The following is a 57671-nucleotide window of genomic DNA, read 5'->3' on the forward strand; positions in this document are numbered from 1 at the left end:
CCCTTTCGGCCTCGGGTAAGTCAGTGGACCCACAGACCTCCTTCCAGTCTGTCCCGGCTGCGCCGGGGATATGACGATGCGCATCGTGGCGCACCGCGGTAATGCCGCTGAGCGGGCGTTCGAGCACGCGGCATCCGCCAGTCACCAGCGCGATAACCCGTTCACTTCTGCACAGCTGTCGGTGGTCCCACGACTGGCAACGTGGTGGTCCCCTCGACGGGTGGCAACGACACCATCCGGTCGTCGGACGCGACGATTGACAGCGAATGGTCGAGCTGTCAACGTATCGGAGAACATCGGGGTCCGTGATTCGGCTTGATGCTCCGGTGTCGGCGAATCGGAGCGTGCTTTATGGGGTTTCTCGAACCCGACCTGCCCGTGGTCGATATGGCGGAGTGGAGCAAGGGCACCCGCAGTGAGCGAATCCGGCCGATGGCGCGGCACTGGGCCGAGGTGGGATTCGGGACGCCGGTAGCGCTGCATTTGTTCTATGTCGCCAAGATCTGTCTCTATATCCTCGGGGGCTGGCTGTTCGCGTTGTCCACCAAAGGGATCGACGGATTCGCGAACGTCGACGCGTGGTGGTCGGAGCCGATCGTCTTCGAAAAGGTTGTGCTGTACACGCTGTTGTTCGAGGTGGTCGGGCTGGGATGCGGGTTCGGTCCGCTGAACAACAGGTTCTATCCGCCGATGGGGTCGATTCTGTATTGGCTGCGGCCCAAGACTATTCGGCTGCCACCGTGGCCCGCGGTCGTTCCGCTGACCAAGGGGACCGGCCGCTCATCGGTGGATATCGCGTTGTACGCGGCGCTGCTGGTGATGACCACGATCGCGTTGCTATCCAACGGAACCGGTCCAGTGCCGGAGTTGGATACGACGGTCGGGATGCTTGCGGTGTGGCAGATCGCGGTGATCCTCGGTCTGCTGGCGCTGATCGGGTTGCGCGACAAGGTGATATTCCTGGCGGCGCGCGGCGAGGTCTATGCCACGCTCGCCGTCACCTTCCTCTTCGCCGCCGATATGATCGTCGCCGCGAAGCTGGTCTTCGTGGTGATCTGGATGGGTGCGGCGACATCGAAGCTGAACAAGCACTTTCCGTTCGTGGTTTCCACGATGATGTCCAATAGCCCGGTATTCCGGCGCAAGTCGCTCAAGCGCAAGTTCTTCGAGAACTTCCCCGACGATCTGCGGCCGGGTCGGCTGTCGCGCATCTTCGCGCACGGCGGCACCGTCATCGAGATGTGTATTCCATTGGTGCTGTTCTTCTCTCACGAAGGCTGGCTGACGGCGGCGGCCGCATTCGTGATGGTGTGTTTCCACCTGGCGATCCTGACCGCCATTCCGATGGGTGTTCCGCTGGAGTGGAACGTCTTCATGATCTTCGGTGTACTCGCACTGTTCGTCGCGCACGCCGATCTCGGACTCGGCGATCTGCGATATCCGGTGCCCGTGGCACTACTCATTCTCGTCATCGCGGGCATCGTGGTCGCCGGAAACCTTTTCCCGCACCAGATTTCGTTCCTACCAGGCATGCGCTACTATGCGGGCAACTGGGACACCACGATGTGGTGCATCAAGCCATCGGCCGCCGAGAAGATCGGCCGCGGCATCGTCGCGATCGCCAGCACGCCGCAGGCCCAACTGGAACGGTTCTACGGCAAGGACCGCGCCCAGATCCCGATGTTCATGGGATATGCCTTCCGCGCCATGAACACCCACGGCCGCGCCCTGTTCACGCTCGTGCACCGAGCGATGCCATCCGGCCATGAGGACGAGTACACCCTCACCGACGGCGAACGCATCTGCAGCACCGCCCTCGGCTGGAATTTCGGCGACGGCCACCTGCACAACGAACAACTCATCACCGCCATGCAGGAGCGCTGCCACTTCGAACCCGGCGAAGTCCGCGTAGTCCTCCTCGACGCCCAACCCATCCACAAACAGACCCAGTCGTATCGCCTGGTCGATGCCGCCACCGGCGAATTCGAGCGCGGCACAGTAAATGTCGCCGATATGGTCACCCGCCAACCGTGGGCCGACGACGTTCCCGTGCACGTCACCCACACCAACCGGGGCTGATCGAAGAATTCCCGCAGCGTCGCGGCGGCTGAGGTACAGCCGAAACCGACCTCGGCTCGAACAGCAAGTGGCCGTGACGCCGAGGCGGGCTGATCGGGTGGTTCGTGGGTCCGCCGAGCTTCCCATTCACCAGCCGGGATGCCGAGTCCACAACGACTTTCAGGCGCTGATATAGCTCGAAAGGAACGGGAGGGCGACGGGTGCGCTGCTTCCAGCAGATCCGAGGTCCAGGCGGTTGAGGAGGTTCTGGATCACGACATAGAGATTCATAGTCAGGGCCTTTTCTCGTGATTGGCGACCAAGGGTCGAGGATGACGAAACATGTTGCGCCGCAATTGTTGCTAGCGCTCTCGTGTGATGGCGGTGCTCTGATCTATGGAAATCCTTGCGAATTGGTTGTGATGGCGATCACGGTGTGGTGTCATCGAAGATACACAGATACATCCATTGTGTCTTTATATCAGCTCGACGAAGAGGACCTAGCATGGATGCACACCGTCTCAGCCGGCGCGACGCATTGCGGACAGGTGGCGGGTTGTTGGGCGTGGTCGGCGCGATGGCGCTGACCGCCCGTACCGCGAGGGCGGAGCCATGGAAGTGGTCGCCCGCCGATTCGGTGGTCGGCAGCGGCGGGGGCGCCGATCCGATGAAAGTGTGGGACCCCGAAGCGGATTCGGTGCTGGCGGATGTCATCGACCACGCCGATGTGCCCGAGATCAACAGGCTGCTGGCGACCTGGATCTACAACGACCAGCCCCTGCCCGTTGGCCTGCCGAAAGGACTGGCCGACTTCATCGAATACGCTCGGCAGCTGCCCTCGTGGACCGACCAGGGCAAGCTGGCCAGTTCCTTCCAGTTCTACAAGAAGCGTGGAACGTACCTCGGCGTGCTCTACGCCTTCGCCAGCGGCATGATGTCCACGGTCATCCCGCACGAGGCGCTCGCGGTGTACTACTCACGCGGCGGATCGCATTTGAAGGAACGCATCGCCAAGACCGCGAAATTCGGATACGACATCGGCGCGGTCAACGCCTACGGAGACGGCGGCGAGATGGTCGTGACCTGCGTGAAGACCAGGATCATCCACGCGTCCGTGCGGCATCTCCTGCCGCAGTCACCGCACTGGCCCGCCGGTGTCACCCCGATCAGCCAAGACGACCTGATGGTCACCTGGCACAGCCTGGCCACCACCATCATGCGGACCCTCACCGCATGGAAACTGCCCATCCCGGCCGCTGAATCCGAAGGATACCTGCACAGTTGGCAGCTGGCCGCGCACCTGCTCGGCATCGCTGACGAATACATCCCGTCGACCTGGGAGCAGGCCAACGCGCAGGCCCAACAGCAGCTCGACCCCATCCTCGCGCCCACCGCCGAGGGCAACGACCTGGCCAACCAGCTGCTCAACCTCGGCGCCGATCTCGACCTGACCCTGCTCAGCCGGGGCATCCTCGGCGCGTTCACCCGATTCATTCTGGGCGACAAGGTCGCCGACTGGCTCGTCATCCCCAGGGAACCGGTCTGGAGCCCGCTGCTGGAAGTCGCTTGGAGACCGTTCGTCGCGGTCCGGGAAGGCGTGCTGTCGGTGGCCCCCGGGGCCGATGCTCCGTACTGGATGTTCGACGAGTTCCTACGTCAGTTCACCATGTGGTACATGGCCGAACTGCGGATGCCGCTGAGCATCGAAATACCCCTGACCAACCGCTGACAACCGGCCACGCCGGCCGCAGTGGTCTCCCGCGAAGGAGCGACCGATGAAGAACAGCTCGAACCTCGTACGGGTTCTTGACATCTCGGCCGGACTCGCCGTCGGGACCGCCGCGGTTGGCGGGACCGCCCCAGCCGTCGGAACCGCCGCGTCGTCGGGATCGCCCCAGTCGTCGGAACCGCCGCGTCGGCCGGAGCGCCCCAGTCGGCGGGAGTGCCGCAGTCGGCGGGACCACCGCAGTCGGCGGGAGCGCCGCACACCTGGCGGCCGACGCCCACACCACTGGGTTTATCCCATTCCGCGCGAGGCCGGTGTCGATCCCGCGCTGGCCATCGAGACCATCGAACTCTGTCCCCGCCAATGCCTTGCGCTGGTCCGAGCGGCCAGCGCGGTCACCGAAACCGACACTCCCCATGGCGAACCGCCGATGCAAAGAAACAGTTAACATACCCGCATACCATCGACGATGGGGAAAATGCCACGCAATCAGGCAGGAGCGCGATGGCGGCGCAGTCGGACGACTGACGCGCAATGAGATGCCGCAGGAGGATGCCGTGGAATCCGCGCTGCCCGCGAACCCATCCGAGACCGGGAAATCACTGATCGAACGGGCGTACCTGGAGGCCGTCGAACAGACCGATGACACCGATCGCATCCGCGCGCGCATCCTCGACGCGGCCGGCGAGCAGTTCCGGCGTTGGGGTACCCAGCGGTCGACCATGGAGGACGTCGCCCGGCAGGCGGGCGTGTCACGCATTACCGTCTACCGCCGGTTCGCCACCAAGGACGTGCTGGTCGAACATGTCATCCTGCGCGAATTCCGGCGCTACTTCGACACGTTCCTGGTCGACGTCGCCGCCGCCGACAACCCCGCCGATCGCGTCGTGCTCGGTTTCGTGAGTTCCCTGCGCGCCCTGCGCGGCAACCCGCTGATCGGCGCGCTGATCACCACCGAACCCGACCATTTCGTCAGCTCACTGATCGGCGACGGCGGACGAGCGGTGGCCATGGTCCGAGAGTTCGTCGCCAACCAACTCCGCCAGGAGCAGCGTGCCGGCACCATCTCCGCGAACCTGCGCACCGACCTGGTCGCCGAGCTGATGGTCCGCATCTGCGCCTCGTTCCTAGCGATCCCGAGCCAGGTTGTCGACCTCGACGACGACGAGCAACTCGCCATGATCGCGCGCCAATTCCTCGTCCCCATGCTCGAAGCGCCGACTGGTCCCCCGAAACACCGCGACAACCGATCTACCCGTGACACCGCCGTCTCCAGGGGTTGACTCGGCGCCGATGCGCGATCATCACGACCCCACCAACCTGATCATGTTGACCCACAACAAAATTCGACACCCCGGCCACACGAAAGCCCCTCGGCGCCAAGGGCAGCTGAGGGGCTCTCTGAGTTGGGGCGCTGCGGCTCGAGCACGCCCCATAGAGCAGTCTACGGCGCTACGGCCGATCGAACTCGCCATCGTTCACACCAGCGGTGAACGCATCCCACTCGGCCGGAGTGAATACGAGCGCCGCGCCGGTCGGATTCTTGGAGTCACGGACGCCGATCATGCCCCCGGCCAGGTGTGCGACTTCCACGCAATCCTTGGACCCGGTGCTTCGGCTGCTCTTGAACCACGCAGCGCCGGACAGGTCAACATTCACTGGGAATACTCCTCTGCAATCTGGAGGATGAGTCTGCGGCTCAGTAGAGCAGTCTACGGCGCTACGGCCGCTCGAACTCGCCATCGTTCACACCAGCGGTGAACGCATCCCACTCGGTGGGAGTGAATACGAGCGCCGCGCCGGTCGGATTCTTGGAGTCGCGGACGCCGATCATGCCACTACCGAGGAACGCAACTTCTACGCATTCTTGGTTAGCCGAACTCCGGCTGCTCTTGAACCATTGCGCCCCCGACAGATCGACACTCACCGGGTCAACTCCTCTGCAATCTCGAGGATGAGCCTACGGCTTTCGCCCTCATCCAGTGCTACGCCTTGGATCCCAGCATAGGCGTCTCGGTATTGGTCGACCTCGTCCGCTTTCTCTAGGTACAGACAGCCTGTTATTCCTTGGATGTAGACCACCGGCGGCTCTGTGAGCTGCGCGGTCGGGTGGCGCGGGAACTCGAGAAGGATGAAAGATCCTGTGCTGGTGCCTTTGTGCAATCCAGCTGCCAGCGGCACGACTCGGACCGAGATGTTGGGGAGTCGGCCAATCTCTATCAGGTGTGTCAGCTGAGCAGCCATGATTTCCGGTGAGCCTGCGACACGACGCAATACCGACTCATCCAGCAGGACGTTTACTTCGAGTGGGTTGGTTCGACTCCGCAAGCGCTCGACCCTGCGAGTGTGGATTTCGATGCGGCGCTCGACCTCGTTGGTGGGCATCGCTGGATACTCGGTCCAGATCACCGCTCGGCGGTATTCCGCCGTTTGCAGTAGCCCCGGAAGTAGCGTCGCCTGATAGGCGCTGAATCGTTTGGCGGCATCTTCGAGGCCGACGTAGAGATCGAAGTGCTTCGGGATCGTGTCCCCGTAGGCGTGCCACCAGCCCTTACCTTGCGATTCCTCGGTCAGCCCCAGAAGCACGTCAGTCGTCTTGTCATCAAGCCCATACATCTGGGCGAGATGCGTGATGAACAACGGATTTATCCGAGTCGGTTGCCCGGTCTCCATCCGCCAGAATGTCTGCTTCGATACCCCGATCGCCCGACGGGCAGCGTCGGGACCGATTCCAGCCGCTTCTCGCTTGTCCTTCAGCAGGCGGGCAAGTATCCGACGCGGAAGGGTCGAACCAGTAGTCATAGTGTTCGGCTCCAAAGGGTTGCTAACAACTCTCGTTCGTCTGGGAACCAGTCTGAACGGCGCGTTGGAATCTCGGAGATTCATTGACGAAAATTCTCCTAGGAACGTTCCAAGTGTGCGGTCGTGGTGCTGCACTGGATGTGCGCCCGCAGCGATAACTCCTCCCTTCCAGGAGTTTTCAGGGCTGGGCGCACCCTAGCCGACGTACCGAGGGGGCACGATGCCGAACCCAGAACTGCCGCACCGGACACCGCCCGTCGCCCCGCCTGCAGAACTCGCAATCGATCTCCCTGTTGATGTTGTCGAGCGGTACCTGAATGCCCTATGCGAGTGGCAACCCGACCAAGCCCGCACTGAACAACCCGATCAAGGGGCCTGAACCGATGGACCACATAGCTTTTGGCGATACCCCGTTGTCTCGTTGTCACTTCTACCGGCGGGTGTGCGATCTACCCGCGACCGTCGACCCGCCGCACCTCGGGCGGATCGTCATGAAGGCCGAGCACGTGTGGGCACTCATCCTGCCTACCCAGCTCGGCCATGAGGTGAGAACCTTTATGCAACAACACGGTTCGGATATCGGCCCGATTCTGTCGCATCCACGCTCGAACCGGTGGACACTGCTCGTTCGACCGGACATCCCAGACGACGTGCGCCTGTTCGCCGAGATGTTCCGCATGAACGTGTCGGTGGTGCGAACCGGTGGCACCGTCGCGCTGCCGTCACCGACCGACAAGGGCGCGCAGTTCCGGCGCTGGATCGAACCACCCCGGTGCACATTCCGGCCGTCCGGGCTTCTCGTGGTCGACGCGATCCGCGCATGCTCAGCGCCGTATCGACCCGCGCGGCGCGGAGCCGACCACACGCGCAACGTCAACGAAGTGATCTTCGATGAATGAGGTCGCGCCGCAACCGAACACAGAGATCGCGCCATCGGTGGCGGCGCTGCTCGAGCTCTTTCACGAGCAGACGTCCGAGAAATTGGCGATCGCTCCGGTCGACAGTGTCGCGCTGTGTCACTTGACCACCGGAATAGTCGAGGTAAACGTTGACGGCTCCGACTTGTGGACAGCCCGGTTGAAACCGCACGAAAACGGACCGGGGATTCATTGCCGAGGCGCCTCCTTGGAGAGTTACTTGATATAGCGGGCTCGCGACAAGATCCGTTGCAGCACAACTATTTCTCATCCTGCCGCCGTTAGGAAGGCGTACGATGGCACCCCAAATCATCTCACTCACCCCCTCTTCCGGCCCCGAAGCGGGGTTTCAACTCCGTGGTGATCGCCGGCTCCGGATTGGCCAACGTCGGTCCATTGACCGTGGTTTTCGGCACGACCGCAACGACCTTCACCATCGACTCCGATACCCAGATCACGGCCATCGTCCCGCCGGGGACCGGCACCGTGAACGTCACCGTCGCCGCACTGCTGGACGGCACGAGCAACCCGATGCCCTACACCTACGATGCTCCTGCCCAGGGCCTCATCTATGTCAGCGATGGCATAGACACGGTCTATTCGATTCCGGCCGCTGGCGGCACGGCAACGCCCGTCGTGACCGGCCTGAGTCAACCCATGGGTATCGCCCGCGTCGAAAACACCCTCTACATCGCGGAATTCGCGGCCAACCGGGTGGTGTCGGTGCCGACGACCGGTGGCGCGGTCACCCCGCTGGTGCCGCCGAACGGCGGCCAGGAAAGCCGCGTGGCTGCGAGCGGTCTGTCGGGCCCGACCGATGTCAAGGTTTCCGGCAGAAGGCTCTACATCGCCGACAGCGGTAACCTGAGCGTGGTGTCCGCGCCGATCAGTGGCGGGAACCCCACCTTGGTCGCCGGTGGTCTCAGAGGCGCATTCGGCGTCGCCGTTTGAGCTCAGCAGGACAGCTGAATTATCCGCCCGTTGTCCCCGCCCAAAGCTTGGGTCGGCCGGGGACAATCGCCTGTACGGCGACGTAACCCCCGCACCTTTCCCATCCACAGCACACAATCGGCCACGAAATCCGAGGTCCATGTCTTGTCTCGAAGTGGCGGGGCATCCATCGACCGGAGTCGAATGGCGGTACGGCCCAAGACTATCCGGAACCGCCATTCGACTCGGCTCGACGCCCGGATGTGCATTCCGAACGACCGGAGCTCGCGCTCAAATCAGCCGATCCAGTCGGTCAGCAGCTGATCGCTTCTGCCGGTACGGATTTCGGATTCGAGCCAGGTGTTGACCACGGTGTTGAACAGGGTGTCGCCCTTGGGCAGGAGGTAGGCCTTGGGAGCGGAGTCGAAAGGGGTGTCGGGGTGGAGGACCTGGAGGGTCGGGTGGGTGCGTTGGCGGTAGCGGCCCTCGACCGAGTCGGTGACGAAGACGTCGGCGTTGCGCTGTTCGAGCTGGTCGTAGATGGTGAGGTTATCGGGCCAGATGGTCAGTTGGGCCGCGGGGAAGTTGGTGCGGGCGAAGGCCTCATTGGTGCCGCCCCGGTTGACGATTACGCGGACCTCGGGACGGTTGATCTGGTCGACGGTGGCGTAGTCGGCGGCGTCGGAGCGGCGGACGACGGGAGTCTTGCCGTCGATGGAGGTTGGGATGGAGAAGTCGGCGACGATGCGGCGGGCCGGGGTGTCGGAGATGCCGCCGACGGCGATATCGCAGCGGGCGAGGAAGTCGTCGGTCAGGGTGGACCAGGTGGTCGGAATCCATTGCGGGACAACACGCAAGGTCGCGGCAAGGTCGGTCGCGAGGGTGATGTCGACGCCGCGGTAGGTGCCATCGTCTTCGCGCAGGGTATAGGGCGGGTAGTCGCCGGTGGTGCAGACGCGCAGAACACCGGACTGCTGCACGGTGATCAGATGCGACGCCTCCTGCGCGGTCGCGACGGGCCCGGTGGCGAGCAGCCAGCTCAGGGTCGAGAGGACGGCTATCGGCAGGTATCGGAGCGGTCGGCGCATCGAGACAGGCTAACCGACCTGATAGTCGACTGAGAACCCGGCGAATGGGACACTTCCCAGCCAGTGCCGACCGTTGATACTGATGTTGGCCACCCACGAAGGAGTTCGACATGAGCCTTATCGGAACCTTGCTCGGGTTAGCCCTGACGGTATTCATCCTGCTGCTCCTCGCCCGGCTGGTACTCGATTGGGTCGGGGTGCTCGCCGATGGCAGGCACCCCGAGTGGGTGAATCGCGCCCGCGACCTGAGCCACAGCGCGACCGAACCGGTGATCGCCCCGGTGCGCCGGTACCTGCAGCCGGTCCGACTGGGCGGACTGTCGATCGACCTGGCGTTCACGGTGGTGTTCATCGTCGCCCTGGTCCTGCGTCAGATCTTCTTCAGCCTGTAAGCGATGGAACCCATCGCCTGCGGCCCACACCGCGACCAGGTGGCCGACCTGTACCTGCCCACCGCGGACGGTCCGGCACCGCTCGTGGTGGTGCTGCACGGCGGATTCTGGCGCGCGGAGTTCGACCGCACGCATGCCCGGCCGGAAGCGCAGGCGCTGGCCGCACTGGGCTATACGGTCGCGAATCTAGAATATCGTCGGGTCGGTGACGGCGGCGGATGGCCGACGACCTTCGACGATGTCGCACGGGCACTCGATGTGCTGCCCAGGTTGATCGAAGACGCACGGCCGGGCCGCATCGACCAGGACCGCATCCTCTACATCGGACATTCCGCGGGCGGACATCTGGCGTTGTGGGCTTCCCTGCGACGTCGGCTGCCGAGCGAAAGCGCCTGGCACACTGCGAGTCCCCCGCGAGTGGTGGGTGTCGTGGCCTTGGCGCCGGTGGCGAATCTGGTCGATGCCTACCACCGCGGCAATGGCCAGGGCGCGGTCGCCGAATTACTCGGCGGCGGGCCGCGGGAGTTTCCCGTGCGCTACGCCGCGACCGACCCATCGGCGCTCGGTGCCGTCGACATCCCGACCGTCGTCGTACACGGCGATCGGGACCAACGCCTGCCGATCGAAATGGCGCGCGGGTACTGCCCGAAATCCGGCGCAGAACTCGTCGAACTGCCCGGCATCGGACATTTCGAACTCATCGATCCCGATTCCACCGCATGGCCTTTCGTCGTACAGGCACTGCATCGCTGCCACGAGAGCTCCTCCGGCGCGTGATCGAAATCGATGCGGTTGCGGGTCGAAGCCGGGTCACCTAGCACGCGCAGCCGCACGAATTGTGCCATCGAGTCGGGTCGCCGTCGATCACCTGGACGGCCATCGCACCGACGCACATGGCGTAGAACGGCGGCGAATCCATTGCCCGATCGCGCATGTTCCGCGTCGTGCGAGTGACCCGAACCCCACCGGGAACGGCGGTGTCTCCCAACATCATCGGTCACCGGATGCGCTGTATGATCGGGCCTCATGGGTTGGGAAGTCGGGCCCGGTTCAGCAGACGGCTCGGGCAGCGACCTGACCGGACGCTGGACTGCCGCGCTGACAGGTGGGGCGCGTGATCAAGTGGTACCGATGAGTGCTGGTGAGGCGCGCGGGCTGCTGACGCGGCTGGCCATGGAATTCGAAAACGCAATGCAGCCAACAGAATCCGCCGATCGAGTGGTGGAGTTGGGTGCGGAGTTGGCGCGGTCGCATTGCGTCGGCGACGAGGTGCTCGGGGGCAGCATCGCGGCGCTCACCGCGCATTTCACCGAAACGGGCACCATAACGGCGGAGCGGCTCGCCGATTTGCTCGCCGCCTTCACGAATGGGTATATCCGCGCATTCCGGGCATGGCTGCTCGCCGAACAGGAAAGCGTCCGCGCCGCCGAAATCGCCGCCCGACGCGCGGTCGCCGAACAGTTGCGTGCGAGTGAGGCGCGGCTGCGATATCGCGCCCACCACGATCACCTCACCGGCCTGCCGAATCGGACCAAATTCATCGACGCACTCGCCGCCGCCTTCGCCGATCCGAGTGCCGACTTCGGCCTCTGCTATCTCGACCTCGACCATTTCAAACTCGTCAACGATACCTTCGGACACGCATTCGGCGATCAACTGCTCATCCAGGTCGCAGCCCGCCTCCGTGCGTGCACCCGATCCGGTCAATTGGTGGCGCGTATGGGCGGCGACGAATTCGTCGTATCCACGGCCTGACCGACCGCGGCTGGAATCCACCCGAACGCGGCGATGACGGTCGCATCGATACCTTCGACAAACGGCTTCCGGACGACCGGGTTTTCAGCATCGGGATCGATCCGGGCATGGAGCCGTTCGAATCGGTCGCTCCCGTGCACGAGCTCAGATATGCCGCGCTTGCGGGCAACAATGGCTCCACCTTCGCCGACCTCAGCCCTGTCACCATTTCGGAGATCCTGCGTGATCTCGCGTGGCTCCGCGGCCCGCATTGACAGCAGTTCCGAGACAGACATAACGGGCAAATCGGCATGTCGGATGTGGGTTCGTGCCAGGCGGAAAATTCCGCGCCAGCGCATGAACCCTCTTCGACGGCCGGTAGGCTCGCGAACATGGGCACACAGGGTGAACCAGAGGCCATCGGTACGCGGGTCGAGGTCGTGCGCGTTTTCACGGACCCGACCGGACGGGGCGGCAACGAACTCGGCATCGCTCGCGCCGCCGATGTCGCCGAGGTCGACCACCAGGCGCTGGCGGCGAAGGCGGGATACAGCGAGACCGTTTTTGTCGAGGACCCCGTGGACGAGATCGCCAAGGTGCGGATCTACACCCCCGCGGTGGAGCTACCCTTCGCCGGGCATCCGTCGGTGGGTACCGCGTGGTGGTTCGCCGAGCGGGGCCAGCCGGTGCGGATTCTGCAGGTGGCGGCGGGTCCGGTCGCGGTCGAACTCACCGACGGCCTCGTCTGGATCAAGGCACGCGGCGAATGGGCCCCGGAATTCGCCTTCCACCAGCTCGATGATCTCGACGCGCTGGCGAATCTGCGCCCCGACGATTTCACCACCGGCTCGCATTACCTCTGGACCTGGACCGACGAGCACCGCGGCGCCCTGCGCTCCCGCATGTTCGCCCCGGCCATGGGCGTCCCCGAGGACGAAGCCACCGGAGCCGCCGCCGTCGCCCTCACCGCCCTGCTGCGCCGCAGCCTGATCATCACCCAGGGCAAGGGCTCACAGATCTTCACCGAATGGGACTCCGACGGTTGGGTCCGACTCGGCGGCCGCGTCGTCGCCGACTCGGTCGTCCACCTCTAGACCGCGAGTATCCGACGATAGATTCGGGCTGCCGACCAGGACATCGACTGGGACACCGCGCGAGCTCTTCGGACTGCGGGTGGGGCGATCTATCCCGGCCTGATCGGACAAAGACGCCGGGGTTTATCCGGAGACCGCGGCGACGAGCATGTAGGCCGTTCCCAGGTCCATGACGATGTGGGGTACAAGTGCCGTTGTCAGTGCACGGCCGATGAAAGAAGCCGACTGCTGCGAGTCGGTTCGGATGCCGATCGGGTGGCCGAGCCAGCGCTGGCAACGACCGGTAGTCGCCGCGACGATCAGGGCGAGCGCATCGGCGGTGAACAGCGCGGCCAGTGTCAGCGCTGGTCCAGGGGATGGCCCGTTGACGTGCATACCCCCATCGTGTCCCGCGATCGAGTACAGCATGGCGGCCGCGACGGCGATGTGATATCCGATGGCGATGATTCGATCATCGGGCAGCGCGCGAGTCATATTGCGCCACTGCACAATTCGATCTACCAACAAGGCCGCGAATACGATGATGAGCGCGATCAGCACACCGCGCAGCACGACCGGATCCGCTGTCATCGGAAAGACCAGCATCGCAAGCATGACCATGCACATGATCAGATGGGCTGCATCGGACTCGTGACATGCCGCCGCGCCGGGCAAATCTGCTTCGAGGCGAACAGGTTCGGCCCTACCGACGCCATCCCGTGCCGTCAGCCGCCCGAGCACCACCGTGGCCGCGAAAAGAAACGCCACCACCACCGACCACCGCAAGGCGCCATACTCCTGCGCGAACTCCACCACACCCACCTCCCGACCCAATTTCTCCCCTCCATGCTCGCACCCTGACGTCCCATCCGCCGCCCTTTCCCCACCAACACCCCACAGCCGCACCCTTTCTCAGGCGCACACTCCCACAACGGGACGAGCCCGACCAACAGTCTGTAATCCAAAAGGCACTCGATGGAGGCGGTGATCACCTGGAATCCATGGCGGCGAACACGAGAAGCCCTCACCACCAGCTCCACCTGATCTCGATCGCCCACGCTGAAATGGCTTAGCGGCCATCGAATCCGGGGTCAGCAGGCGACTGTGGGACGGAGGCGATCGGTGGCGGCGCGGGCGAAGCGGCGGATGCTCGGCAGCACGTGAATCGTCAGGCCGGGAGCTCTCGCAGGACCCGTTTGAGCACCTTTCCGGTGGGGTTGCGCGGGAGTTCGTCGACGAACAGCACATCGCGCGGGACCTTGAAGCGGGCGAGATGCGTCTTCACGTGCTCGCGCACCTCGTCTGCAGTGAGCGAATGCCCTTCGCGGACAACCACTACCACACGCAGGCGCTGACCGTAACGATCGTCCTGCACCCCGAATGCGCTGACCTCCGCCACTGCCGGATGCGCGGCGAGCAATTCCTCCACCTCGCCCGGAAAGACATTCTCACCGCCGGAGACGATCATGTCGTCATCGCGTCCGTCGATGAAAAGTCTGCCGGCACTGTCGAAATGGCCGACATCGCCGGTGGACATCAATCGTCCGATGCGCGCCTTGTCACCACCGCCGGTGTAGCCCTCGAATTGGTAGTTGTTGCCGACGAAGATGCGTCCGGTAGTGCCGGGGGTTACCTCCCGGTCGTTGTCGTCGAAGATCTTCACCGTGGTGCTGGGCACCGGAGAGCCGACACAGCCCGGCTCGACCGCCAGATCAGCTGGCGTGGCAATGGTCGCGTAGGCCACCTCGGTGGACCCGTACACGTTGTACACCACCGGCCCGAATGCCTCGGTCACTCGGATGCACAGGTCCGCACCGAGCTGCGAGCCCGCGACGAAGATAATCCGCAACCGCGAAAGATCACGTCCGGCAAAGGCTTTCGGTCCGGCATCGACGAGACGTCGCAGCATTGCCGGCACCGCGATCATGGCCGTCGCCCCGTGCCGGTCCAGACTGTCCAGCACCGCCTGGGCATCGAAGCGCCGCCGGATCACCAGCGTGGATCCGAAGCCGATGGCGAGGACGGCGTGCGCGAAGCCGAGCGTATGGAACAGCGGCGCAGGGCATTCGGTGATTTCACGGGCGCGGAAGGGCACCTTGCCGAGAATGGCGCCCAGCGGTGCGAGTGAGGTCGGCTCGCTGCCGCGTGGCGCACCTTTCGGGGTGCCGGTGGTCCCGCTGGTAAGCAGGATGATGCGGGCGGGGGTACGCGGCTTGCGCGGTGGTGTGCGCGCCGCGCCCGCGATGAGATTGTCGATGGTGTCGACGCCCGGTTTATCGGCCCAGGCACGGTAGCGGCCGCGGCGCGGTGTGAAGTCACCGAGCATACTTGCGTATTCGTCGTCGAAGATCAGCAGATCGGCGCCCTCGCGGGTCACCACCTCGCGCAGTTGCGGTGCCGCGAAATCGGTATTGAGCAGGATGATTCGCGCACCGCATTTCGCGGCGGCGAAGACCGCGTAATGGAAGCCGCGGTGGTTGCGCGCCAGGATCGCCACACCCTCGCCGTCGCGCAGTCCGCGCGCCCGCCAGGCATTCGCGAGCGCGGTGCTGCGCTCATCGAGTTCCCGGAAGCTGACGCGGCCGAGTTCATCGAGGATGGCGGTGCGGTCGCGATAGCGCAGGGCGGCAACGGTTGTCAGCCCGCCGAGCAGTCCGGAGCGCAGCACCGCGGCACCCATGAGGGCGAGTCGATCCGGGCGTTCAGGGGTCGCGAGTCCGGCACGCACGGTCAGGGCGGCGTAATAGGTCTCATCGGCGGCCCGACGCGCCGCAGCCGTGGCCAGCGCCCCGACCTTGTTCGCAAACTTCATGATTCGATCCTGACGCCAATCTCGCATAATCGCTCGTCGACCCGAATCCCTTCGGCCGCAGCCGATTCGGTCACTGCGGCGGTACAGCCCATTGGGCTGGACGCGCTGACGGTCAGCACGGCGCGCTCTGCTCGACCGGCGGTTGCGGCAGACGGCTCGATCAGCGCACTATCCGTGCGCGGTGCGAACTTCTCGAATAACGGCATCGTTGTCCACCTAGGTGAGGGCGAGTGCCCTCACAGTAAAGCGTCATCGGCGGGTTCGTCGAGTACCGACCCAGACAGCAGTGCCCAGCAGCCACGATCCATGATGGACGAATGTCCAGCGATATCGGCGAACATCTTCCGAGCCCGACCGCACCAGCCACCGCGCTGCGGATCGTCCTCGATGATCTGTCCGGTCCCGAGGTCGCTGCCCTGCTCACCCAGCATCTGGCCGAGATGTACGACAACTCGCCCGAAGACAGCGTGCACGCCCTGGATCTAAACGCGCTCCGTGGACCGAACGTCACCTTCTGGAGCGCCTGGGAGGACGACGAACTAGCTGGTTGCGGCGCACTCAAACAACTCGACGCCACCCATGGCGAGATCAAGTCGATGCGCACCGCCACCGATCGCACCGGCCGCGGCATCGCCTCGGCCCTGCTCAACCACCTGATCGCCGAGGCCCGCGCACGCGACTACCAGCGCCTCAGCCTGGAGACCGGAGCCTGCGACTACTTTGCCCCCGCGCAGCGGCTCTACGCCCGCCACGGCTTCGAGATCTGCGCCCCCTTTGCCGACTACGTCGAGGATCCGCACAGCGTCTTCATGACGCGCATCCTCTGACGCCGCACCCCCGGCGAGTGTTATCGGCCTTCGGCGCATGGTTGGTCAATTGATGACGCGCATCCTCTGATGCCGCGCATCAACGGACATCGATGGCCTTCAGCGCGCGGTCATGCGGATAGGTGACGCCTGGAGGATCGGTCACGCCGCGTCGATCGCGGTGATCAGCGTGCGACTGCCCGCCGTTCGCGTCGTGATGATCTGCGTGAAGGTCTGCGGCTGCTCACCCGGCCGCTGCTGGGTCAGCTGGACCTCCCAATGCGCCTCCCCCGCATCGCTGCCCGCGCGAGTGATCTGCACGCAGTAGAGGGTGCCGCTCGGTATCTGGTTGATCCCGCGCTGGATCTGGTCGGCGGCAGGCACATTCGCGTCATTGGCGACTACGCCGCGCGCGGCGAATCCGGAACGCTGCACATAGTAGGCGCGTTCGAATGCGAGGATCGCCGATGGCCCATCGCTGGTGCCGCCGGGATCGGTGCCGGAGATGACATCACCGGTGCGCCGTTGTTCGCAGCCCGGGGTGGCGATCGCCGACGGTTGGTCGCTCGGTGCCGTAGTTGCCTGGGCACGCCCAGCCGTGCCGCCCTGGGCGGCCACCTGGGTCGTCGCTGCGGCCGGTCGCTTGTGTTCGCCCGAACCGCCGAAGACGAACATCAGCACCGAGACGACCGCCAAAACCACACCGAGCACGATCAGCACCGCGACGACTCGGTTCCCGCCACCGGTCGGCTGGGTATCGCGACGGCGCGGCGGATGCCGCAGTGCCGGACCGGGATTGCCACCGGACCGATCGATGATCGTGGGCACAACGGAACTGGTCTCGGCCGGTAGCTCGGCCTCGGCTTCTACCGCACGCGTCCGAGGCCGACTGCGATCCGCCTCCGGTGGCGCTGCCGCTGGGTGTCGAGGTTCGAGCCACTCCTGCCAATCCCCGGCCGGGCGGGGGCGGCGCGGCCGCTCGGGCGGATCGAGCGCATCGGCCAGCGGTGTCCGGCGCTGGCCCGAACCGCGGCGTGCGTTCGGGCGGCGGCGCCGCTTCGGGGTCGCAGCGGCGGGCCGGACCATGGGCAGCCCGATGTCGAACGGATTGCCCTGGTTCTGGCTCGAAGAGCCGGAATCAGAGCTCGTCATCGTCGAATTCGCCGATCACCGCAGGCGGGACGGTCGCCAAGACGGTCGGCACGGTGACGCCGAGTTGACCGTCGCGCGGTCGGCGGTCCTCATCGGACTGCGACGACGGCGGCATCGCCAGACCACCGGTGGTGCCGGGCTGATTCGTCGGTTCCGGCCCGGACGGGCGCGACGGCGGGGTGTCCGCGGTCGCGGCCGGTGCCTGCGGCGCGGGAGCGGGCGCGGGCTTGGTCGCGGTCGGGCCGTCCAGGCTCGGCGGGATCACCGAGTTGGTTCCGATATTCGGCGCGGGCTTGGACGACTGCCCCGATCCACCACCGAAGTCGATGACATTGGTTGGCTTGCTCGCGCTGTCACCGCCAGTGGGCGAATTCGTGGTGCTGCCAGGATGGATTAGTTCGGGAATCGCCTTATCGATGGCCTTGTCAGCGGACGCGGCCACGGTATCCATGGCGTGCGTGCCGACCTCGGCGATCTTGTCGATGAGGTGGGTGCCGATATTGACCCCGGCGTCGATGGCGGCGGTGCCGACCGAAACGCCCGCATTGATCAGATACTGCTGCAACTGGAGTTGGGCCGCCTGCACCGGATCCAGTGGCGTCGTTGTCGTCACGCCCGCGGTGGTCGTGCCGTTCGTGGTACCCGGCACGACCGTCTGCTGGGTAGTGCCGACACCCTGCGGTGTGGTGACCGTGAGCGGTCCCATCGCATCCAGCCGCGCGGTGTGGCCGTCCATTTCCGACTGCGCCGTGCTCACCGCGGTGACCGCATCGCGCAACGCCTGGGTCGCCCGCGCGATCACCGCGTCGGTATCCGAGGACGCGCTCGCGGTACTCAAGATCTGCTTGGCGTCGCGGCGGAAGGCCGCGATGATCTGGTCGACCTTCTGTGCGGCCCGGGCGCTGGTGGCATGGGCGTCGCCGAGCACCGACAGATACTCGGGTCCGCGGTCGGTGATGTCACCGATCTGCGTTTGGGTAGTGCGCAATGCCGGAACGGCATCGTCGGCGGCGCGGGAGGTCCAGGTCGATTCGAGGGCGTGCAGGCCCGCACGGTGCGGGCCCTCGGTGTCGGCGGCCTGCGTGGACGCGGCGGACAGCGCGTTGACCACGGACGGGTCCGGAGTCGCGACGCCGCTGCCGAGCGAGGCGCGCAATTGCAGCATCGGCTCGACCAGCGCCGCCACGATCGGCGGATCCACATTCGGATCGACAGGTGTGCTTGCGGGGGTATCGGAGGCGTTGTTCACGGGCCGCCGTCGAAGCAGTCTTCTCATGGCAGCGCCTCTCCTTGCCGGGCGAGAGCGCCCGCGGAATCGACATCGATACCCTGCATGTCCGCGCTGTAATCATGCAGCACCTGCCCGTAGGCGGCGACCAATTGCCCTGCGGTCGAGAGCGCCTGCACGTGTTCGTTCACCTTCTCGGTGAACCGGGCCACGAATCCGGCGCCGACCTCACCGAGGTCGGCGACGAGCCGATCGGGATTCACCGCGCCACCCGCGACCGCCGACGCCGAGGCCAGCTGTTGCGACACCGTATTCGCGATCGTGGTGTAGGCGGCCATCGCCGCCGGGTCGAGCTTCAGCGCGTCCACTGTTCCCCCTTAATACGGAAACCAATCTGTCGCGTCACATTTCGACACTCCGAGCGTACTTGGGACCCAGGCAAAGCGCGCGCGGATCCTTTCGTTCCGCTGGAGTCTATGCCGCCGGATCCATCGCTTATGCGACGCCGCTCCGGTTCCACAGACACCGAGGTCGAAAACGAAAATGATCACTTTCACCTCGTGCCGGTTCTATGCTTGTCGCGACGAAGTTGGTCCCATCACCACCCTGGCGATCCACGCCCAGGGTGCCGGCACGGTTGGAGGGGTCAGAAGCGTGAAGAACAGCAGACGTTTTCGAAAGTTGTCGGTCAGATCCGCGGCGCTCATCGGTGCCGTTTCCGCAGGGCTGCTGCTAGCCGGAACGGCCCAGGCCGAACCGTTGTGGCCCGGTGGTCCGGATATCGGTACACCGGCGATCATCCCACCGATCCCGCCGGCTCCCGTTCACGCACCGTGTGGCGAGACCGCGCGTATGTGCATGCGGCTGTCGACGAACGAGGCCTGGCTGATGGACAACGGCAAGGTCACCTACGGTCCGACTCCGATCTCGCACGGTCGGCCCGGATATGAGACGCCGCCCGGCGTCTTCAAGGTCGCCTTCAAGCGGGAAGACTTCTGGAGCACCATGCACAACGCTCCGATGAAGTGGGCGGTCTTCTTCAACGGCGATATCGCCACCCATATCGGGCCCATCGAGGAACAGTCGCACGGCTGCATCCGCATGACCCCAGAGGGCGCCGAAGCGACCTACCGCTATCTCAACCCCGGTGACGTGGTCGAAGTCGTTCGCTGATACCGGATTTGCGTATGCGAAAGCGTCCGGGCGGATTCCGCCCGGACCCTTCGCATATCCCCGCCTGCCTCAGTGTTCGCCGACGAGCTACCGGTCCCCGTCTTCGGCCATGACCGCCTCGCCGCGAGCGACCATGCCAGCCTCATCCGCGAGTTTCATATGGGGAATGAACAGGGCGAGCACGAAGGCGATTACCGCGCCCGGGATCAGGTACCAGAAGCCGGGTACCAACGCGTCCACGTAGGCGCCGACGATGGCGTCGTGTAGCCCGTCCGGTAGATGCTTGACCACCGAGGGCACCAGGGCGCCCGGATCCAGCTTCGCGGCAGCGGCTTCGGGGCCGTGCGAGACGAAGACATCGGTGAGGCCCTCGGTCAAACGGTTGGTGAAGATGGAGCCGAAAATCGCCACGCCCAGTGCGCCGCCCATTTCACGGAAGTAGTTGTTGGCGCTGGTGGCGGTGCCGATTTGGTCGGGGGCCACGGCATTCTGGACGACTAGCACGATGATCTGCATGATCAGACCGAGGCCCGCACCCATGACGAACAGCATGGCGGAGACGACCCACATCGGAGTGTCCGCGTCCAGGCGGGTCAACCAGAGCATGTCCGCGAACATCAGGACCGCGCCGAGGGGCGGATAGAGTTTGTAGCGGCCGGTTTTGGTGATCATCGTCATCGAGGCGATCAACGCGATCATCAGACCGACCATCATCGGAATCAGCAGCAGACCCGAGACCGAAGCCGAAGCGCCCGTTGCCATTTGGAGATAGGTCGGGATGAAGGCGAGGGCAGCGAACATCACCAGACCGACCACGAAGCCGATCGCGGAGGTCAGCACGAAGGTGCGGTTGCGGAACAACCACAGCGGCAGCATCGGCTCCTCAGCGCGCGCCTCCACCAGCACGAAGGCAGCGACCACCACGACGAACGCCGCGATCATGGTGACCATAACCGTTGAGCCCCAAGCATATTGCTTGCCGCCCCAATCGGTGATCAGGATAAGCAGCGTGGTAGCGGCCGACATCAACACCACACCGAGATAGTCGGGCCGGGTCTTGGGCCGGTGGCTGGGGATGCTCAAGTAGCGGAAGGCGATGAACAGTGCGGCAATTCCGATCGGCACATTGATCCAGAAGCACCAGCGCCAGCCGAGATGGTCGGCGAAGAAGCCGCCGAGCAGCGGCCCCGCGACCGAGGTGATGCCGAAGACCGCGCCCATCGGGGCCATATATTTGCCACGATCCTTGGCGGGCACCACATCGGCGATGATGGCCTGCGCCAGAATCATCAGACCACCACCGCCGACGCCCTGCAGGCCGCGGAAGGTGATGAACTCCCAGAAACTCGTCGACGCGGCGGCGCCGATGGAGGCCACTGTGAAGATCGTGATGGCGAACAGGAACGGCCAGCGCCGCCCGAACAGATCGCCGAATTTGCCGTAGATCGGCATCATGATGGTGGTCGCGAGTAGATATGACGTTGCGGTCCAAGCCATATGGGAGATGCCGCCCAGATCGCCGACGATGGTCGGCATCGCGGTGCCGACGATGGTCTGGTCCAGGCTGGCCAGGAACATCCCCGCGATCAGCGCGCCGAAGATGAGCCAGATCCGCTTCTGTGTCAGGACAATCGGCGCCGGTGGCGATTCGGCAGTGATGGTCATCTCTTGCGTCTCTCTTTCTTGCCGTCATGCTGTTCGAACAGCTGCGCGGCCATCGCACAGTGTTCGCTTACTGCCGCCGCCAGCGACACGTTCGGATCTCCGACCGTCGTCATCGCAGCCCGCGTGGTGATGTTCGTCACGAATCCCGCTGCCAGACCGGCGAATTCGGGCGAGACCGCACTGCCGAGCCGAGCCGACAGCAGATCTACGAACACGCTCTGCAAGCGAGCGCCCGAGGCGACGAAGGCCGCGAGCACCCGCGGCTCGGTCTTGACGATCTCGGTAACCAGCGTGATGCCCTCGCGCATCTCGCTTTCGGATTCGAAGCCGTGCATGAACAACCAAGTGAGGTCGTCCATCAGCACACCGCTCGGGCCACCCGCGATGAACTGCTCGCGCAACTCCGGCGTACCGATCTCGCCGACCGGTCCGACTACCGCATCCATTTTCGTCTCGTAGTAGTTGAAGAACGTGCGGGGCGAGACCCCGACCGCTCTGGCGATGTCCTCGACGGTCGTCGCGTCCAGTCCGCGCTCGACCGCAAGCCGTCGCGCGGCAAGACAGAGATCGAGCTCGGTCTGGCGTTTCTTCTGCTCCCGCAACCCGATCGGGCGCTCGTCCTTGGACATGTCCGACAAAGTAGCACAAACTGCAATTTTTCAGAAACTGCAAGTTTGTGTGGCGAGCCGCTCCATCGGTCTTTCCGTACTCGCCGGGCTTGTCGACCTCCAGCCTTGCCCGAGTATGCGAGCACAACCGGTCATGCGATCACCATGCGTTTTGGGCACCATGCGTTTTGGCGGCATCCGCCGAGAGACCACACCATCAGCTCATGGTGATCATGCGCCCAGGCGCGGGGTTCAACCCAGGGCGCGAGTGAAGCCTTCGACGAGTTCGTCGACTTGGGCGTCGGTCATGACGAAGGACGGGGAGATCTGCATCGCGCCCTGACCTGCTGCACGTCCCGAAATACCGTGGGCTCGTAGCGTTTTGACCAGCGGGAGACCTTCGGCGGGATCGGCCAGTTGGATCGCGGCCACAGCGCCGAGGCCGCTGCGGACCTCGGCGACGCGGGGGTGATCCGCGAGGGGCGCGAGCTTTTCGTGGAGGGTGGATTCCAGGCGCTTCGCTTCGGTGAGGAGGTTTTCACGTTCGATGATGGCGAGGTTGGCGAGCGCTGCGGCGGCGGCGCCGGCGTGGCCGCCGTAGGTGTAGCCGTGGCGCCACCAGACGCCGCCGCGGAAGAAGGGGTCGGCGATATGCGGGGCGATGAAGACCGCACCCATGGGGATATAGCCGGAGGTGAGTCCCTTGGCGGTGGTCATGAGGTCGGGTTCGAGCTCGAAACGGCTTGCGGCGAACCAGGATCCGCCGATGCGCCCGAAACCGGTGACGACCTCGTCGACGACGAAGAGGATGTCGTGGTCGCGGCAGATGCGGCGCACCTCGGTGAGGTAACCGTCCGGCGGCAAGTAGATTCCGCCCGCGCCGATTATGGGTTCGCAGAAGAAGGCGGCGACACGCTCCGCGCCGATCTCCTCGATGAGCGCGAGCAGCGCCTTCGCATCGTCCCATCCGACGGTGCGGGCATCGGCCATCAGCTCGCCATAGCCCTCGCGGTTGACCGGAATCCCCGCCAAAGCCGTTCCCGCGACATGCATTCCGTGATACGCGCGCTGCCTTCCGACCACGATGGTCTTATCCGGCTGCCCGAGCTCGTGCCAGTAGCGGCGGGCGAGCTTGGCCGCGGTATCCACCGAATCCGAGCCGCCGGAGGTGAAGAAGATCTTGCTGCCCGGCACCGGTGCGATGCTCGCCAACTTCTCCGCCAACTCCTGGGTGGCGGGCTCGGCGAAATCACCGAAGTTCGAATAGTGCGCGACTGTGCGCAGCTGTGCCGCGACCGCATCGGCGATCTCGGCGCGTCCGTGCCCGACATTGGTGAACCACAGCCCGGCCGTCGCGTCCAGATACCTGGTACCCGCCTGGTCGTAGATGTAGGCACCCTCACCGCGCGCCACGACGAACGCGCCGTCGCGTTCCACGGCACCCATATCGGCGAACCCGTGCCATAGCGCACCCATATCAACCACCTCTACTCGACAACCACGTCACTTCGCTCCCCGGCTGGTCCGCACCGCGCCGACGGCCGCAAGGCGCACCGAGCGCGGCCACCGCGACGGCGAGCAGCGCGAATCCGATGACCAGGACCACCAGGTCCATCGTCATCGACACATAGCCCTGATGCCGTGGATCGAGAAACGGGTACGGATACCAGTCGACGATCGGCCCACGGATGAGGGTGTACGCGCCGTAGCCGAGCGGGTAGACCAGCCAGCCCGCGATCAGCCGCCCGGAAATCCCCAGCGCGACCGGCGCCAGCACCCAGTCCACAATCATCACGATAGGCATGATGCGCTGCAGCACGTCATCCGCCCACCCCGGTTCATCTCGCACGGAGATGTGCGCCAGCAGCACCGCGTACACGATGCCGGTGACGAGCAGATACAGCGTCACCGCACCGCGTACCAACTGCCAGCGTCTATCACGCGGATCGAACAGCGCCCCGACCAGCAGCACGAGTACACCGAGGACATTCGCCTGGTGGGTGAACAAGATCAGATCACCGGCCTCGATCGAGGCTGATCGCAACTGTCCGACGATCAGTGCCACCAGACCGAGCACCGCGAACGCGAGCCGAAGCCACCGTATCCACCAAGGAGAAACCGCGACGGCGCGCACGCTGCGATTGTCGCACACGCTTACGTTGCGGGACCGGTCTCTGCCGCAGACCATCCGCACCATCGCTGTGGCAGTAATGTCGATGCGGTGGAACAGTTTCCGAGCCGCGCGTTGGTACTGGGGGCGGGAGGCGTGGTCGGCACCGCATGGATGGCCGGTCTGGCCGCCGGATTGCGTGAGTACGGTATCGATCTCGCTGCCGCCGACCTGATCATCGGAACATCCGCGGGCGCGATTGTCGGCGCGGTGCTCGCCTCCGGCCGGAATCCGGCCGGACTCGCCGAACCCACCCGCCCCACCGCTACCGACATCCAACTGCCGCAACCCGACCCACGCCTGATCGGCGAAGTCTTCGCCGTACTCGGCGATGAAAACCTCGAGCCGAGCGAGCGCCGTCGACGCGTCGGGCAGATTGCCCTCGCAATGCGCGCCGAGCACGAATCGGTGCACGTCGATCGGATGCGGAGGCTGATCGGCACATCGGACTGGCCCGACCGGCTGCTGGTGGTCACTGTCGATGCGGCCTCCGGCGAGCGCACGATCTTCGACAAGCACGGCCGCGCGCCGCTGCCCGATGCCGTCGTCGCGAGCCGCGCCATGCCCGGCGTCTACTCGCCGATGACCATCGGCGACCGGCGCTTCATGGACGGTGGCATGTACTCCGCGGTGAACGCGGATCTAGCGCGCGGAGCGGAGGTTGTCCTCACCATTCATCCACTGGCACACCTGTTTCCGACAGCCGACCTCGACGCTGAACTGCGACCGGCGACGTCGTTGCTGATCAGCCCTGACAAGCGAACGATCAACGCCTTCGGGGCCGACCTACACGACCGCGAACACTGGATACCGTCCTTCCGAGCCGGATTCGCGCAAGCGGACGTGGAAGCCGCACGACTGCAGGGGATCTGGTCTACTCCAGCCGGTCGCGCAGTCCACTGATCTGATTGCAGCCGACTTCGGAGGTCAACGGCCGATCTACTCGACTCCACAACTCCGCTGGCGTTCAGGCGGCGGGGTTGGCTCGCATCGCCGGTCGACCAGTGCGCCGAGAGCGGCGCGGGCCGCGGTTAACAGGGCGAAGACGCCGGATGAGCCATCCGACGATCAATGTGCGGGTGATGCCGAGGGGCACCGGAATCAGGCTCCGATCCAGGACCATGACAATCGGCAGGATGCGGAGCGCGACGGCGTTGATCAAGCGGTCTGTGAGCACGACGTCGGCCTCGGCGAGCAGGACGGCGTAGACGACGCCGGTGATCAGCAGGTAGCGCGCGGCGGCGCCGCGGATCACCCGCCAGCACCGGTCACGCGGGTCGCGGACCGTCCCGATCAGTAGCACTATGACGCTGAGCACATCGCTTCGATGGCCGCACGTCAGCACACTGTCGGCGGCCGCACCACCGGTGTGCTCACCGGATGTCCACGCCCGAGTCGGATTCGACGCGCCGGTTTCGCTACCCTGGTGAACGCAATGACCAGGACAGCCGACGTGAATCTCCGCGAGCTTCGGACCCGCCTGGCCGCCGTAACCCTCCGCGATGAACACCGGTTGCGCCGCAACCTGGACCGGGCTCGCGGCGGCGATCTCACCGGCATCACGGCCGAGATCGCGGCGGCCGAGCAGCGCGTCGAGGCCCGCCGCGCCGCGGTACCCGAAATCCGCTATCCGGAGCAGCTACCCGTCTCCGCCCGCCGCGACGATATCGCCAAGGCGATCCTGGACAACCAGGTCGTCATCGTCGCCGGTGAGACCGGTTCGGGTAAGACCACCCAGATTCCGAAGATCTGCCTGGAACTCGGCCGTGGCATCCGCGGCACCATCGGGCACACCCAGCCGCGCCGGCTGGCCGCGCGCACCGTCGCCGAGCGCATCGCCGAGGAGTTGGGCACCGAACTGGGCGATGTAGTCGGCTACACCGTGCGTTTCACCGATCAGGCCTCGGATCGCACCCTGGTCAAGTTGATGACCGACGGCATTCTGCTCGCCGAAATCCAGCGCGACCGGCTGCTGCGCCGCTACGACACCATCATCATCGACGAGGCGCACGAACGCAGCCTCAATATCGACTTCCTGCTCGGCTACCTGAAGCAATTGCTGCCGCGTCGACCGGATCTCAAGGTGATCATCACCTCCGCGACCATCGATCCGGAATTGTTCGCCAGCCACTTCGCCGACGAATCAGGCACTCCCGCACCGATTGTCGAAGTGTCCGGCCGTTCCTATCCGGTCGAAATCCGGTACCGGCCGCTATCGCTGGAGCTACCCGTCGCCACCGATGACGACGACGAGGACACCCGGATCGTGGACCGCGACCCGGTGGACGCCATCGGTGAGGCGGTGCGCGAGCTCTTCGCCGAGGGCGACGGTGACGTGCTGGTCTTCCTATCCGGCGAACGCGAGATCCGCGATGCCGCGGATGCGCTGCGCGACTTACAGATTCCGCGCACCGAGATCCTGCCGCTCTACGCGCGCCTGTCCACGGCCGAACAGCATCGCGTCTTCGCCCCGCATCCGGGGCGACGAGTCGTGCTGGCCACCAATGTCGCCGAGACCTCGCTGACCGTCCCCGGCATCCGTTACGTCATTGATCCCGGCACCGCCCGTATCTCCCGCTATTCGATGCGCACCAAGGTGCAGCGCCTGCCCATCGAAGAGGTCTCGCAGGCCTCGGCCCGTCAGCGCGCGGGACGCTGCGGCCGCGTCGCCGATGGCATCTGCATCCGCCTGTACTCCGAGCAAGACTTCGAATCCCGGCCCGCCTTCACCGAACCGGAGATCCTGCGGACCAATCTGGCCGCCGTCATCCTGCAGATGACCGCGCTCGGACTCGGCGAAATCGAGAAGTTCCCCTTCGTGGAGGCGCCCGACCGCAGGGCCATTCGCGACGGTATCGCGCTGCTGGAGGAATTGGGGGCGCTCGCACCGCGCGTGACCGCGAAACCCGCTCGGCGGGCGGCTGATTCGACTACATCCTCGGACCAGGCCACCGAAGGCACCGCGGCCGAACCGATCCAAGCGGAAACGGTGTCCGATGCGACGCTGACGCTCACCCCCACGGGGCGCGAAATGGCGCAGATACCGGTGGATCCGCGGATGGCGCGCATGCTGGTGCAGGCGCACCGCAACGGCGTGCTCGCGGATGTGCTGATCATCGTCGCGGCACTGTCCATCCAGGATGTGCGCGAGCGTCCCGCGGATCATCAGCAGGCCGCGGACACCAAACATGCCCGATTCGTGGTCGAGGGCTCGGATTTCCTGGCCTACCTGCGGTTGTGGGAGTATCTGACCGAACAGCGCAAGTCGCTGTCGTCCAATCAGTTCCGGCGCATGTGCCGTGACGAGTTCCTGCACTATCTGCGGATCCGGGAGTGGCAGGATCTGCACGGGCAGTTGCGGACAATCACGCGCGGGCTCGGCTGGTCAGCACACGGCGATGGCTCGGATCGGGACGAAACCAGCTCGCGCCGTGGACCTTCCGGCGGACGAGATAGTTCGGCCCCGGCTCGGTCGAACGGCGCAGATTCGAGCGGTGGACAGCGCGCGACACGCGACATGGACTCATCAGGCACTGAATCAGCTGGAGGGAGGCGTCGCGGTGGCGGCCGCGCGGGCGATAACGCGCGCGCGACGCGACGCGGACATGCTGCCGCATCACCGGCAACCACGCCCGAAACCGATGGCACCCCATGGGATTCGACCGCCATCCACCAGGCACTTCTTGCGGGGATGCTCTCCCACATCGGCGTCCGCGAAGCCGAGAGCCGCGAATTCCTCGGTGCGCGCAATGCCAAATTCATGATCTTCCCCGGATCATCGCTGGCGAAGAAGCCGCCCCGCTGGGTGATGGCGGCCGAACTGGTCGAAACCTCCCGACTCTGGGGCCGGATGGCTGCCCGGGTGGAGCCGGAATGGGCCGAGCGCCTGGCCGGAGATCTGGTGAAACGCACCTACTCCGAACCGCATTGGTCCTCCAAGCGCGGCGCGGCGCGCGCGTACGAGCGGGTCACGCTGTACGGCGTACCGCTGGTGGTCAGCCGCGCGGTCGATTACGGCCGAATCGATCCGGAACTGTCGCGTGAGCTGTTCATCCGGCATGCCCTCGTACAGGGTGAGTGGCAGACCCGCCACGAGTTCTTCCACCGCAATCGCGAACTGCTCGACGATGTCGCCGATTTGGAGCATCGCGCCCGTCGCCGCGACATTCTCGTCGACGATGAGGTGCTGTTCGAGTTCTACGACAAGCGCATCCCCGCCGATATCGTTTCGGTGCGCCACTTCGACAGTTGGTGGCGCACCGCGAAGCGCAAAGATCCCGCGCTGCTGGACTTCTCGACCGATACCGTGGTCAATGAAGCTGCGGCGACGCTCGACCCGACCGATTTCCCGGACGCCTGGCGTCAGGGCGAGTTGAGCTTCCCACTCACCTACCAATTCGAGCCGGGCAATGACGATGACGGCGTCACCGTGCGGATCCCGGTCGAGCAGTTGGCGCATGTGCGCGCCGTCGGTTTCGACTGGCTGGTGCCCGGTATGCGCGTAGAGTTGGTCACCACGCTGATCAAGACGCTGCCGAAGGCCCTGCGCCGCACCGTCGTTCCCGCACCGGACTTCGCCGCCGCCGCACTCACCGCGCTCACTGCGCGCGCCGAACCCCTGCGCATCGGCCTGGCCAGGGAACTGTCGCGGCTCGGGTCAGTCGCCATCGCACCGAGCGACCTCGACCCCGCCGCGCTACCGGACCATCTGCGCATGACCTTCGCCGCAATCGATGCCCGCGGCCAGGTGCTGGCGCGCGGGAAGAACCTCGCGCAGTTGAAAACGCGACTGTCCGAGCAGGTTTCGGCCTCGGTGGCCCGTGCGACCGCAGGTGCGGAACGTGCGCCCGCCACCGTGTGGACCTCGGAATCGCTGGGAACGGTCGAGCCGACTGTGCGCAGCGAGGTGGCCGGACAGACGGTCACCGGTTACCCGGCGCTGGTCCCCGAGGGCGAGGGTGTCGCGGTGCGCGTGCTGAGCTCCCCCGCCGAGCAGGCCGCCGCCATGCGGGCGGGCACGCGCGCACTGGTGCTGAGCGCAATTCCCACCTCGGTCCGCACCGTCACCGCGAGCCTGCCACCGCGGGATCGGCTTGCGCTGAGCCAGAATCCGTACGGTTCGCTCGACGCGCTCATCGAGGACTGCCGTGCCGCCGCCGCGGACGAACTGATCGCCGCCGCCGGTGGGCCGGTGCGCAGTCCGAAGCAGTTCGACGCCTTGGTCGCGAAGATCCGTCCCGAGTTCGTCTCCGCCGTGGCCCGCATCGTGCGCCTGGTGGTGCCGGTATTGGCTGGGGCGCACCAGGTTTCGTCCGCACTCGCCGATACTTCCGAACGCGATATCGCCGATGATGTCCGCCACCAACTCGACGACCTGATCTTCGCCGGTTTCATCTCGGAGTGGGGCAGCGCTCGCCTGCTCGAACTCCCCCGCTACCTGGAAGCCGCGTGCATCCGCCTGGAGTCGCTACCCGGCTCCGCGGTCCGCGACCGACAGGGCATGGTCGAAATCGACCGCGCCCTCGCCGCCTACGACCGCCTTGTCAATGCCCTGCCCGAAGCCCGCAAGCACGGCCACGATGTCACCGAAATCTGGTGGATGATCGAGGAATTCCGTGTCAGCCTCTTCGCCCAGAAACTGGGTACCCCCTACCCGGTCTCCACCAAGCGCATCGAAAAGGCCATCGCCGCCATCCGCCGCTGACACTGCCACCGCGGCGGCTGCCACCGTGCCCGATCCGAGCCCCCTCGCGCCCGAGTAAGGGGCGGGCAGTTGGAGGTGCTGGCCGAGCTCGCAACGGTAGTTCTGGGGGCGCGACCGGCCTCAGGTGCGGCGATACAGTCGCCAGACATGGTGGCACGCGAGCGTATTGCGGCCGCTGGCAGTCCCGTACCGCGCGTCGGTTCGGCAGTCCGACGCGAATTCTCGAAAGAGGTGTTCACCCATGCGGAAATTCCTCGCGCCGATCCTCACCGCTTGTGCCGTCGCACTCGCCCCGATGGCGACCGCTTCGGCAGACACACCGATACAGCCCGCGCCGGTGCGCGCCGATACCGATGTGTTGCGACAGCTGGTTCGGCTGCTCGATACCGGTTCGGTCAGCATCTGTCCCGGGCAGGCGATGGGCAGCTTCGGCTGCTCATGCCCGCCGGGGATTTGCCTCTGACCGCCGGATCAGTCGGCGGAGGCGGCGACGGTCGCTTCCTCGCGGTGCTTGCGCAGGTCGGCGATTTCGCGTTCGAAATCGTCGGCGGAGGTGAAAGAGCGGTAGACCGAGGCGAAACGTAGGTAGGCCACCTCGTCCAGATCGCGCAGCGGGCCGAGGATGGCCAGACCGACCTCATGGCTGGGCACCTCGGGGGAACCCTTGGCACGCACCGCGTCCTCCACCTGCTGAGCCAGCAGGTTCAGCGCGTCCTCGGCCACCTCGCGGCCCTGGCAGGCGCGGCGCACACCGCGGATCACCTTTTCCCGACTGAATGGTTCGGTGACGCCGCTGCGCTTGACCACGGATAGGATCGCGGTCTCTACGGTGGTGAATCGTCTCCCACACTGCGGGCAGGAACGCCGGCGGCGGATGGCCGCGCCTTCCTCGGCCTCACGCGAGTCGACGACCCGTGAGTCGGGGTGTCGGCAGTAGGGGCAATGCATCCGAGAGATCCTTCGTCGATGCGCGCGCCCGCGTCCGAATCGGCTCCGGTTCGCCAGTCCCGATCCGGCGAGCACGTGTACAGGGGTCTAGACCGATACGTCCATATCGGGTCCAGGATACCCGGGAGGGGTCACCAACCGTCTCATACGTCCCAACTACCCCGTCGACCGACGCTCAGTCGAGTTGCCATTGCGTCGCCAGATCGGCGATCAGATCCGGAATGCGCGCGATCATCCGGCCGTGCGCGAGCTTGTTCCAGAAGGATTCACCGAGCACCACCTCGGCGAACGGCCGATTGCTCTCCATATCGATATGCCGCGGCACCAGATCGCCGGTGATGTAGGTCCAGCGGGTATCGCGGTCGGCCCAGTTGAAGTCCGGCAGTGGGGTGCGCAGCGAGACGGTGCGGCCCGCAATATCCGCACTGACTGTGGCGGGTGCGAAAACACCGGGTGCGCGAACGCCGGGGACGGCGGGCTTACCGGCCACCGTACTCACGTAGGTCATTACCCGCCCCATCGAGCCGCGGCCCGCCGAGGTGAGGTCCCACTGGTCGGCGATGACGCGGTTCTGCTCACGATCGGTCATGCGGATGAGTGCGTCCACATATCCGTCGCGGGTATGCGAATCGATCGATCGCCAGGCGGTGCGGATATCGGCATCGATCACCCCGGCCGCGTACATTTCGTCGATTCCGGCCATCCCCTGCGCGGCGTAGGCCTCGTGCATCGGGACCAGATCGGTGAAGATGTGCTTCTGCATGATCATCAGCCGGGTCTGGTACCAGGCGACATCCTCGGCGCTCAGCCGCGAACCCTCGGTGGCGAGCAGCCGGATATCGGCGGGCACCTTGGCTACCAATTCCGGTGGGGTGTTCCGCAACAGGTCGGCGACCGCACTGCCGAGCTGATGGACACCGGGCACGTCGAGCACCAGGCCGACATCGCTGAGATCGAAGAAGCCCGAGGCGAAGGAGCCGCCCGCGATTCCGGCCAGACCCGCCCACCAGTACTCCTGATGCTGACTCGCCAGTCGGAAGTAGTTGACGTACACCTGGCTGAAGGTGCGCTGGTTGGCACGCACACCGAGCGCCGGATCCCAGGCCGCGAGGTCGATATCGGCATTGTGGGTAGAGACCACCAGCCAATACTGCTGCAGCAGTGTGGCATAGCGGCTCGGAGCGACCCCGTCGGTCCTGGCCTCGTCGAGCGCCGCACGCAAGGTCGATTCGTCCAGAGGCAGTGCGGGATTCAGTCCACCTCCACCGGCACCGTCCCCGTTGAGCGCGGGTAGGTCCAGGTACGCCTCGTATGCGGATGCCGCCTGTGCGGCCGGAATCATGGTGAGCCCGAAGATAAGACAGGCCAGCAGCCCGGCGATCCGGGCGAGTAGACGGACGGCGTGGGCAGCGGTGGAGCGATGCGTCATTGCGTGGTGTCCCGAAATCGTTCGTCGGCAAGAGTTGCCTAGGTCACGTTTTCAGGCACAGTAGCAACATGTTCTACTTTGTAATCGACAATTTCGGCCACGCTTCGCGGCGGCTCGGCCGGTCGCGATCCGCCACACCGGCTTTTGACGAGCTACCGCGGCAAACCCACTCCTACACCATCCGGAACCGACTGCTGCTCGACCACGGCGGGCACCGTTGTCGGGGTCTCGCCGCCGAAAGTTCCTGCGCGCCAATGCGCCATGCCGATCAAAGCCGTCACCACCAACGCGCTCAACAGCGCGGCCACAGCGAGCACCGCGAAGCCGACCTGCGCCTGTTCGACCAGCGCCATCGGATGCGGCGCCTGCGCCTGACGTAGCGCGGGCGTTCGAATGGGACCGCGGCCGTAGCGCACCACAGCACCGCCGGGCCGACTGTCGCGCGGCCGCCGATCCGTCGCGGCGCGCGCGGCCTCGAGGGCGCGAACGCCACCGCGATGCGGGCGCTGTACGCGCGGAACGGATTCGAAGCCGAGATCGACGTCGGCCTCGTCCTCGAGGTCGGTGCTCAGGGCGCTGATCGCTGTGCTCATCGGACAAACCTCCGTGAAGGGGTGTTAGTGGAGTGCTCAGGTATGTCGCGAGACGATGGGAGTAGCTGTTCGATCAAATGTTCGAAGAACTTGTGTTCGATTTCTACCACGCTGCGCCGACAAAGTCAGCAGAAAACGCCGACATGCCTCGAACAGATGTTTGATACATCGGCGCGACCGGACTAGATTCGTTAAACGAAATCAATGGACACAGAAGGGCGGTTGCGGTGAGCCACACAGACGACACGGGCGACGAGAGCGGGGTCGGCAACGACCCGTCCGGTATCGGGGCGGATCTCACCGTGCGTCAGCGCAGAGTCCTGGAGGTCATCCGCACCTCGGTGAGCGAGCGCGGCTACCCGCCGAGCATCCGCGAGATCGGCGATGCGGTCGGACTCACCTCCACCTCGTCGGTCGCCCATCAGCTGCGGACCCTCGAACGCAAGGGCTATCTGCGCCGCGACCCGAATCGCCCACGCGCCGTTGACGTTCGCGGTCTCGACGAGGCGGTGCGCGCGGTGACCAGCCTGTCGACCAACGAGGATGTCGAGACCGGGCGGCCCGTCCCGACCTTCGTGCCCGTGCTGGGTCGAATCGCCGCCGGTGGCCCGATCCTGGCCGAGCAGGCGGTGGAGGATGTCTTCCCGCTGCCGCGGGAACTGGTCGGTGACGGCTCGCTGTTCCTGCTCAAGGTCGTCGGTGAATCGATGGTCGACGCCGCGATCTGCGATGGCGACTGGGTGGTCGTGCGCCAGCAGAATGTCGCCGACAACGGCGATATCGTGGCCGCGATGATCGAGGGCGAGGCGACGGTGAAGACGTTCAAGCGCACCGGTAAGGATGTCTGGCTCATGCCCCACAATCCGCTGTTCGAACCGATTCCGGGTAATGACGCGCAGATCCTCGGCAAGGTCGTCACGGTCATCCGCAAGATCTGACCCGGTTCAGCACGATCCGACCCAGTTCAGTGCGGCAGCATGGGCGTCCAGAAATCGGCCCGATGGTCGGCGGCGTAGGAGTCGATGAGCCGATTTCCGCTGGGCCGGAAGGACATGACGAGCGGCGCAGCCGGGTCGTAGGCCGGCATCGGTTCGAGACCGGCCGGATCCGGGCGGGCATCAATGGCGAATCGGGTCCAGTACCTTCGCATTTCGGCGGCGAGGCGCTGCTGGTCCGGTGTCTGGACGGCGCCGTATAGCCAGCCGAGGTCGCGCAGGCTCCACAGCGATGCCAGTTCGCTGGCATGGTACGCGCCCAGCGGGAAGATATTCGGTGGGCCGAGCGGCGCCGGGTCGTCGAAGGAATAGGTATAGGTGGGGGTTCGCGGGCCGAGCCCTTCGTATTCGACAACCAGCATGGTGAGGATGCGATCAGTCCAGGCACGTGACAGTGCGAGTGCGGGCTCCGGGTAGTCGGCGGCCGGATAGGTCTGTTCGACGCGGTCGAGTTGCTCCTGCGTGAGGTCGGGCATGGCGGCGGCCAGTGCGTCGCGGTATCCGGCGGCGGTCAGCGGCCTGCCAAGGGGCACACCGTATTTCATGTAAACCCACAGCGACATCTCGTCGTTGTTCGCACCGACCAGCGTGGGCACATCGGCGAAGCCGCCGTTGCGCACGGCCACCTGTGGCGCGGACGGTAGGAACTGGCCCCCGTACACAGTTGGGGTGATGGAATCAGCCACCAACGTATCGACCGGCAGCGCGCGCAGGCACGCCGCGGTACCGGGCCCGGTGCATCCGAGACGTGCCGCGTATGCGTCACCATCTGCCAGTGCCGTCGCGGCCGGCACACCGGGGCTGCACGGCCCGCTCTCCATGATCGCTGCCCGGAACAGCCCACGCGAGCTCGGCGCGACCATCTGAGTGCATACCGATGTCGCGCCGGCCGACTCGCCGGCCAGCGTCACGCGTTCCGGATCACCACCGAATGCCGCGATATTGCGCCGCACCCAGCGCAATGCGGCCTGCTGATCCAGGTAGCCGTAATTGCCGGGCCCGGAACCGTCGTCCAGCGCCGAGGCGGCGAGGTAGCCGAGGGTGCCGAGCCGGTAGTTGATCGTGACCACGATCAGGTCACCGTCACCGTGCGCGATCAGCGGCTCGGCGCCGTAAACGTCGCCGGAGCCGGTAACGAAACTGCCGCCGTGGATCCAGACCAGCACCGGGAGCCCCCCACCGTCGGCGGGCAGGTTGCGCGGGGTCGAAACATTCAGATAAAGACAGTCTTCCGATTTCGTCGGGTTCGCACCGACTATCCCGTAAAAGTCGTTGTCCTGCGGGCAGCTCGGCCCGGTCACCGCGGCATCTCGAATACCGGGCCACGGTGCGGCTGGAGCCGGTGGCCGCCAGCGCAATTCGCCGACCGGCGGGGCGGCGTAGGGAACGCCCTCGAACAGTCGATGCTGCGCGGCCACGATGCCGCGCAACTGACCGGTCTCGACGGTGACGAGATCGGCGGCGGCCGGCTGGGCGGGAGCGGGTCCGGCGACGCCGATCAGCACGATGACCGACGCCAGGATGGCGAACCAGCCCCAACGATGCTTGCGCACGCGCTCACGCTAGCCACACGCACCGCGGAAGCGGGCGGCAATCCCGAAAGTGACCCTTGCCACACCCCGGTACGTGAGCGTACCGTGCAGATGGTACGTAGATGTACCGCGCTGGGAGGTGCCGCATGACCACGGTGAAATTGCCCGACGGGCCGACGACTCCGGCCTTCGTACAGGCCATCGAAGTGCTGGCGGGCCGCACCCGCGCGTGGCGCAGATTGCATCAGCGGTACGGCTCGGCGTTCACGGCCTACCTACCCCGCTTCGGGCGGATCGTGGTGCTATCCGAACCGGCCGAGGTGAAGGCGCTGTTCACCGCGAGCTCCGACGTGGTCGATAATGTCGATCTCAATCTCGGGCAGTTCCTCGGCCCCGGCTCACTTTTTTCGCTGCGCGGCGCCGAACACCGTAAGCAGCGCAAATTGCTCACTCCGCCGTTCCACGGTCGTCGCCTCGCGGTGTACGAGACGCTGATCGAGGAAGAGGCGGTGCGCGAGCTGGCCACCTGGCCGCAGGGCCGGGAGTTCGCGACGATGGATTCGATGATGCGGATCACCATGAACGTGATCCTGCGCGCCGTATTCGGCGCCGAAGGTAAGGAATTCGACGAACTGCGCGAGCTGCTGCCCAGACTGGTGCTGGTCGGTTCGGCGCTCGCGGCACTGCCGGTGCCGCGAAAGTTCTTGGGGCAGCATGGTCCGTGGGCCCGCTTCGCCGCATACCGCCGCGACTACGACGAGATCGTCGGCAGGCTTATCGACCGCGCCGCCGCCGACGAGCGGCTTGCCGACCGCGACGATGTGCTGGCAATGATGCTGCAAGCTCGCTATGACGACGGCACCGCGATGACCCGCGGCGAGATCGCCGACGAACTGCTAACTCTGCTCACCGCTGGCCACGAGACCACGGCGACCACACTGTCATGGACCATTGAGCGGTTGCGCAGGCATCCGGAAGTGTTGCGGCGCTTGGTCGACGAGGTCGACGAAGGCGGTTCGGCACTGCGCGAGGCCACCCTGCTGGAGGTGCAACGGGTACGTCCGGTCATCGACTCGACGTTCCGCAAGGTCCGCGCGGAGTCGATGCAATTGGGTCGGTGGACCCTGCCCGAGGGGCAGAACGTGCTGGTCAGCATTCGGCTCATGCACGACAACGAGGAGCTGTTCCCGAATGCCCGCGCCTTCGATCCGGATCGTTTCGTCGATGTCCGGCCCGGCACCTTCAGCTGGATTCCGTTCGGCGGCGGCGCCCGGCGCTGCATCGGTGCGGCCTTCGCCACCATGGAGATGAATGTCGTATTGCGCACGCTGCTAAGGGATTTCACGCTCGAGCCGACCGACGCGGCCGATGAGCGAACGCACTTCCGCGGTGTCGCGCTGGTGCCCGCCAAGAAGGGCCGCGCCGTGGTGTATCGCCGCGCGCCCCGGCCCAGCACGACCGTGGCCAAAGCCGAACAGGTGACGGCATGACCCAGCAATTCGCCGACGTGGGCCACGGCGTCACCCTCGCCTACGAACGCCTCGGTGATGGCGGGACTCCGGTGCTACTCGTCGCCGGACTGGGTCAGCAACTGCACGACTGGCCCGATGGTCTCTGTGAACTCCTCGTCGCCCGCGGCTACGATGTCATCCGCTTCGACAATCGCGATGTCGGCGCGTCGACACACTTCGGCTTCCCACCTCCGAGTCCGCTCAATTTCTTGCGAAAGCGTTGGCACACAGCGCAATACGATCTTTCGGATATGGCCGCCGACACCGTGGGGCTACTCGACGCGCTGGAACTGAGCTGCGCGCATGTGGTCGGAATGTCGCTCGGCGGGATGATCGCGCAGACCGTGGCCGCCCGCTATCCGGCCCGAGTCGCCTCGCTGACCTCGATCATGTCGACCACCGGTGCGGCACGGGTCGGGCGACCGGCCCTGTCGACATGGCGGTTGATGTTCGGCCGACCTGCTCGCACACGCACCGAACACATCGAACGCTCGGTGCGCATGTTCCGCCACATCGGCTCGCACGGCTATCCGTTCGACGAACAGGCGGTGCGCGCCGCCGCGGCGACGACCTGGGACCGCGATCCCCATCCGGCACCGGGCGTCGGCCGTCAGCTCGCCGGCATCCTCAAATCCGGTGACCGCACCACGGAACTCAGCACCGTCGTCGCCCCGACGCTGATCCTGCACGGTGACCGCGACCTCATGGTGCATCCCACCGGCGGCACCGTCACGGCAAGCGCCATCGCAGGTGCGCGCCTGCACACCCTGCCGGGCATGGGCCACGACCTGCCCGTCGGCGTCCGGCCGACGCTCACCGATCTCATCGACACCCACATCCGCACCGCCAGGAGCACCGATGCCCCGCACCGCTAGGCCGCTGTCCGGCCGTCCCGCCATGATCACCGGCGCCGCCTCCGGCATCGGCCGCAGTCTCGCCCAATTGCTTTCGCGCCGCGGGTCACCCGTGGCCATTGCCGATATCGACGAGGTCGGCTTGAAGCAGACGGCCGCCACGCTGACCGGTCCGATGCTCGTCCGCGTTCTCGATGTGCGCGATGCCGCCGACCAACTCGCCTTCGCCGCCGAGGTCGAGGATTGGCTGACCGAGCCATTGGCGGCGGTATTCAACAATGCCGGCGTGGCGGTGGGCTCGTCGGTGCTCGACGCGGTTCCCGAAGACGATGAATGGCTGCGGCAGATCAACTTCGACGGCGTGGTCAATGGCACTCGCGCGTTCCTGCCCATTCTGGTCGAACAGAACCAGGGTGTCATCGTGAATACCTCCAGCGTATTCGGGCTGCTCGGAATGCCCAATCAAAGTGCTTACTGCGCGGCGAAATTCGCCGTGCGCGGCTTCACCGATTCACTGCGCCAGGAACTTCGCGGCACGGGAGTGTCGGCGGTGAATGTGCATCCGGGTGGTATCACCACCAACATCGCGCGCAATGCCCGGGTGCGCAAGGATCCCGAGGGACGCGGCCGTTCGCGCGAGCAGATAGCGGCTGAGTTCGAGGCGATGACCTTGACCTCACCGGACAAGGCGGCCGAAATCATCTGTCGCGGAGTCGAACGCGGGAAGTCGCGGATTCTGGTCGGGCCGGATGCCTACGTTTTCGACGCACTCGCACGCGTTGCACCAACGCACTACTACGACATATTCGCGGTGCTGGAGCGGCGTCTGCGGGCACGCGCGAAGGCGGAGGTGACAGCATGAGAGCATCGCGCAGCGATTCGATGATGGGTGGTGGCCGGGAGACAGGTGGACCCGAGCATTTCGATGTGCTGATCGTCGGCGCCGGCCTGTCCGGCATCGGCGCGGCGCACCACCTCCAGACGGCCTTCCCGAAGCGTACCTACGCAATTCTGGAGGCGCGCACGACAATCGGCGGCACCTGGGATCTGTTCCGCTATCCGGGGGTGCGTTCGGATTCCGATATGCACACCCTCGGCTACCGTTTCCGCCCGTGGACACAGGCCGCGGCCATCGCCGACGGGACGTCCATCCTCGACTACATCCGTGACACCGCGGCCGAAGCCGGTATCGATCGTCGAATCCGGTTCGGGCACGAGGTTATCGGCGCATCCTGGTCGACCGAAGCAGCACAGTGGACGGTGACCGCCGAACACGAGGGCACCACCTCGACATTCACCTGCGGCTTCCTTTATGTGTGCAGCGGCTACTACCGCTACGACCACGGCTATACCCCCGAATTCGCCGGAATCGAGGATTTCCGTGGCCAACTCGTGCATCCGCAGCAGTGGCCCACCGACCTGGACTATGCGGGTAAGCGGGTCGTGGTGATCGGCAGCGGGGCCACCGCGGTGACCCTGGTTCCGGCCATGGCCGAGACGGCGGCGCAGGTGACCATGCTGCAGCGCTCCCCTACCTACATCATGTCCGTGCCCACTGAAGACGCGGTGGCGATCCGCCTGCGCGAACGGCTCGGACCCCGCCGGGCCTATACGATCACCCGCTGGAAGAACGTGCTGATCGGCACGCTCATCTACCAACTCAGCCAGCGCCGTCCCCGCATGATGCGCAACTTCATCCGCAAGCAGACGGCCGCGCAATTGCCGACCGGATACGAGGTGGACGTCCACTTCAAACCGACCTACAACCCGTGGGACCAACGGCTCTGCCTGGTGCCGGACGGAGATCTGTTCCAGGCGATCCGGGCCGGGCGAGCCGCCGTGGTCACCGACCGCGTCGAGAAGTTCACCGCCGACGGCCTGCGTCTGGCCTCGGGCGCCGACCTCCCCGCCGATATCGTGGTGACGGCCACCGGTCTGCAATTGCTCGCCTTCGGCGGGATCGAATTCAGCGTCGACGGCCGGGCCATCCCACTGCCGGACACCATGGCCTATAAGGGAATGATGCTGAGCGGCGTCCCCAACTTCGCCTTCACCGTCGGCTACACCAATGCGTCCTGGACGTTGAAGGCCGATCTGGTGGGCGAATTCGTGTGCCGATTGCTGCGGCATATGGACGACAACGGCTATGACCAGTGCACGCCGTGGCCGGATCCGAGTATCGCCACGGAGCCCCTGCTGAATTTCCAATCCGGCTACGTCCAGCGTTCCATCGACCACTTTCCGCGAGCCGGATCGCGACGGCCCTGGCGATTGGGGATGAACTACGCGCATGATGTGCTCGCACTGCGCCACGGGCGGATCGAGGACGGCACCATTCGGTTCGCGAGCCGGGCCACCGCACCCGGCCATATTCCGATACATGTGAGGTCATGATCGCCGTGGCGGCGGGGCGCACTAACCTGATTCTCGTGACCCGTGCCGAGCCCGCCGCCAGCATCGCCGCGGAGAGCACGCCGGAATCCGCATTCCGGCGTCGCCTCCTCGACGCGATGGCCGAGGCCGTGCGCGATCGCGGTTATCGCGAAACAACCGTGGCCGATGTGGTCCGCCATGCGCGCACCTCCCGCCGTACCTTCTACGAACATTTCGACAGCAAGCAGGACTGCTTCATCGCGCTGCTGGCCGAGCGCAACAATGAGACCATCCAGCAAATCTACGATGCCGTCGATCCGGCCACACCCTGGCGCACCCAGGTCCGGCAGGCCATCGAGGCCTGGATCGACGTATCCAATCAGGATCCGACGATCACTCTGGCCTGGATTCGGGACATCCCCGCGCTCGGCGAGGCGGCTCAGCAGCTCCACCACGACGTCGGCGAGGCCTTTATCAATCTGATTCAAAGCCTCACCGCCACACCGGGGTTCGAAGCTCCCGGACTACATCCACCGACCCGTCAGATGGCGACCATCCTCTACGGCGGTTTCCGCGAGCTCATCGCCTCCACGGTCGAAGAGGGCAAGGATATCCGTGACATCGTCGACGTCGCGGTTGATACGGCCATCGCCCTGGTCGGCCCGCGCTACGAGCCGCGAGGCTAGTCCTTCACGGCCGTGAACTGTGCGAGCGCGCCATTGCACACCAGCTCGACCTCGCGCAGACCCGCCGCGGCGATCCAGCCCGACAGCTCGGCCGCGGTACCGGACGGACCGAATACGCCCATTGCCCGCATCACGCGCATGTGCAAGTCGAAACGCGGCCGGACCCCGCGCACCACACAACTGCCGACCAGCCGTCCACCCGGCGCGAGCACCCGGGCGAGCGAGGCGACCGCGGCGGCTGGATCCGGCATACAGTGCAGGCCCGCGAAACTCACTACCAGATCGAATTCGCCGGTGCCGAAGGACAGGTCGACCACATCCGCGCGCACATAGTCGATATCGGACAGCCCGGCGCGCTCGGCCGCGCGGCGCGCCGCCGCCAATTGATCATCGGAAATGTCCGCGGCCACATAGCGGAGCTTGCGACCGGACTCGAGTCGACGCAGCGTCACGCCGCCGCCGACCGGCAGATCCAGCACCGCCGAACCCTCCGCCAGCTGATTCACGACATCCATCGCCGCATACATCCGGCGGGTATCACAGCCCCACATCACCTGTCCCGCAGGCCGGGCCACCTGCGGATGGTCGAGCACGAAGTCGTATACCGGAGCCCCGAGATTCCCCCAGACTCGGCTCTGCCACACTTCCCGGACGTCGGGCACGGTCGTCTCCTCTTCGCGCGGTGGGAGTACAGGCTAGGCCGATACTCATCGACGCGCCAAGAGCTTCCAGGACTCGATCACCGTCGACGGACATGCTCCGCGGTGCTGGTCGAACTGCCGAGCCACCTCGCCATAGAGATCCGGACGCGAACCGGGCGGTGGCACATGAGCTACTACCGCCGCGCCGGTGAGACATCAGGGCGGCGATTCCACGGACCGGATCACCAATTTCGGACGAAATGGCCATCGCAACGCCGCTGCCTTATGTTAACAACCCCGGCAGAATATATATCGTTTTGTGCATCTCGAATCACGTTTCGCCCGTTTATATATACGCCATACACCATCGCTGGCTAGGGCATTCGGTCATCGGATCGAGCACCGAAGGCCCTGCGTCACACAGCGATACATTCGGTCGGCCGACCTCCAGGTTAACGCTCTCGATGAAAATCTAGATCATCCCCTGTCACCCTTATGAATACGGTGAGCATTTCGCGATGCGGATTTCGAAAACCGGGTTTGCATAGCAAACTAATCAGCTTAGACTGGGCCGTGGTCGGGAATAGAGGAAAGTTCAATGACTGTTCTGCGACCACCGCTACATCCCGACGAGGGATCGAGCGGCGTTACCGAGCCGGACGTGTCAGCAATAGCGCATGTGCCGCTGTCCGCTGGGCAGCGCGGGTTATGGCTGGCGCAGAAGTTGAGTCCGGATGTGCCGATATCCGAGGCACAGTACATCGACTTGCGTGGAGACCTCGATGTCGATCTCCTGCGCGAGGTGTCGATTCGAGCAGGCCACGAGTTCCAGTCCGGATACCTGCGGCTGGTAGAGGTCGACGGCGAGCCGTATCAGTTCTTCGACCCGTCGCTCGAGTACGCGGGGCCTGTGATCGATGTACGCGGTGCACCAGATCCCGTTGCTGCGGGCTTGGAGTGGATGCGTCGCGAGTACACCACACCCCTCGACATGACGCGGGACCGGTTGGTGGGAACCGCGATTGTGCAGGTAGGGGACCGGCATTACCTGCTGTACACCAGAATCCACCACGTCGCGTTGGACGGCTATGCCGGAATGATGATCGTGAACCGCATCGCGGCGCTGTACACGGCGGCGGGGCGGGGACGGACGGCGGAACCGAACCGGGCGGCGGACGTACGCACCCTGTACCAGGCCGACCGCGACTATCGGGAGTCCAAGCGGTTCGCCGACGATCAGGAATACTGGCTGAACAGACTCGCCGACGCCGGGGACGAGTCCAGTCTGGTCGACGGGCACGCACCTGCCCGCGCGGACAGCACGGTTACAACCGCCGAACTTTCGCCGGAGACGGTGGAGCGGATCGATCATTCCGCGAAAGCCTTGAACGCGAGCCCGGCCGCGGTGGTAATCGCCGCGTTCGGCTGCTACCTGGCCCGGATGACCGGCCGCGACGAGGTCATGGTCAATATTCCCGTTTCGGGTCGCACCAACGCCGTACTGCGGCGCTCCGGCGGGATGTTCGTCAATGTCGCACCCCTTCCGCTCCTGCTGGATTCGGGCGACACCGTGGCGACAGTTACGCGGCGGGTGCAGTCCGATCTGGTGGGGGCGTTGCGGCACCAGCGGTTCGGCCTAACCGATATCCGTGCCGCCGCCGGATACCACGGCGGGCAGCGGCGTTTCGCGGGCCCGGTAGTGAATGTCATGTTCTTCTATCAGGAGATCCGGTTCGGATCAATGACCGGGGAAGTCCATATCCTCAGCTCGGGGCCGGTCGACGACTTGCTGATCGACCTGTATCAAACCGGGGATCCGCCACGGACGATCCTGCACTTCCTTGCTAATCCCAACCTCTATACCGACGCCGAACTCTCGGCGCACTGCACCAGATTCGGGGAGTTCCTCGACGCATTCGCCGCCGCGCCGGACACTGCTCTCGAGCAGGTTCACCCCGACAGCGCCCGTGCGGGTGCCCGGATCAAGCGTCGCCGTGAGAATCTGGCGTTCTGGCGAGCCGCGCTCGCGGACCTTCCCGAAGAGCTTCGCCTGCCGTTCGACCGGCCACGGCGGGCGGCGCTGTCGAAGCGAGGCACCACCGCGCGGTACCCGTTGCGTGCCGATCTGGTTTCGGCGTTGCAACGGTACGCGCGGCAGCATAATTCGTCACTGTTCACGACGATCCACGCCACATTGGCGGTGCTGCTCGCCCGGTTGAGCGGCACCACCGACATTCCGATCGGCACACCGATCGCCACGCGCGACGATGCCGCCGACGGATTCGTCGATACTCTGGTGCTACGGACCGAGATTGATCTCGATGAATCGTTCACCGACCTGCTCGGTCGTGTCGAACAAACCGATCTGGACGCCTTCGAACACGCCGATGTTCCGTTCGAGCAGGTGCTGGACGAACTCGTTCCGCAGCGGTCTCGGTCCCGGCAGTCGCTGCTTCAGGTGATGCTGGCGTTGCGGAATCCGGAATCCGCTCTCGAGACGTCGGGGATCGATCTTCTCGAAGAGGCGTCTCGCTTCGAGCTGCAGTTCCTGGTGTCGGAAAACCATGACAGCGGCGATATGACCGTCACGGTCACCTACGCCACGGCTCTGTTCGACGCCGCGACCATCGATTCTCTTGCGCATCGGTGGATTCGGATTCTGGAATCGATAACGACCGATCCATCCATTCCCGTCGGAGTCATCGACGTACTCGAACCCGTCGAGCGAGCCGACCTGCTGACCCGCTCCGGCGCGCCTTCCACAACCCCTACCACGCTGCCCGATCTGCTGGCGGCAGCAGCCACACTCCATCCCGACGCCACCGCGATCGTCTACGACGGACAACAACTGAGCTATCGAGAGCTCGACGAACACTCCAACCAGTTGGCACGACAGCTCATCGAGCGCGGCATCGGACCCGAAGACATCGTCGCCATCGGCATTCCACGCTCGGTGGACTCGGTACTCGCGGTATGGGCCATCGCCAAATCGGGGGCCGCTTTCCTGCCGATCGACCCGACCTACCCGACCGAACGCATCACCCACATGATGACCGATTCAAAAGCGGCCATCGGCATTACAACCGCATCCGTACACGCGCAACTACCCGACAATATGGACTGGCTGATATCGGACAATCTCGATACTTCCGGCGACCGGCCCAACACCGATGACAACCGGCCCGTCACTGACAGCGATCGTGTTCGTCCCTTGCGGATCGACGATATCGCCTACGTCATCTACACCTCCGGCTCAACCGGACTCCCCAAAGGCGTAGCGGTCACCCACCGCGGACTCGGCAACTGCGCCGCGGCTCACCGGGCTGCCATGGGCATCGAACCCAGCTCCCGCGCGCTACATCTGGCATCACCCAGCTTCGACGTATCAGTACTCGAGTTGCTGATGCCGCTGGCTGCCGGCGCGGCCATGGTCGTCGCACCCACCGACGTCTACGGCGGGGATGAACTCGCCGCACTGCTCGAACGCGAACACATCAGCCACCTCCTCATTTCACCGTCGGTACTGTCCACCATCGACCACACCCGCTGGCCACTACCGGATCTGAAGTATCTGATGGTCGGCGGCGAGGATTACGGCAGTGAGGTGGTCGAACGCTGGGGCGGTGACCGTGTCGTGCTCAACGAATACGGACCAAGCGAAACCACCATTTCCACGACGCTGAGCGCCTCGCTGACAGTGGGCGAGCTGGTCACGATCGGTAGGCCGATCCGTGGTGTCTCGGCATGGGTGTTGGATCAACGGCTGCAACCGGTACCCGTTGGTGTAGCCGGCGAATTGTATGTCGCCGGCGATTTGCTGGCCCGTGGATACCACCATCGAACAAATGTGACGGCCGAACGATTCGTAGCCTGCCCCTGGATACCCAGCCGACGCATGTACCGCACCGGCGACATCGTCCGCTGGACCACCAACCGCACAATCCAACACCTCGGCCGATCCGACTTCCAAGTGAAAATCCGCGGCCTACGCATCGAACTCGGCGAAATCGACACCACACTCACCACCCACGAAACCGTCGCCTACGCCACCACCATCGGCCACCACAACAACACCGGAACCCAAACACTCATCTCATACGTCCTCGCCACACCCGACCACACCATCGACACCACAACCCTCACCCAATACCTCACCGACCACCTACCGTCCTACATGGTCCCAACCTCGATCACGGTCCTGGACCACATCCCATTGACACCAACCGGCAAACTCGACCGAAAAGCACTACCCAAACCAATCTTCACCGACCACAAACCCTTCCGAGCACCCCGAACACCAACCGAACACACCATCACCCAAGCATTCACCGACGTACTCGGCATCGACACAATCGGTCTCGACGACTCCTTCTTCGCCCTCGGCGGCGACAGCTTGGTCGCGACCCGCGTCGCGGCGCGACTCGGGGCCGCATTGGATGCCGAGATTCCGGTGCGACTGTTGTTCGAGGCTTCCACAGTCGCGGAACTCACCACTCGCATAGAGCAGCATGCCGGTACAGGGCGCAGACGCCCACCGCTGATCGCCGGGCCGCGCCCCGATCTCGTGCCGTTGGCGCCAGCCCAACAACGGATGTGGTTCTTCAATCAGTACGACACCGCGTCGGGTGCATACAACATGCCGATCGCCATTCGGCTGCGTGGCGACTTGAACGTCGACGCCCTGCACTCGGCGGTTATCGACGTGCTGGGTAGGCACGAGTCGTTGCGAACGCGGTACCCGGATCTCAACGGAACGCTGATCCAACTGATCGAGCCCGTCGAGAACGTGGACCGCGAACTGATCGTGGTGCCGGTCGCGCCGAGCCAGTTGGTCGAGACGGTAACCGAATTCGTCGCCGAAGGCTTCGATGTGACCACCCAGGCGCCCGCGCGTGCCCGGTTGTTCCGCATTGTCGGGGGCACGCAACCGGAATACGTACTGGCCGTCGTGGTGCACCACATCGCCGCGGATGGCTTCTCCATGACGCCGCTGGCGCGCGACGTGACGACCGCTTATGCCGCCCGGATCCGCGGGGCGGCCCCAGCGTGGGCACCACTACCGGTCCAGTACGCGGACTACGCACTGTGGCAACGAGCCATCCTCGGCGCGCCCGGCGATCCGGAATCGCTGGGCGCCGAACAGATCCGATACTGGACCGAGGCTCTGGACGGCGTTGCCGAGGAACTCCGTCTGCCGTTCGACCGGCCGCGGCCGGTGGTGCTGTCGAATCGAGGCGCCACGGTCGATTACTCGGTGCCCGCCGGTTTGGTGCGGGCATTGGAACGGTTTGCGCGGCAGCATAATTCGTCACTGTTCATGGCGATCCACGGCACATTGGCGGTGCTGCTCGCCCGGTTGAGCGGCACCACCGACATTCCGATCGGCACACCGATCGCCGGGCGCGGAATAGCCGCACTCGACGACATGATCGGCATGTTCGTCAACACCCTGGTACTGCGGACCGAGATCGATCTCGACGAATCCTTCACCGATCTGCTCGGCCGGATCAAACAAACCGATCTGGACGCCTTCGAACACGCCGATGTTCCGTTCGAGCAGCTGGTGGACAAACTCGTCGTACAGCGGTCCCAAGCACGACACCCGCTGTTCCAGGTGATGCTGGCGTTCCAGAACCTGGAACCGGTAGCGCTGCGGCTCCCCGATCTCGAGCTCTCGATGGTCGATCTGCCCAACGAGGTCTCCCGGTTCGACCTGCAATTCATCCTGTCGGAAAACCATGACAGCGGCGATATGACTGTCGCGGTCACTTATGCGACGGATTTGTTCGATCCCGCGACGATCGATTCTGTTGTGCGTCGGTGGATTCGGATTCTGGAATCGGTAACCGCCGATGCGACTGTTGCTGTCGGGGTGATCGATGTCCTCGAACCTGCCGAGCGGGCTGATCTGTTGACTCGCTCCGGCGCGTCTTCGGCATCGCCTGCCACGTTGCCTGATTTGTTGACGGCGGCGGTCGCACTGGATCCGGATGCTACTGCGATCGTTTGTGGTGGTCAGGGTTTGAGTTATCGGGAGCTCGACGAACGCTCCAATTGGTTGGCGCGGCGGCTTATCGGGTGTGGTATCGGGCCGGAAGATGTTGTTGCGATTGGTATTCCACGTTCGGCGGACTCGGTGCTCTCGGTTTGGGCGGTCGCGAAGTCGGGGGCTGCTTTTCTGCCGATCGACCCGACCTATCCGGCTGAGCGCATCACCCACATGATGACCGATTCCAATGCGGCCATCGGCATTACGACCGCGTCCGTACGGGCGCAGTTACCCGACGACACCGATTGGTTGATACTGGACGACCTCGACGAGACCGACCGCAGTCCGATCATTGACAGCGACCGGGTTCGTCCCGTGCGGATCGACGATATCGCCTACGTCATCTACACCTCCGGCTCAACCGGACTCCCCAAAGGCGTAGCGGTCACCCACCGCGGACTCCGCAACTGCGCCACCGCGAACAAAGACCTGATGGGGATCGAACGCAGCTCTCGCACACTGCATCTGGCATCACCCAGCTTCGATGTATCGGTACTGGAAATGCTGCTGCCCCTGCCCGTCGGCGCGGCCATGGTCGTCGCACCCACCGACGTCTACGGCGGGGATGAACTCGCCGCACTGCTCGAACGCGAACACATCAGCCACGCCCTCATTTCACCGTCGGTACTGTCCACCATCGACCACACCCGCTGGCCACTACCGGATCTGGGACACCTGATCGTCGGCGGTGAGAATTACGGCAGTGAGGTGGTCGAACGCTGGGGCAGCGACCGGAAGCTGTGCAACGACTACGGTCCAACCGAAACCACCGTCACTGCGACGCGGGCCGTCTTGGCGGCCGGAAAGCTGGTCACGATCGGCCACCCGATCCGTGGTGTCTCGGCATGGGTGTTGGATCAACGGCTGCAACCGGTACCCGTTGGTGTAGCCGGCGAATTGTATGTCGCCGGCGATTTGCTGGCCCGTGGATACCACCATCGAACAAATGTGACGGCCGAACGATTCGTAGCCTGCCCCTGGATACCCAGCCGACGCATGTACCGCACCGGCGACATCGTCCGCTGGACCACCAACCGCACAATCCAACACCTCGGCCGATCCGACTTCCAAGTGAAAATCCGCGGCCTACGCATCGAACTCGGCGAAATCGACACCACACTCACCACCCACGAAACCGTCGCCTACGCCACCACCATCGGCCACCACAACAACACCGGAACCCAAACACTCATCTCATACGTCCTCGCCACACCCGACCACACCATCGACACCACAACCCTCACCCAATACCTCACCGACCACCTACCGTCCTACATGGTCCCAACCTCGATCACGGTCCTGGACCACATCCCATTGACACCAACCGGCAAACTCGACCGAAAAGCACTACCCAAACCAATCTTCACCGACCACAAACCCTTCCGAGCACCCCGAACACCAACCGAACACACCATCACCCAAGCATTCACCGACGTACTCGGCATCGACACAATCGGTCTCGACGACTCCTTCTTCGCCCTCGGCGGCGACAGCATCATGTCGATCCAGTTGGTTGCCCGAGCCAGGGCAGCCGGTGTGGCGTTCTCCGCACGCGATGTGTTCGAGCGAAAGACGGTCGCCGAACTGGCCGAGGTCGCGGTCCGCGACGGCACCGCGACGTCCCTTGTGACGGAACTGCCCGGCGCAGGTGTGGGACCGGTACCGCTGACACCGAGCATGCGACGGCTACTCGAACGGACCGAGTCGAAGTTCGGCCGCTACTCGCAGGCGATGATGCTGAATCTGCCGAGGGGAATCGACCGGCAGCGGCTGGCGAACACCGTGCAGGCGGTACTCGATCGGCACGACATGCTGCGTGCACGGCTCTCGTACGACGACGGGCGCAGAGCGTGGGATGTGCTGCCGATAGGAACGATTCGCGCCGACGACGTCATCCACCGGGTGCCGATACAAGCCAGCACCGAGTTCCCGACATCGGCGGCGGCGGAATCGACTTCCGCTGCCGACCGGCTCGATCCGTACGCCGGGATCGTGCTGCAGGTGGTCTGGTTCGATCCGGTGCACACGGCGGAACCGGGCCGAGTCCTGGTGCTGGTGCATCATTCGGTGATCGATACGGCTTCCTGGCGAGTGCTGGTGGCCGACCTCGCGGTCGCGTGGGCGCGGATCGAATCCGGCGAGCCACCCGATCTGGCCCCGGTCGGGACGTCGATGCGCAGGTGGTCCTATGGGCTGGTCGAGGCGGCACAACAGCCGGAACGCACCGCTGAGCTCGAACTGTGGCGAGCAACCGCCGACGGGCCCGATCCGATGATCGGGTCGCGAACCCTCGACCCCGCGATCGACGTTGCGGCCACCGCTCGGACGGTCGAGATCGAGCTGTCCCCCGAGATGACCGAGACGCTGTTGACCGAGGTGCCCGCGACGTTCCACGGCGGGGTGGGCGATGGACTGCTGGCCGCGCTGGCGGTGGCGGTGACGAAGTGGCGGCGCGAACGGGAACCGGAGACCGCGGCGCTGACGGATATGGTGATCGGTCTCCAAGGGCACGGTCGCCAGGAAGACGTCGTCGCGGGCTCGGACCTGACCCGGACGGTCGGCTGGTTCACCACGAGTTATCCGGTGCGTTTGGATCTGGCGGGGATCGATATCGACGACGCGTGCGCGGGCGGTCCGGCCATGGGCGCAGCGGTCAAGTCCGTCAAGGAACAACTGCTCGCCATCCCCGACCACGGGATCGGCTACGGCTTGCTCCGGTACCTCAACGACGACACCCGCTCGACACTCGCTGCGCAGCCGACGCCGCAGATCGGATTCAACTACCTCGGCGGCGTCTCCACCGGGATTCCCGAAGGGGTTCCGGCGGTCGGATGGCTGCCGGTGGACGGCGGCGAAATCGTCGGTGCGCGGAATCCGGATATGCCGGTGTCGGCGGTGCTCGACATCGAAGCCTGCACCCGCGACGACGGAGAAGGGCCGCGGTTGCGGGCCATCTGGTCCTATCCCGCCGAGGTTCTCACCGCGGACGAGGTGTCCGCGGTGGCGCAGTCGTGGTGCCGGGCATTGACCGCATTGGCGAACCATGCCCGCAATGCCGGGGGCGGGGGACGGACACCATCGGATCTCGATCTGGTCAGGCTCGGGCAGGCCGAAATCGAGCGACTCGAGAACAGGTATCCGGCGTTGAGCGACATCTGGCCACTGACGCCGTTGCAGGAGGGGTTGCTGTTCCACGCGTTGGTGTCGGTGGAGTCGGTGGACGCCTACTTGACCCAGCTGGTCCTCGAACTGCGCGGACAAGTCGATTCGGAGCGGCTGCGCCGAGCCGGACAAGTGCTGCTGGACCGGCATGCGAATCTGCGCACCGCCTTCGACGCCGATGTCGGGCCGGTGCAGGTGATCCAGCACGATGTCGAAGCCGCCTGGTCGGAGCTCGACCTGTCCGGGCTCGATGACAGTGCACGCGATCGCGAGTGGGAGCTGCTCTTGGCGGCGGACCGGGCAACCAGGTTCGATCCCGCTCGCGCCCCCCTGCTGCGCTGGATGCTCGTCACCACCGGGCCGCAGCGCTACCGACTGGTCCTGACCAATCATCACCTGCTGCTCGACGGCTGGTCGACGCCGCTGCTCCTGAAGGAGTTGCTGGTGCTCTACGCCACCAACGGCGATGCCGCGATGCTGCCCGACGTCCGCCCCTACCGGGACTTCCTGGCCTGGATCGCCGGGCAGGACCCGGCCGCGGCGCTCGATGCCTGGGCCCGCGCGTTCGAGGGTGCCGAGGAGCCGACCCTGGTGGCGCAAGCCGATCCCACCCGCCGCTACACCGAATCCCGCGATGTGCTCGGCGAGCTGACCGAGGAGCAGACCACGGCGCTGACGAGCCTCGCAAGGGCCCGTGGCGTCACCCTCAACACCGTGATCCAGCTGGCATGGGCAATCGTGTTGGGCACGTTGACCTCTCGGGACAACGTGACGTTCGGTGCCGTGGTCTCCGGACGGTCCCCGCGGATCACGGGCATCGAATCGATGATCGGACTGTTCATCAACACGGTGCCGGTGCACGTCCGTCTGAACCCCGACGAAACCCTCGGACAGCTGCTAGACCGAATCCAGACCGAACAGACGGCCCTGCTCGACCACCAGTTCGTCGGCCTCACCGAAATCGAGCGGGTGGCCGGGCCTGGGGCGGTGTTCGACACGATGACAGTGTTCGAGTCGTTCCCGATCGACCGTTTCGGGCTGACGGCGGACACCGATATCGCGGGCATGCGAGTAGTCGACGTCTCGGGCATGGACGGCGCGCACTATCCGCTGGGATTGGTCGCACAGGTCGATACCCGACTGCACCTGAAGATCAAGTACCTGCCCGAACTGTTCGACCACGAAACTATGAACGCAACCCTGCGGCGAGTCCAGCGCGTGCTCGGCGTCGTCGCAACCGACCCGGATCTACCGCTGGCCCGCCTGAACCTGCTCTCCGCCGCGGAATACCGGGAGTTGACACCGGTGTCGGGCTCCCCCGCGGTGCCGGGGCGAGTGTTGCCGGAGCTGTTGACGGCGACGGCCGAGCGAGATCCCGGGGCGGTCGCGGTGGTGTACGAGGATCGGCGGTGGACCTACGGCGAGCTCGATGCCCAGTCGAATCGGTTGGCACGGTTGCTGATCGCTCGGGGTGTGGGGCCGGAGGCCACTGTCGCGGTGGGCCTGCCGCGATCGGTCGAGTCGGTGCTCGCGGTATGGGCGGTGGCGAAGTCAGGGGCGGCATTCGTGCCGGTAGACCCGCAGTATCCGACCGGCCGGATCGAACACATGCTCATCGATTCGGGCGTGGCGGTGGGAATCACCTTGTCCCAGTGGCGGTATCAATTGCCGGGATCGGTGCCGTGGTTGCTCCTCGACGAGGCTGCGGCCGAAGGCGAGGCGTCCGCGGCACCGGTGACCGATGCGGAGCGAACAAGGCCGATCCGGCTCGACCATGCGGCGTACCTGATCTACACCTCCGGTTCGACGGGTGTGCCCAAAGGGGTGGTGGTTTCGCACCAAGGGTTGGCTGATCTGGTGGCCGAGCAATGTTCGCGGTTCGATATCGAGCCCGGCGCGCGGGTACTGCATGTCGCGTCGCCGAGTTTCGATGCGGCGGTCCTGGAAATGCTCTGGGCGTTCACCTCGGGTGGCCGGCTGGTGATCGCACCGCCGAGTGTCTACGGCGGGAACGAGCTCGCGCGGATCCTGTCGAGTGAGCGGGTGACCCACGCCGCGATGACGCCGACGGCCTTGGCGACGGTCGACCCCGTCGGTCTGGAGAACCTCGAGACCGTCGTGCTCGGTGGTGAAGCGCCACCACCGGACCTGGTGTCACGGTGGGCGCCGGGCCGGAGATTGTTCAACACCTACGGTCCGGCAGAGGCCACCATCCTGACCGACGCCAGTGCGCCGCTGGTGGCAGGCGAGCCGGTAACGGTCGGCGAACCTATCCGCGGGGTCGGGCAGGTCGTGCTGGACGCCTGGTTGCGGCCGGTGCCCGTCGGAGTCGTCGGCGAGCTGTATCTCACGGGTCCCGCGCTGGCTCGTGGTTACCGCAACCGAATGGGGCTGACGGCGGCGCGGTTCGTCGCCGATCCGTTCGCGGAGCCGGGACAGCGCATGTATCGGACCGGTGACCTGGCGCGGTGGCTGCGGCTACCGCAGGGGAAGCTGGCGCTCGACTACGTGGGTAGGGCCGACTTCCAGGTCAAGCTCCGTGGTTTCCGCATCGAGCTCGGCGAGGTCGAATCGGGTTTGCTGGCCTCCGGTGTGGCGCGCGCGGCCGCGACCATCCACCGGAGCCCCGCCGGTGACCGGTTGGTGGGGTACGTGGTGCCCGAGCCCGGCGTCGACCTCGCCCCGGCCGCGGTCCTCGCTTTCGCCGGCCAGCGGCTGGCCTCGTACATGGTGCCCGCGGCCATCGTGGTGCTCGACACGCTGCCGGTGACCCAGAATGGCAAGCTCGACCGCGCCGCGCTACCCGAGCCGGACTTCACTACGGGTCGAGCCGAATTCCGAGCGCCGATCACCGACGTGGAGACAACCCTGGCCGGACTGTTCGCCGAGGTATTGGGCGTCGACACGGTCGGTCTCGATGACTCGTTCTTCGCCCTGGGCGGCGACAGCATCATGTCGATCCAGTTGGTAACCCGAGCCCGGGCAGCAGGTCTGGTGTTCTCCACGCGGGAGGTGTTCGAGCGGAAGACGGTCGCCGGACTGGCTCAGGTCGCGGGCCGGGACAGCACGAAGGCGGTCCCCCTCCCGACGGAACTCCCAGGAGCAGGCGTGGGACCGGTACCACTGACACCGATCATGTGTTGGATGTTCGAGCGTGGCGGGTTCGACCGTTTCTGCCAGTGGGTGATGCTCACGCTGCCGAGCGGCATAGACATGACCGGGATCGGGGCCACTGTTCAAGCGGTGATCGATCACCACGACATGCTGCGGGCCCGAGTGCGTCCGGAACCCACGCACCCGTCCGGGTGGATATTGCAGGTGCGGCCGGCCGCGATGACCGCCGCCGGGCTGATCCGGCGCGTGTCGGTGCAAGCGGCACCGGACAGCGCCGCCTTCGCCGCGATCGCCGCCGCCGAGGCGAACGCGGCCGCCGAACGCCTCGACCCCGGCAGCGGAATCGTGCTGCAGCTGGTCTGGTTCGACTGGGCCGAACGGCCGGGACGCCTGCTCGTCGTCGCACACCACCTGGTCGTCGATGGTGTGTCGTGGAGAATTCTGATTCCGGACCTCGCCTCGGCATGGGCCCAGGTCAGTGCCGGGCAACGGCCGCGGCTCGCGCCCGTCGGCACCTCGATGCGACGCTGGGCGTACGGCCTCAGCACCGCGGCCGAGCGCCTCGATGAACTCGACTGGTGGCGATCCACCCTCGGTACCGCTGATCCGGCGATCGGTGCCCGCCCGCTCGACCCGGAGGTGGACGTGCAAGCGACGGTCGCCACTGTCGAGGTGACGCTGCCGACCTCGGTGACCCGCGCCGTGCTCACCACACTGCCCCGGATATTCCGCGGCAGTGTGGACGACGCCCTCATAGCCGGACTCGCTCTGGCACTGACGCGATGGCGGCGCCGGCACGGCGACAACGTGACCGAAACGCTGCTCACCCTCGAAAGCCACGGTCGGCACGACACGGTGCTGCCCGGCGCCGACCTCACCCGCACGGTCGGATGGTTCACCACCACCTACCCGGTGCGGCTCGACCTGTCCGGTATCGACGTCGACGACGCGTTCGCAGCGGGCGCTGCCGCGGCGGCGGTCGTCAAATCGGTCAAGGAACAACTCCGCGCGATCCCCGATCGCGGGATCGGCTACGGGCTGCTGCGCTACCTCAACGCGGATACCGGCCCCATCCTGCGTGCGCTGCCGACCCCGCAGGTGAGCTTCAACTATCTCGGTCGTTTCGACACCATTCCCGCGCAGTTGCGCGACAGCGGATGGATGCCCGCCGGTGCCGCAACCGACGGCGGCGGAAGCCAGAATCCCGACGCGTCCGCGGCAGCCGTGCTCGGCGTCAACGCGGCCACCGCGGATACATCGGACGGCCCCGCCCTGACCGCCGCCTGGGATTACCCGACCGGCGTGCTCACCTCCGCCGAAGTCACCGACCTCGCCGAACTGTGGCGCGACGCCGTGACGGCTCTCGCCGCGCACGCGTCCCGGCCCGGTGTCGGCGGGCTGACGCCCTCCGATATCGGCCTCGTCGACCTCGACCAGGCCGCGATCGACCGGCTGGAGACCCGACATCATGCATTGGACGACATCTGGCCGCTCACGCCGCTGCAGGCAGGGCTGCTGTTCCACGCCCAGCTCGCCGACGGCGCACTCGACGCCTACATCGTGCAACTCTGTGTGGAACTCGGCGGACACGTCGACGCGGACCGGCTGCGCCGCGCCGCGCAAACTCTCCTCGGACGGCACCCGAACCTACGGACCGCATTCGTGCGCGACGGCGCCCACGAGCCGGTCCAGGTGGTGTACCGGCATGTCGAGGTGCCGTTCGCCGAAGTCGACTTGGCCGAGCGCGACGACATCGCTGCCGCACTCGAACAGGTCATGGAAAGCGACCGCCATTTCGACGTGGCCTCGGCGCCACTGCTACGCCTGACGCTGATCAGCATCGCCCCCCAGCAGTACCGCCTGGTGTTGAGCATCCATCACATCCTGATAGACGGCTGGTCCACACCACTGCTGATTCGGGAACTGCTGATCCTCTACGCCGGCGACAGCGTCCCCTCGGCACTGCCCCCGATGCGTCCCTATCGCGATTACCTGGTGTGGCTGAACAACCAGGACCGGGCCGGGGCCGAAACCGCGTGGGCACAAGCACTCGACGGTGTGGCCGAGCCGACTCTGCTGGCCCCCGCGGACCGTGGCCGCCGGACCACCGCCGCCGGACACGAAGTGCGGGTGCAGCTCGACCAGAACCGCACCGCGGCCCTGGTCGCCGCGGCCAACCAACAAGAGGCCACCCTCAACACCGTCATCCAGGCGGCCTGGGCGCTCGTGCTCGCCAACGCGACCACCCGCGAAGACGTGGTCTTCGGCACGACCGTTTCCGGGCGTCCGCCGCAGCTTCCCGGCATCGAATCGATGATCGGCCTGTTCGTCAACACCGTGCCCGTGCGGGTCCGGCTCGACCACCGCGAAAGCCTCGCCCGACTGCTGCGGCGAATCCAAACCGAACAAGCGGCGCTACTCGACCATCACCATCTCGGACTCGCCCGGATCCAGCAGGTGGCCGGCCCCGGCGCGATGTTCGACACCGTGACCGTCTTCGAGTCCTACCCGGTCGACCGGACCGGGCTGTCCGAAGACATCGACATCGCCGGAATGCACGTCCTCGACATCCAAGGACGTGACGCCGCGCACTATCCGCTCGGCCTGATCGTTCACCACGACACTCGGCTGCACCTGAGCTTCGAATACCTGCCTGAACTGTTCACTCGACAGCAGATCGACGCCCTCGCCGACCGAGTGCTGCGGGTGCTCGACGCCATCGCCACGCATATCGACCTCCCGCTGACCGAACTGCAGCTGCTGTCGCCCGTCGAGCAGGCCACGCTGGTGCCCGTCCGCGGTCGGCCCGGCACGGTGATGTCGGTGTTGCCGCAGGTGTTGTCGGACGCGGTCACGACGACGCCGGGTACAGAAGCGCTGGTCGGCAACGGTGTAAGGCTGTCGTACCGCGAACTCGATGAAACCTCCAACCGGTGGGCGCGGGCATTGATCGATATGGGGATTGGACCGGAAGCGATAGTCGCGGTAGCGCTACCGCGCTCGATCGACGCCATCATCGCCGTGTGGGCGGTCGCCAAGACCGGCGGCGCGTTCGTCCAGATCGACCCCGCCCATCCTCGCGACCGGGTCACGCGCATCCTCACCGACTCCGGTGCCGCCGTGGGGCTGACCCTCGAGACCTACCGGGATCGGCTATCGGATGCGCTCGGATGGTTCGCCCTCGACGAGCCCACCTTCGACGCGACCACGGCGGCGGCGGACCCCACAGCGATTGATGACGCCGAGCGCGCGACCCCGTTACGGCCTGAGCATCCGGCCTACCTGATATACACCTCAGGCTCCACCGGGACCCCCAAAGGGGTCGTGGTCACCCATACCGGGATAGCGAACCTGGCCACCGAAATACGGGAGCGGTTCGGCCTGACCCCTGCCTCTCGGATGCTGGCCGCCGCCTCCCCGACCTTCGACGTCTCGATCCTCGAATGGCTCACCGCGACCACGGCCGGTGCCACCCTCGTGCTCGCCCCCGCGTCGGTAGCCGCCGGCGCCGAACTGACCGAGTTGATCAATGCCGAACACGTGACCCATGCCGCCGTCACTCCCACCGTGCTCGCATCACTGCACCCGGACGAACTCGACACCCTCGACACCCTGATCCTCGGCGGCGAGACCTGTCCGCCCGATCTGGCAGCACAGTGGACGCCGGGCCGCACCGTGCTCAACGCATACGGGGCTACCGAAACCACAATCGTCAGTTGCGGCCATGCTCCTTTGACCACAACCAC

Annotated in this window: 41 protein-coding genes (1 of these 41 running past the window's edge); 21 read left to right on the forward strand and 20 right to left on the reverse strand. The window is 65.5% G+C overall.

Annotated features, from left to right (window positions below; all coding sequences use genetic code 11):
- Positions 1-351 precede the first annotated feature (351 nt).
- From ACIBI6_RS32780 to ACIBI6_RS32790, 3 genes are all read left to right on the forward strand, one after another.
- On the forward strand, positions 352-2079 hold the full coding sequence (locus tag ACIBI6_RS32780; protein WP_396958828.1) for a DUF3556 domain-containing protein: 1728 nt from the start codon (positions 352-354) through the stop codon (positions 2077-2079).
- 484 nt (positions 2080-2563) lie between these two features.
- Positions 2564-3787, forward strand: coding sequence for an oxygenase MpaB family protein (locus tag ACIBI6_RS32785; protein WP_396958829.1), 1224 nt, complete (start codon positions 2564-2566; stop codon positions 3785-3787).
- Between the two features lie 536 nt (positions 3788-4323).
- Positions 4324-5067 carry a TetR/AcrR family transcriptional regulator gene (locus tag ACIBI6_RS32790; protein WP_396958830.1) on the forward strand — a complete coding sequence of 248 codons (744 nt, stop codon included), beginning with the start codon at positions 4324-4326 and terminating at the stop codon, positions 5065-5067.
- Between the two features lie 169 nt (positions 5068-5236).
- On the opposite strand, the gene ACIBI6_RS32795 is transcribed toward ACIBI6_RS32790, so the two are convergent.
- The 3 genes from ACIBI6_RS32795 to ACIBI6_RS32805 form a co-directional block, all read right to left on the reverse strand.
- A complete protein-coding gene (locus ACIBI6_RS32795) occupies positions 5237-5443 on the reverse strand; it encodes a DUF397 domain-containing protein (protein ID WP_396958831.1) in 207 nt (68 codons plus the stop codon).
- A gap of 61 nt (positions 5444-5504) precedes the next feature.
- Positions 5505-5711 carry a DUF397 domain-containing protein gene (locus tag ACIBI6_RS32800; RefSeq protein WP_396958832.1) on the reverse strand — a complete coding sequence of 69 codons (207 nt, stop codon included), beginning with the start codon at positions 5709-5711 and terminating at the stop codon, positions 5505-5507.
- Positions 5708-6586 (reverse strand): helix-turn-helix domain-containing protein, encoded by an 879-nt coding sequence (locus ACIBI6_RS32805; protein WP_396958833.1) that lies wholly within the window; start codon positions 6584-6586, stop codon positions 5708-5710. Before ACIBI6_RS32805 ends, ACIBI6_RS32800 begins: the two co-directional genes overlap by 4 nt.
- Positions 6587-6903: 317 nt before the next feature.
- On the opposite strand from ACIBI6_RS32805, the gene ACIBI6_RS32810 reads away from it, so the two are divergent.
- Both ACIBI6_RS32810 and ACIBI6_RS32815 read left to right on the forward strand, forming a co-directional pair.
- Positions 6904-7485 (forward strand): DNA-directed RNA polymerase subunit beta, encoded by a 582-nt coding sequence (locus tag ACIBI6_RS32810; RefSeq protein WP_396958834.1) that lies wholly within the window; start codon positions 6904-6906, stop codon positions 7483-7485.
- 375 nt (positions 7486-7860) lie between these two features.
- The gene (locus ACIBI6_RS32815; protein WP_396958835.1) at positions 7861-8454 is read left to right on the forward strand and encodes an IPT/TIG domain-containing protein; all 594 of its coding nucleotides are present in this window, start codon (positions 7861-7863) and stop codon (positions 8452-8454) included.
- 275 nt (positions 8455-8729) lie between these two features.
- Here ACIBI6_RS32815 and ACIBI6_RS32820 read toward each other — a convergent pair whose 3' ends face one another.
- Complete coding sequence (locus ACIBI6_RS32820; RefSeq protein WP_396958836.1) at positions 8730-9521, reverse strand: transporter substrate-binding domain-containing protein; 792 nt, start codon at positions 9519-9521, stop codon at positions 8730-8732.
- A 110-nt stretch (positions 9522-9631) separates the two neighbouring features.
- On the opposite strand from ACIBI6_RS32820, the gene ACIBI6_RS32825 reads away from it, so the two are divergent.
- The 3 genes from ACIBI6_RS32825 to ACIBI6_RS32835 all read left to right on the forward strand — a co-directional run bounded on the left by ACIBI6_RS32825 (position 9632) and on the right by ACIBI6_RS32835 (position 11668).
- The gene (locus tag ACIBI6_RS32825) at positions 9632-9913 is read left to right on the forward strand and encodes a YggT family protein (RefSeq protein WP_396958837.1); all 282 of its coding nucleotides are present in this window, start codon (positions 9632-9634) and stop codon (positions 9911-9913) included.
- A gap of 3 nt (positions 9914-9916) precedes the next feature.
- Positions 9917-10690: an alpha/beta hydrolase family protein gene (locus ACIBI6_RS32830; protein ID WP_396958838.1), complete on the forward strand. Its 774-nt coding sequence runs from the start codon at positions 9917-9919 to the stop codon at positions 10688-10690.
- A 249-nt stretch (positions 10691-10939) separates the two neighbouring features.
- On the forward strand, positions 10940-11668 hold the full coding sequence (locus ACIBI6_RS32835; RefSeq protein ID WP_396958839.1) for a diguanylate cyclase domain-containing protein: 729 nt from the start codon (positions 10940-10942) through the stop codon (positions 11666-11668).
- Here ACIBI6_RS32835 and ACIBI6_RS32840 read toward each other — a convergent pair.
- A complete protein-coding gene (locus ACIBI6_RS32840) occupies positions 11617-12006 on the reverse strand; it encodes a hypothetical protein (RefSeq protein WP_396958840.1) in 390 nt (129 codons plus the stop codon). The two genes, ACIBI6_RS32835 and ACIBI6_RS32840, sit on opposite strands and share 52 nt — an antisense overlap.
- 33 nt (positions 12007-12039) lie before the next feature.
- On the opposite strand from ACIBI6_RS32840, the gene ACIBI6_RS32845 reads away from it, so the two are divergent.
- A complete protein-coding gene (locus tag ACIBI6_RS32845) occupies positions 12040-12741 on the forward strand; it encodes a PhzF family phenazine biosynthesis protein (RefSeq protein WP_396958841.1) in 702 nt (233 codons plus the stop codon).
- 123 nt (positions 12742-12864) lie between these two features.
- Here ACIBI6_RS32845 and ACIBI6_RS32850 read toward each other — a convergent pair whose 3' ends face one another.
- Together ACIBI6_RS32850 and ACIBI6_RS32855 are read right to left on the reverse strand one after the other, a co-directional pair.
- Positions 12865-13554, reverse strand: coding sequence for a DUF5134 domain-containing protein (locus tag ACIBI6_RS32850; protein WP_396958842.1), 690 nt, complete (start codon positions 13552-13554; stop codon positions 12865-12867).
- Between the two features lie 334 nt (positions 13555-13888).
- Positions 13889-15532, reverse strand: a complete 1644-nt coding sequence (locus ACIBI6_RS32855; RefSeq protein ID WP_364351890.1) for an acyl-CoA synthetase — start codon at positions 15530-15532, stop codon at positions 13889-13891.
- Between the two features lie 317 nt (positions 15533-15849).
- On the opposite strand from ACIBI6_RS32855, the gene ACIBI6_RS32860 reads away from it, so the two are divergent.
- Positions 15850-16359, forward strand: coding sequence for a GNAT family N-acetyltransferase (locus tag ACIBI6_RS32860; RefSeq protein ID WP_396958843.1), 510 nt, complete (start codon positions 15850-15852; stop codon positions 16357-16359).
- 141 nt (positions 16360-16500) lie between these two features.
- Here ACIBI6_RS32860 and ACIBI6_RS32865 read toward each other — a convergent pair whose 3' ends face one another.
- The 3 genes from ACIBI6_RS32865 to ACIBI6_RS32875 are packed head-to-tail and all read right to left on the reverse strand — an operon-like array spanning position 16501 to position 19086.
- Entirely contained in the window at positions 16501-17490 is a 990-nt protein-coding gene (locus ACIBI6_RS32865) for a hypothetical protein (protein ID WP_396958844.1), read from the reverse strand.
- Complete coding sequence (locus ACIBI6_RS32870; protein ID WP_364351881.1) at positions 17477-18766, reverse strand: hypothetical protein; 1290 nt, start codon at positions 18764-18766, stop codon at positions 17477-17479. The genes ACIBI6_RS32865 and ACIBI6_RS32870 overlap by 14 nt, the downstream gene beginning before the upstream one ends.
- Positions 18763-19086, reverse strand: coding sequence for a hypothetical protein (locus tag ACIBI6_RS32875; protein ID WP_364351878.1), 324 nt, complete (start codon positions 19084-19086; stop codon positions 18763-18765). The genes ACIBI6_RS32870 and ACIBI6_RS32875 overlap by 4 nt, the downstream gene beginning before the upstream one ends.
- 313 nt (positions 19087-19399) lie before the next feature.
- On the opposite strand from ACIBI6_RS32875, the gene ACIBI6_RS32880 reads away from it, so the two are divergent.
- Positions 19400-19891, forward strand: a complete 492-nt coding sequence (locus tag ACIBI6_RS32880; RefSeq protein ID WP_364351875.1) for a L,D-transpeptidase — start codon at positions 19400-19402, stop codon at positions 19889-19891.
- Between the two features lie 87 nt (positions 19892-19978).
- Here ACIBI6_RS32880 and ACIBI6_RS32885 read toward each other — a convergent pair whose 3' ends face one another.
- The 4 genes from ACIBI6_RS32885 to ACIBI6_RS32900 all read right to left on the reverse strand — a co-directional run bounded on the left by ACIBI6_RS32885 (position 19979) and on the right by ACIBI6_RS32900 (position 24298).
- Positions 19979-21556 carry an MDR family MFS transporter gene (locus ACIBI6_RS32885; RefSeq protein ID WP_364351872.1) on the reverse strand — a complete coding sequence of 526 codons (1578 nt, stop codon included), beginning with the start codon at positions 21554-21556 and terminating at the stop codon, positions 19979-19981.
- Positions 21553-22185, reverse strand: a complete 633-nt coding sequence (locus tag ACIBI6_RS32890) for a TetR/AcrR family transcriptional regulator (RefSeq protein ID WP_396958845.1) — start codon at positions 22183-22185, stop codon at positions 21553-21555. The genes ACIBI6_RS32885 and ACIBI6_RS32890 overlap by 4 nt, the downstream gene beginning before the upstream one ends.
- Before the next feature lie 231 nt (positions 22186-22416).
- Positions 22417-23640, reverse strand: a complete 1224-nt coding sequence (locus ACIBI6_RS32895) for an aminotransferase class III-fold pyridoxal phosphate-dependent enzyme (RefSeq protein WP_364351816.1) — start codon at positions 23638-23640, stop codon at positions 22417-22419.
- A 1-nt stretch (position 23641) separates the two neighbouring features.
- Positions 23642-24298 carry a Pr6Pr family membrane protein gene (locus tag ACIBI6_RS32900; protein WP_364351813.1) on the reverse strand — a complete coding sequence of 219 codons (657 nt, stop codon included), beginning with the start codon at positions 24296-24298 and terminating at the stop codon, positions 23642-23644.
- A gap of 87 nt (positions 24299-24385) precedes the next feature.
- Between ACIBI6_RS32900 and ACIBI6_RS32905 the strand changes: the two genes are divergently transcribed.
- Positions 24386-25237, forward strand: a complete 852-nt coding sequence (locus ACIBI6_RS32905; protein ID WP_364351810.1) for a patatin-like phospholipase family protein — start codon at positions 24386-24388, stop codon at positions 25235-25237.
- A gap of 64 nt (positions 25238-25301) precedes the next feature.
- On the opposite strand, the gene ACIBI6_RS32910 is transcribed toward ACIBI6_RS32905, so the two are convergent.
- On the reverse strand, positions 25302-25589 hold the full coding sequence (locus ACIBI6_RS32910) for a hypothetical protein (protein ID WP_396958846.1): 288 nt from the start codon (positions 25587-25589) through the stop codon (positions 25302-25304).
- Between the two features lie 180 nt (positions 25590-25769).
- Here ACIBI6_RS32910 and hrpA point away from each other — a divergent pair, with 180 nt between their 5' ends.
- Together hrpA and ACIBI6_RS32920 are read left to right on the forward strand one after the other, a co-directional pair.
- Entirely contained in the window at positions 25770-30038 is a 4269-nt protein-coding gene (hrpA, locus tag ACIBI6_RS32915; RefSeq protein ID WP_364351804.1) for an ATP-dependent RNA helicase HrpA, read from the forward strand.
- A gap of 241 nt (positions 30039-30279) precedes the next feature.
- A complete protein-coding gene (locus ACIBI6_RS32920) occupies positions 30280-30501 on the forward strand; it encodes a hypothetical protein (protein WP_364351801.1) in 222 nt (73 codons plus the stop codon).
- An 8-nt stretch (positions 30502-30509) separates the two neighbouring features.
- Here the strand turns inward: ACIBI6_RS32920 and nrdR are convergent, their stop codons facing one another.
- The 3 genes from nrdR to ACIBI6_RS32935 form a co-directional block, all read right to left on the reverse strand.
- Positions 30510-30986 carry a transcriptional regulator NrdR gene (gene nrdR / locus ACIBI6_RS32925; RefSeq protein WP_063038396.1) on the reverse strand — a complete coding sequence of 159 codons (477 nt, stop codon included), beginning with the start codon at positions 30984-30986 and terminating at the stop codon, positions 30510-30512.
- Positions 30987-31161: 175 nt separating this feature from the next.
- Positions 31162-32415: a hypothetical protein gene (locus ACIBI6_RS32930; protein WP_364351797.1), complete on the reverse strand. Its 1254-nt coding sequence runs from the start codon at positions 32413-32415 to the stop codon at positions 31162-31164.
- A gap of 152 nt (positions 32416-32567) precedes the next feature.
- Entirely contained in the window at positions 32568-33008 is a 441-nt protein-coding gene (locus ACIBI6_RS32935) for a hypothetical protein (RefSeq protein WP_364351794.1), read from the reverse strand.
- A gap of 284 nt (positions 33009-33292) precedes the next feature.
- On the opposite strand from ACIBI6_RS32935, the gene lexA reads away from it, so the two are divergent.
- The gene (gene lexA, locus ACIBI6_RS32940; protein WP_364352059.1) at positions 33293-33946 is read left to right on the forward strand and encodes a transcriptional repressor LexA; all 654 of its coding nucleotides are present in this window, start codon (positions 33293-33295) and stop codon (positions 33944-33946) included.
- 26 nt (positions 33947-33972) lie between these two features.
- Here the strand turns inward: lexA and ACIBI6_RS32945 are convergent, their stop codons facing one another.
- Positions 33973-35556 carry a carboxylesterase family protein gene (locus ACIBI6_RS32945; protein ID WP_364351791.1) on the reverse strand — a complete coding sequence of 528 codons (1584 nt, stop codon included), beginning with the start codon at positions 35554-35556 and terminating at the stop codon, positions 33973-33975.
- A 125-nt stretch (positions 35557-35681) separates the two neighbouring features.
- Between ACIBI6_RS32945 and ACIBI6_RS32950 the strand changes: the two genes are divergently transcribed.
- Genes ACIBI6_RS32950 through ACIBI6_RS32970 form a run of 5 tightly spaced genes read left to right on the forward strand, consistent with a single transcriptional unit; the run spans position 35682 to position 40959 of the window.
- Positions 35682-37025 (forward strand): cytochrome P450, encoded by a 1344-nt coding sequence (locus ACIBI6_RS32950; RefSeq protein WP_396958847.1) that lies wholly within the window; start codon positions 35682-35684, stop codon positions 37023-37025.
- The gene (locus ACIBI6_RS32955) at positions 37022-37921 is read left to right on the forward strand and encodes an alpha/beta hydrolase (protein WP_364351785.1); all 900 of its coding nucleotides are present in this window, start codon (positions 37022-37024) and stop codon (positions 37919-37921) included. Before ACIBI6_RS32950 ends, ACIBI6_RS32955 begins: the two co-directional genes overlap by 4 nt.
- Positions 37905-38762, forward strand: coding sequence for an SDR family NAD(P)-dependent oxidoreductase (locus ACIBI6_RS32960; protein WP_364351782.1), 858 nt, complete (start codon positions 37905-37907; stop codon positions 38760-38762). Before ACIBI6_RS32955 ends, ACIBI6_RS32960 begins: the two co-directional genes overlap by 17 nt.
- A complete protein-coding gene (locus ACIBI6_RS32965; protein ID WP_364351779.1) occupies positions 38759-40294 on the forward strand; it encodes an NAD(P)/FAD-dependent oxidoreductase in 1536 nt (511 codons plus the stop codon). The genes ACIBI6_RS32960 and ACIBI6_RS32965 overlap by 4 nt, the downstream gene beginning before the upstream one ends.
- A complete protein-coding gene (locus tag ACIBI6_RS32970) occupies positions 40291-40959 on the forward strand; it encodes a TetR/AcrR family transcriptional regulator (RefSeq protein ID WP_396958848.1) in 669 nt (222 codons plus the stop codon). Before ACIBI6_RS32965 ends, ACIBI6_RS32970 begins: the two co-directional genes overlap by 4 nt.
- Here ACIBI6_RS32970 and ACIBI6_RS32975 read toward each other — a convergent pair.
- Positions 40956-41621 carry a class I SAM-dependent methyltransferase gene (locus ACIBI6_RS32975; protein ID WP_364351773.1) on the reverse strand — a complete coding sequence of 222 codons (666 nt, stop codon included), beginning with the start codon at positions 41619-41621 and terminating at the stop codon, positions 40956-40958. The two genes, ACIBI6_RS32970 and ACIBI6_RS32975, sit on opposite strands and share 4 nt — an antisense overlap.
- 577 nt (positions 41622-42198) lie before the next feature.
- On the opposite strand from ACIBI6_RS32975, the gene ACIBI6_RS32980 reads away from it, so the two are divergent.
- Positions 42199-57671 carry the 5' portion of an amino acid adenylation domain-containing protein gene (locus ACIBI6_RS32980; protein WP_396958849.1) on the forward strand. It continues 1669 nt past the right edge of the window, so the window shows 15473 of its 17142 coding nt (coding positions 1-15473); the start codon lies at positions 42199-42201; the stop codon falls past the right edge of the window.

Source organism: Nocardia sp. NPDC050412, assembly GCF_044458825.1.
In the GTDB taxonomy this organism is placed as follows: domain Bacteria; phylum Actinomycetota; class Actinomycetes; order Mycobacteriales; family Mycobacteriaceae; genus Nocardia.

Bases quoted from the DNA above. Each gene is read 5' to 3' on its own strand.
- ACIBI6_RS32780 (WP_396958828.1), top strand. From the start codon at position 352: ATGGGGTTTCTCGAACCCGACCTGCCCGTGGTCGATATGGCGGAGTGG.
- ACIBI6_RS32785 (WP_396958829.1), top strand. From the start codon at position 2,564: ATGGATGCACACCGTCTCAGCCGGCGCGACGCATTGCGGACAGGTGGC.
- ACIBI6_RS32790 (WP_396958830.1), top strand. From the start codon at position 4,324: ATGCCGCAGGAGGATGCCGTGGAATCCGCGCTGCCCGCGAACCCATCC.
- ACIBI6_RS32805 (WP_396958833.1), bottom strand. From the start codon at position 6,586: ATGACTACTGGTTCGACCCTTCCGCGTCGGATACTTGCCCGCCTGCTG.
- ACIBI6_RS32810 (WP_396958834.1), top strand. From the start codon at position 6,904: ATGCCCTATGCGAGTGGCAACCCGACCAAGCCCGCACTGAACAACCCG.
- ACIBI6_RS32820 (WP_396958836.1), bottom strand. From the start codon at position 9,521: ATGCGCCGACCGCTCCGATACCTGCCGATAGCCGTCCTCTCGACCCTG.
- ACIBI6_RS32825 (WP_396958837.1), top strand. From the start codon at position 9,632: ATGAGCCTTATCGGAACCTTGCTCGGGTTAGCCCTGACGGTATTCATC.
- ACIBI6_RS32830 (WP_396958838.1), top strand. From the start codon at position 9,917: ATGGAACCCATCGCCTGCGGCCCACACCGCGACCAGGTGGCCGACCTG.
- ACIBI6_RS32835 (WP_396958839.1), top strand. From the start codon at position 10,940: ATGGGTTGGGAAGTCGGGCCCGGTTCAGCAGACGGCTCGGGCAGCGAC.
- ACIBI6_RS32840 (WP_396958840.1), bottom strand. From the start codon at position 12,006: ATGCGCTGGCGCGGAATTTTCCGCCTGGCACGAACCCACATCCGACAT.
- ACIBI6_RS32845 (WP_396958841.1), top strand. From the start codon at position 12,040: ATGGGCACACAGGGTGAACCAGAGGCCATCGGTACGCGGGTCGAGGTC.
- ACIBI6_RS32855 (WP_364351890.1), bottom strand. From the start codon at position 15,532: ATGAAGTTTGCGAACAAGGTCGGGGCGCTGGCCACGGCTGCGGCGCGT.
- ACIBI6_RS32860 (WP_396958843.1), top strand. From the start codon at position 15,850: ATGTCCAGCGATATCGGCGAACATCTTCCGAGCCCGACCGCACCAGCC.
- ACIBI6_RS32865 (WP_396958844.1), bottom strand. From the start codon at position 17,490: ATGACGAGCTCTGATTCCGGCTCTTCGAGCCAGAACCAGGGCAATCCG.
- ACIBI6_RS32870 (WP_364351881.1), bottom strand. From the start codon at position 18,766: ATGAGAAGACTGCTTCGACGGCGGCCCGTGAACAACGCCTCCGATACC.
- ACIBI6_RS32885 (WP_364351872.1), bottom strand. From the start codon at position 21,556: ATGACCATCACTGCCGAATCGCCACCGGCGCCGATTGTCCTGACACAG.
- ACIBI6_RS32890 (WP_396958845.1), bottom strand. From the start codon at position 22,185: ATGTCCAAGGACGAGCGCCCGATCGGGTTGCGGGAGCAGAAGAAACGC.
- ACIBI6_RS32895 (WP_364351816.1), bottom strand. From the start codon at position 23,640: ATGGGTGCGCTATGGCACGGGTTCGCCGATATGGGTGCCGTGGAACGC.
- hrpA (WP_364351804.1), top strand. From the start codon at position 25,770: ATGACCAGGACAGCCGACGTGAATCTCCGCGAGCTTCGGACCCGCCTG.
- ACIBI6_RS32920 (WP_364351801.1), top strand. From the start codon at position 30,280: ATGCGGAAATTCCTCGCGCCGATCCTCACCGCTTGTGCCGTCGCACTC.
- nrdR (WP_063038396.1), bottom strand. From the start codon at position 30,986: ATGCATTGCCCCTACTGCCGACACCCCGACTCACGGGTCGTCGACTCG.
- ACIBI6_RS32930 (WP_364351797.1), bottom strand. From the start codon at position 32,415: ATGACGCATCGCTCCACCGCTGCCCACGCCGTCCGTCTACTCGCCCGG.
- ACIBI6_RS32935 (WP_364351794.1), bottom strand. From the start codon at position 33,008: ATGAGCACAGCGATCAGCGCCCTGAGCACCGACCTCGAGGACGAGGCC.
- ACIBI6_RS32950 (WP_396958847.1), top strand. From the start codon at position 35,682: ATGACCACGGTGAAATTGCCCGACGGGCCGACGACTCCGGCCTTCGTA.
- ACIBI6_RS32955 (WP_364351785.1), top strand. From the start codon at position 37,022: ATGACCCAGCAATTCGCCGACGTGGGCCACGGCGTCACCCTCGCCTAC.
- ACIBI6_RS32960 (WP_364351782.1), top strand. From the start codon at position 37,905: ATGCCCCGCACCGCTAGGCCGCTGTCCGGCCGTCCCGCCATGATCACC.
- ACIBI6_RS32965 (WP_364351779.1), top strand. From the start codon at position 38,759: ATGAGAGCATCGCGCAGCGATTCGATGATGGGTGGTGGCCGGGAGACA.
- ACIBI6_RS32970 (WP_396958848.1), top strand. From the start codon at position 40,291: ATGATCGCCGTGGCGGCGGGGCGCACTAACCTGATTCTCGTGACCCGT.